This window comes from Bacillus sp. JAS24-2 (assembly GCF_008274905.1).
Classification (GTDB): Bacteria; Bacillota; Bacilli; order Bacillales; family Bacillaceae_G; genus Bacillus_A; species Bacillus_A cereus.
The window spans coordinates 1,298,060-1,354,350 of record NZ_CP031068.1; the positions used below are offsets into that span (position 1 = coordinate 1,298,060).

The following is a 56,291-nucleotide window of genomic DNA, read 5'->3' on the forward strand; positions in this document are numbered from 1 at the left end:
GTTTAAGGGGTCATATTTAGATTATGCAAACTCAGAGATTGGCTTAATTGTTTTATTTACAACGATTTTTGGGATTACACTTGCTGCCCGTACTCTTACTGATGAGTTCCAAAAAGGTACAATTAAACAATTGTTAATCCGTCCAAGAAAAAGACTTGCAGTTTTATTTTCTAAATATATTACAGTGTTATTAGCAATGTTATTTATCGTATTAGCTGGTATGCTAATTGCAATGATTATTGGTGGTATTGTAATGGATGGTAGTAAAACAGAATTAACGTTAGGAATCGTAATGAAGTCAACTTTATATCAACTACTTTCACCGTTCTTTTTTGCAACACTTGCATTTTTCCTAGCAAATGTCTTTAGAAAATCTGTATTACCATTAATTATTACGATGTTCCTATTCTTCTTACAAGGTGCAATTAATATGGTATTAATAATGTTTGCAAAAGGTGTAGCGAAGTTTGTAGTATTCAACCATTTGGATTTAAGAGCTTACGATAGTAATAAATTAATCAATGGTGGAATGGAACCAACATTTACAGAATTTACGTTTACAACTTCATTATTACTTGTAGTTGCATACTTTGTTGTGTTACTTGTAGCATCAAGTGCATTATTCCAAAAACGTGACGTATTATAATAAAAGAAATCCCCGCTTGTAAAAACGGGGATTTTTATTACATAAAATTCACTTAGATTGCAACTTGAAGAACAGCGATATGGTATTTTAAGAGATATGCTGTTTGAAATGATTTGAGAAAAATAGGAAGAATTTCAACTATATTCATATTATAATTTAATTATCCTGCTATTTATAGGGAAAGGATTGCCTATAAAGTACTGATTAAAGTTTTATTGTATTTTTACTATCTTTGGGGGTGTTCTATATGCACTATGCATTTTCACGTATAAGGCTACGTAGCTTTTTTGGATGGATGATTATAGGGGTGCTCCTTATAATGATCCCATTAGGTCTAGCAAATGTTTCTGAGAATACGATGGAGGTTATTTCACAAATAACTGTATTTTTTGTATTTCCGTTACTTTGGCTATACGTAAAAACAAATAAAAATAATATTGTATTTAACAGTTTTTTTAATAAGCCAGGACGTTTACCTTGGGGATTAATTATATTAGCAACGATAATGGGGATGATTTTTTCAGTTGGCATATCTCAGATTCAATTTTACATATTAGCACATACGTTACCGAATTTCTTAGTTACTATGCTAGAAGACGGAAATGTTATTAATACGAGTAACGTATATATGACGATATTTACTTTCATTTCAGCATGTGTGTTAGCACCTATTATGGAAGAGGTTATTTTTAGGGGATTTTTCTTACAGCGAATGGCTTATAAATGGGGAATTAAAAAAGCTGTAATTATATCTTCAATTATTTTTGGCTTAGGACATTTTGATGTTATTGGTGCGTTCATGTTTGGTGTCGTTATGTGTCTTTTATACATAAAGACAAAAAATATATGGACGAATATAGCTGTGCACGCTCTAAATAATTTGATTGCAACAAGTATGCAATTTTTCGGTGGAGAAGAAAGTGGTACAATCTCAATTACTGAATTACAAGCGCAAAGTAATTTATGGATTGGTATCGGTCTTACAGTTGTTGGATTACTTTGGTTAATTCCTTATGTTTGGAAACAATGGCGTACAGTAAAAGAAGTTGGCGTGCCACCAGTACGTTTTATAAATGAGCAAAAAGTAGTGAGTTCATCACAAGAAAATGAAGTGTATAGTCAAGTGATCGTAACCGATAGATTGATGGCCATAGAGTTACCAGATGAGGCTGTAAATAAGCTTCGGTTAGAAGAAAATGATTATGTAACAGTATCTGTAGAAGAAGATAAAATCGTTATAAAGAAAGCACATAATAGATAATTAAAAAGTAGCTCCTTAAGAGCTACTTTTTAATTTGTAATAATTTCCACACGAAAATTATTACCGTTCTTTACATATTTAATATCTGTAACAGTGCGGACCGTCTTTAAAATCTCCACTTTTTCACCAATTCGCGGGATGGTCGGAACATTGTCCCAAATACCAAGCAAGTCATCTAATTGTGCCGTTTTTTCATAAAACCAGATTTTCAATGTAAAGCCCCTTTCTCGAACTTTATGTATTTTAATACATAATATATTATTTTTATTCTTATTGTAAGGGGTTTTTTTATATTTTATGAATAAAAATAAATTAATCTTCTGGGAAGATATGTTCAATATCAGGAGTAAGAGATACTTCTGATAATACGATATGAGAAACGGTCGTTGCATATGAAGAAACATCATTGATAAATTCTTCCAGTTCAACGAGTGAAGGAACAGAAATTTTTACAATGTAGCATAAGCTTCCTGTTACTCGGTAACAAAAACTTGCAGATGGATAAGATTGAATAAACTGTTGCATACGTGTTGTATCACCATTTTTTAAAGTGATTTCTAAAATACAATCTAAAACGAGTCCTGCTTTTTTATAATCAATATCGATTGTGTATTTTTGAATAACACCTTCGCTTTCGAGCTTACGAACACGTTCTGAAGTAGATGGAGCAGATAAGTTTACTCGTTTCGCCAATTCACGCATCGAAAGGCGACTATCATTATATAATTCATTTAAAATTTTTCGATCAACACGGTCTAATTGCATTTGTAAATATACCTCCAGTAAAATAATGATTTTTGTAAAGGGAAAATATAAATTAAGATTCATATGAAATGTAAAGTGAACGTTATTTATTTTACAATAAAACAGAAGGAAATAGGAGGGGAAATGATGGAGAGAATTTCATTATCAGATGTAGGAGATACAAAGTTTCAAAAGTTATTAGGGCATAATTCGGATATATTACATTCGTGGAGTACGTTAGAAGATACACTGTACAATAAAGGAACTCTTTCAGCAGAGTTGAAGGAGCAAGTGAGAAGAACATTAGCGTATGGGAATGAATGTCCGTACTGTATGGCAAAAGGAAGACCTGATGATGTGCAAAAGGCAGAGGAGATTGGTGTAGCCGTTACTTTTGCGCATACATTTGTTCATGACCGAAAAGCAATAGATGATACTATGTTTCACGTATTAAAACAATATTGGACAGAAAAAGAAATTGTAGAGCTTTGCGCCTATGTTTGCTTTATTACTGCGTCACAACAACTTGGTTTTCTATTTCAATTACAGCCAAATTAAGGGGGGAAATGATGAAAAATCAAATAGCACTTATCATAATCGATGTACAAAAGGCATTTCAATTACCAGATTGGGGCGAGAGAAATAATATTTTTGCTGAAGAAAACATGAGAATTTTATTAGAAGAATGGAGAAAAAGGAAACGACCAGTTTTTCATATTCAACATGTAAATAAAGAAAATGCTCAGTCAATGTTTTATGAGAGAGCGGAAACGGTAAACTTTAAAGAAGAAGTGCAACCACTACTTGGTGAAGTGGTTATTCAGAAATTCGTTAACAGCGCGTTCATTGGGACAAATTTAGAAGAACAATTAAGAAAGAACAAATGTAATGCAGTAGTGATTGTAGGATTAACGACAAATCACTGTGTGGAAACTACGACACGAATGGCAGGGAATTTAGGATTTACAACATATTTAGTGAGTGATGCAACGGCTACTTTTAACCGTAAAGGTTTAGATGGTAAGGAGTATAGTGCAGAAGATATTCACAATATGACACTTGTAAATTTACATGAAGAGTTTGCTACGATTGTGACGACAAAAGAAGTATTAAAATTATTTTAAGAAAATAATTGCAAATTATGTAGAAAAAAATAAGAATATTTCGTATAATCTAAGTACAATCATTTTGAAAATAGGGGTGGCATCATATGGAGCAAATTTCAGTAAAGAAATTAGAAGAGGTACTTGTTGTAGCAGGGGATGATAAACAGAAGCAAAAGGAATTTTATGAATTGCTCTTATCTACTGAGTTTTATGTTGCTGGTTCACTAGAAGCAGAGGACGGGGCAACAGAGGGAATACTTCGTTTGCGTCATTTCCAAGGAGAAGGTAGATGGATCGTTCCGTTCTTTACACAAATGGAATTTGTAAAAGATGTGTTGCCAGAAGGAACGCCCCTTATTACGATACGTGGGAAAGAGTTATTTGGTAGCATTGAGAAAGATGCTACAGCTGTATTAAATGTTGGTACTGATATAAGTAAAACATTTATTCCAGAAGAAATTGCAGATATCGCATCTGGACGAATTTTTAATTATTATAAGTAAAAGGAAAAGCGATTACGCTTTTCCTTTTTAATTTGAATATGGAGTGGCTATACCGGAAGAAATAGAGACTGTTTTATTATTCGTGTTTATTGTCGCTGTAGCTCCAAGTGGAATACCGATGTTTGGACTTATATGTCCAATTGGTAAACCGAATAGGACCGGTATATGATATGGTGCGAAATATTCATATAATATTGCTTGCAATGATTGAGATGGCTTTGAAGGAGTACAGTCGTGACAACTTGTGAAAATAACGCCCCTGCATTCATTAAACTTTCCAGATAAAAGTAGCTGATTTAACATACGGTCAATGCGGTACGGTTCTTCACCAATGTCTTCAAGTAATAAAAGTGTATTGTCCGTATTTATCTCATAGGGCGAGCCAATTATGCTTGTCAACACAGCTAAATTTCCTCCAACTAACGTACTTGTAACTGTACTGTGAGAGCTAGATACGATACATTCTGATGCAGATAAAATGGTTGAATACGGATGGAATAGCTGATTGAAAGAGGATAAAGATAGGGAATCAATACCTTTTCCTAGTTCTTCAATCATCGGACCATGAAATGTTATAAGCTTTGCATAACGTGAAACAGCAGTATGTAAAGCTGTAATATCGCTATATCCCCAAAAGATTTTAGGGTTTTGCCGAATGATTTCATATTGAATGTGAGGGAGGAGACGAGCACTTCCGTAACCACCTCGTGCACAGAAAACGGCCTTCACTTCATTATTTGTAAATGCTTCATGTATATCGTCAAGCCGAACTTGATCACTTCCGGCTAAAAATCCATATTTCTCGTAAACGCTCTTCCCGATTATTACGGATAACCCCATCTCTTGTAATACATTCACACCTTGTAATACATTTTCGATTGTAGGTGGACCAGATGGTGCAATGATCATTACTGTATCACCTTGTTTTAATGCATTTGGATAAATCATTAAGCTCAGCCTCCTTCTCTTTCAATATATTCGCTTCATATGAAGTTCAACCCTTGCAAAAGCAGGGGAAAGCTTATCAAATAAAGAAGATATAAAGGAAATAGGAGGGGAAATGATGTTTACAAGTCGAGTAACAGACATATTAAAAATTGAGTATCCCGTTGTTCAAGCCGGTATGGCAGGCGCGATTACGACGCCAGAACTTGTTGCAGCAGTAAGTAATAGCGGAGGATTAGGGACGCTTGGAGCGGGCTATATGAGCCCAGAACAAATTCGTGAAGCGATTTATAGAATAAGAGAACTAACAGATAAGCCGTTCGGTGTTAATTTACTTGTAACGAAAGAGATAGAAATAGAAGAAGAGAAGGTAAATGAGGCGAAAGTATTACTAAGCGGAGTGAATAGAGAATTAGGTATAGAAGTAGAAGGAACGTTAAAGCTTCCAAAAAGCTATAAGGAACAATTACAAGTGCTATTAGATGAAAAAGTACCGGTCGTTAGCTTTGCATTTCAAACGTTAGAAAAAGAAGAAATAAATGATTTAAAAAGAAATGGAATAAAAGTTATCGGAACAGCTACCCATGTGAAGGAAGCGAAAGTACTTGCTGAGCTAGGAGTAGATATTATTATTGGGCAAGGTAGCGAAGCAGGAGGGCATAGAGGAACGTTTATTGGGAAAGAACGAGATGCTATGATTGGTACTTTTGCGTTAATACCTCAGTTAGTAGGGGGTGTTCCGCATATCCCAATTGTCGCAGCAGGTGGTGTAATGAACGGACAAGGGCTTGTTGCAGCATTGGCACTAGGAGCAGAAGGTGTTCAAATGGGATCAGCCTTTTTAACAAGTGAAGAGAGTATTACGCACGATGTGTATAAAGAAGCGGTTTTACATAGTACAGATACGAGCACAACTGTAACTCGTGCGTTTTCTGGGAAATATGCGCGGGGTATTCAGAATGAATTTATAGAGAGACATGAAGGAAAAGAAGAAGGGCTGCCGATGTATCCAGTGCAAAACGTATTAACTTCTAAAATACGCCAAGAGGCAGCGAAGCAAAATAAGGAAGAATATATGTCACTTTGGGCAGGACAGGCAGCATCATTAGCTCGAATCGAATCAGCTCAGCATGTAGTGGAGCGAGTTATGAAAGAAGCAGAGAATACAATCGAACAATTACAAAATATATACAAAAAGACCACTTGAGTAATTCAAGCGGTCTTTTCATTAGTTTGCTTTATAAAATTGTTGGATGGCTTCGTCGATGTAAACCCAGCCTTTCCAACCTAAGTGCATATGATCTTTTAAGAAGTATTTATCGTATTCATGATTTGAGAAGTCGGCAATTGGATAACCAGCTTTTTCAATTTGCTCATGAACTTTCTTATAGTATGCTTCGCGGCGTTCTTTCGGGAAGCCAGCGTAGTCGTACCAAGGACCTTTGACAGGAACAGAAATGAAGAGTGGTTTTGCACCAGATTGTTTTAATAAATCAAGTACAATTTGTAAATCTTCATATTCTGGCGATTGGTCATAAGCATCATTTTTTAAGTAACCTTCACGTTGCTTTAATTTTTTCTTAATTTTGCTATTGAAGTAACCATCTTCGATACCATATTCATTAGATACAGATTCTGCTGCACCTGTTTGATCCGCATGTTTACGAGCCTCTTCCCAGTTCATTTGTTTTAATGAAGGGTCAAGCTTTTCTTTGTGTGGTTTAATATTAAACATAGCTGTAAATAAATCTTTACGATCTAAAATGTTACGGTAAATATAAGCGAAAGGTTTAGCAGCAAGTGCTTTTACTTTATACTTCGTATCATCATAAGCGATACCTTCAAGCGAGATTTTTAATAAAGTTTCTTTTTTTACAATCTCAAAGTTTAATAAACGCTTTGCAATTTGTTTTTTCATTTCAGGTTTTAAATCATTGTTGAAAATGAAGTGGTAACCTTGTTGTTTTGAAAAGTTAGGTGCAAAGTGCGTCTCGTCAATACCTTGTGGTACAAACCATTGCGGAGAAAGAACGAATACCATTTTCTTATCTTTCAATTGATCCATTGTAGATGCGAAGTTTAACACATGTACAAGGTCTTGTGTTCCGCCGCGTCCAAGAAGGAATGGCGTAAATCCTTCAGGCTTTACTTTAAAATAATTAGATGGATGGAAAGCATCCATACGTGCGAATTCCGATGAACCGTACATCGGAAGATATTTTGGATCTGCTAACATCTTTTGCTGTAAAATCATACTTTGAATTTTTTCTTCTTTTAAAGAAGTAGCAGCTTGTTCTACTTTTTCATCACTTAAAAGTGGAAGTAGGAAGCGCGTTGGAATAAGTAAGAATACAGCAAAAAGGGCCAATGCTAAAAGCATCGGACCAAATTTTGCTTTGTTCATCGGATTTCTTCCAACTTTTTAATAACCATGTTTGGTGTAGCCCACTCGTCACGGTCAAAATCAGAAATAGAAACTTCAATATCTAAACGCTCTTGGAATTCAACTAATAAAGATACTACAGCGAAAGAATCAAGGATACCTTCTTCAAATAATTGAACATCTAAGTTTTCTTTCACAATATCGTTTTCACATACTTCTTCTAAAATATCTAATACTTGCTCTTTGAATTCTGCCATTTTTAAAATCTCCTTTATATCCGAAATTATTATATGTGCAACTTCTTAATGGAATAAGAAGGGTGCATTAAAAGTATCTGTTAAGGTGTCCAGAGAAGATTAGGAAACCGAAACATACAATGTGGAACGTAATTACAATCGCAAGGATGCGTGTGAATTTATTGTTTGGCCAAAATTTATGCTTCTTGTTTTTTCGTTCGAAAATATCGAATAAAATAAACAGTGCGGCATGATATAGACCATAAATAATATACTGCGCAACAGCGCTTCCTTGGATATGCCAAATTCCCATAATGAAGAAGTTTAAAAATGCACCGATATACGAAATTGTGTAACGGTTCTTAATTAACTTTTTCTTCGTTGCAAAAAATACGAAACGCATGTAGATGAAGTCACGGAACCAGAATGATAAACTCATGTGCCAGCGGTTCCAGAAGTCTTTAATATTACGACTAAGGAATGGCTTATTAAAGTTTTCTGGCGTTTTAATTCCCATCATATAACTTACACCAATTACAAAAGAGCTATAACCAGCAAAATCAAAGAATAGATATAAGCTATAGCTATACATGTAAATCATATTTGAAAAGATTGTATCGTGTTGAGCGAATGCTGGATCCATACAATATTGCTTTATTAAGTAAGCAATAATAAATTTATACAAGAAACCTTGGAAAATACGATTTAGTCCTGTATATAGTAAATTTTGATATTCTTCAGCGCTAGGTGGCTTTTGAATATCTTTTTGGAATCTACGGTAACGATCGATAGGTCCTGTTGAAATCGCAGGGAAAAATAAAACGAATTCCCAGAAGTTAAAGAAAGAAAGCTCTTTAATTAAACCATCACGAACTTCAAATACCATTTGAACTGCTCTGAATGTTACGTAAGATATACCTAGAAAAACAACAAGTTTTAACTCAGGTAGTAACGATGCAAATGGTGCGATTTTTGCCAAAATAAGAGGCAAAATCGATAAAATAACAGCTATGCAAAATGTGAATGTACTATTATTTTGTTTTCTTAAAATTAAATAGCCTTTAATTAGGGCATATTGCCAAATAATAAATGCGGCTAACATCATTGCTTGCTTTGGTTTATCTGAGAAGATAATAGCAAGCATGACTAATGTTAAAACGGCATTATATTTACGCAACATTTTACCTTTTAATCCAGCTATGATAGTAGGTATTAATAAAATGCCCACTATAGCGAAAAAATAAAATGATCCATATGCGGTCATGCTGTAACCTCACTCAATAATTTTTTGCGATCTACCTTTCCATTTGGTGTCATTGGAATAGAAGATTGATACATGAATTTACGTGGAATCATGTAGTTTGGTAATCGCTCATTGAGTTCTTTTTTGATTGCAGATGTTAATTTGAATTCTTTTTCAAACGAATGCTCCCCAGGAACAACAACCGCTAATAAATAATCGTATTTCTCACCTTTTTTAATTGGAACGATAACTGCTCCTTCTACGTAAGAACACGCACGAAGGTGATGCTCAATTTCTTCTAATTCCATTCGATAACCATGCAACTTAATTTGGAAATCAAGACGACCATTATAGAATAGAAGACCATTTTCAACATAGCCAGCATCGCCTGTTTTATAGGCGCGCTCACCGTCAATCATAGTAAATGCTTTTTCTGTTAATTCAGGGCTTCCTAAATATCCAACGCTTACGCTTGGACCGACAATTACGATTTCACCTTTTTCACCATCAGGTGCAATCGTGCCATCTTCTTTCATAATAAGAAGGCGACAGTCTGATTTACAATAGCCAACTGGAAGTGATTTGTATTGATTAAGCACTTCTTCTGTAACGTGAATACCTGTTACAGCGACAGTAGCTTCTGTTGGACCGTAAGTATTCATAATTGTTGCTTTTGAGAAACGCTCAATTAATTTTCTAGCCACTTCATTTGGTAACACTTCACCGCAGAATAAGAATGTTTTCATGTTCGGTAGCATACTTTCAGAGAAGGATGCTTCCATTAAACACATTTCAGCGAAAGAAGGTGTCGAAGTCCATACTTGAATATCCGATTGCTCTAAAGAAGCAAACAAGTCTTTTGGACGCGCAATCATATCTTTATCGATTGCCCAAAGTGTACCACCTGTTACTAATGATGGGTAAATATCCATTACAGATAAATCGAATGAGAAAGGTGCTTGATTTAAGAATACTTGCCCTGTTTGTAAGTTGAAATCTTCTACAGCCCATTTTGTAAAGCTAACAAGGCAGTTATAAGTAATCTGAACCCCTTTCGGATTACCTGTGCTTCCTGATGTGTAAATAATGTAGAAGTTCTCATCACCTTTTACCGCATGTTCAGGATTTGGAGTGTTCCCTTTATGAGTAAAGAAAATATCTTTTAAGTTGTCTTCACTTACGATGCGAACTGGTAAATCAGTTACAGTTACTGCTGTTGCCGATAAAAGTAATTTCGCACCAGAATTTTCAGCAATACGTTGTACACGATCAGCTGGGATAGATAAATCTACAGGAATGTAAGCATGTCCAGCTTTTACACATCCTAAAAAGTTAACAATCATTTCAGGTTGCATATGGCCATACACCATAATTGGTGAACGATCGTCTGGATACTCAGAAGAAATCCAATGTGCCAACGCATCAGAATCTTCCTTTAATTGTTTGTACGTAATTTTCGCATCTCGCCAAACAAAAGCGGTTTGATCAGGCGTTTCTGCAGCCCACTTTTCAATTTGTTCTAATAACTTCATAACGTTCCCACCCTAGAATTCATTGTAAATAAATGTACTTGTGTTTGTATCATGGAATCCATACAACCAAAGTAATGCAAATAAAATTGCAAGATAATAAACCGTCTTTGCAACCCATTGTGTGAGTGGTCGAGACCATATCTCTTTTAATCTTTCCATGTCTTTCCCTCTCTTAATGAAATAATAGCTCTTTGTAGGTATCATGTCCTACATTATTGTGAAAAAAACAAAATCCCACATTTTAGGTAAAAATAAGTCAAAAGGCTCTTTTTTGATATTAGCACTAAATACTAAAAAAGAAAATCCCTAACTTAGCAATTATATTACATTCAGCATGAATTTGTAATGGGTTTGACATGTAAATAGAAAGTGGATTGTGTGAATACATAAAAGTGGACTATAAGAATACGTAAAAATACAGTATTTGTTTTTATTAATCATTCAAGACGGAGTAAACTTTTAAATTTCTAGTTCTTTTGAAAAGGAGGAAATTATCATGAATAGAGTGTGGAAGAATCTAATTTCGGAAGAAAATATCGTGAAATGGAGAAGGCACTTCCATAAGTATCCGGAATTATCATTTCATGAAAAAGAAACTTCGCAATTTATATATGATACATTATGCTCATTTTCTTCTTTTGAAGTAACGAGACCGACGAAGTATAGTGTACTAGCAATTAAAAGAGGTGTGAAGCAAGGGAAAGTAATTGCGATTCGAGCTGATATAGATGCTTTGCCAATTCAAGAGGAGACAAGTAAATCTTATACATCTGTGAATAAAGGAATGATGCATGCATGTGGGCACGATGCTCACACAGCTATTTTATTAAGCACAGCAGAGGTGCTATCAAATATAAAGGAAGATTTTGCAGGTGAGATTCGTCTATTCTTTCAGCACGCAGAAGAGGTGTATCCCGGTGGGGGACAAGAAATGGTTGAGGCAGGTGTAATGGACGGTGTTGATTATGTAATAGGTTTACATGTTATGTCTGGATTAGAAAGCGGAAAGATAGGAATTGTGTATGGGCCGATGATGGCGGCACCAGACGTATTTACAGTTGAAATTCAAGGCAAAGGAGGACATGCGGCGCGGCCAGAAGAAACGATAGACCCTATTGCTATCGGAGCACAGATTATTACAAATTTACAACATATCGTATCAAGAAATACGAGTGCTTTTATGCAAAGGGTTATTTCAGTTACACAATTTCATGGGGGAACGGCTGACAATATTATTCCTAGTACAGCAACTTTAATGGGAACCGTTCGTTCATTTAATCAAGCATTGAGGGTGGAAGCAGAAGGGAAAATCGAGAAAATTGTGAAAGGAATTACAGAAGCACATGGAGGATCGTATACATATACGTATCGATATGGATATGATCCGGTTATTAATGATGAATATATTACGAAAATAGTAGAAGAAAGTGCACTACATTTGTTTGGGAATGAGCGTGTTGTGAAGCTTGAACCTTCTATGGGTGGGGAAGATTTTTCAGCATATTTAAGAAAAGCACCCGGTTGTTTCATTAAATTAGGAACAGGTAATGAAAATATATATACTTGTTATCCACATCATCATCCGAAATTTGACGTGGATGAATCAGCATTAATTTGTGGAGTGGAGCTATTTTTAGAGACGACTATAAGATTACTAAAATCATAGAAAAACAAAAAAAGGCAACTGCACTCTATTGCAGTTGCTTTTATTTCTTTCCGTCAGAGAGGGCTGAGAAAGAACTATGCTCATTCATAGTATATGAATAGCTAACGGACAAGCTTGTACATTTTAATCATTTTTTTAAAAATAGTTGTTGACATTGATAATCAATGTCAATTAATCTAAAAGTAGTTGAAATTGATAATTATTATCAATAGGATGGATGCGACATGTTAATGAGAAAAAATTTTCAACTTCTGCGGAGGGGATTAAAAGATAAAAATAAAGATAAAGATGTTGATCAGCATATGGAATGGCAAAGAAATGTAATTCGGTCTGAATATGTAGATGAGAAGAAGAGCATTCAAACAGAAAAAGAGATACAAAGTAAAGGGAGAGGTTCAGTTGAGTAAGTTAGTAATGATTTTTGCAAGTATGAGTGGAAATACCGAGGAAATGGCTGACCACATTGCCGGCGTAATTCGTGAAACAGAAAATGAAATTGAAGTTATTGATATTATGGATTCACCAGAAGCTTCTATATTAGAACAGTATGATGGAATTATTTTAGGTGCATATACTTGGGGAGATGGTGATCTTCCTGATGATTTCTTAGATTTTTATGATGCAATGGATTCTATTGATTTAACTGGGAAAAAAGCGGCAGTATTCGGATCGTGTGATTCGGCTTATCCGAAATACGGAGTGGCAGTTGACCTTTTAATAGAAAAGCTACAAGAGCGCGGGGCAGCAGTTGTGTTAGAAGGACTAAAAGTAGAATTAACGCCAGAAGATGAAGATGTAGAAAAATGTTTACAGTTTGGAGCTGAATTTGTAAAACACCTTTCTTAATGGCAGAAGGGAGATGAAGAGCAAGTGCATGAGAAAATCTCAATCAAAACGATGACAGATTATCATTTGTATGATTTTATGCGTTGTCCGCATAAATTTTATTTTCGTCATATAAAAAGAAGAGAACCTTCTTCATTTGAATGGCAACAAATAGCACAAATGATTGTCAATCAAATTATTAACGAGTATTACACGCTACCTGCGGGTCAACAAACGAAAATTGTACTTTTAATATTAATAGAAAAGTATTGGAAAAAAGTAAGGATTAATATGTTTGCTTCGAAGACGGAGTACTATATTGTATTAGCTAAGCTAACGGATCACTTATTACAGTTTGTTGAAAAGGATGATAGTCAGACACCACCATTGTTTTTATACGAGAAGTTTCAAACATATATGGAAGAGTTAGGTGTCCACATGTCATTGACATTTGAAGTTGGTGAGTGGAGTGCTGGGTCGTTTGTAATTAAAAAGTATGTCGTCGATGCGGATGAGGAAATGCTTGGTCTTTGTCAGAAGCTAATGACAGTATTCAGTTATAAAGCTTTCGGCGTTCTTCCAGGAAAGATTGAAGTTATTAATTTAATAGAAGGAACTAAGTATGAGTACATTCCAAAACAGGAAGATATTATAACTGGAATGGCTGATTTATCTAGAATGAAAGAAATGTTGCAACAACCTGAGCATTATACAGAGCGTCATTTTCGTTCTGAGTGTATAAGTTGTGCATTTCGTAGTGAATGCCAAGGGGAAGAAGTAAAGAAAGAAGCGGAGCAGAAGAAAAATATCGTACATTAAAGGATGCAACTTTGCATCCTTTTTTGTTGTTGACATGAAAAGCTTTTCATCATTTACCGTATATTTATAGCAGATTTTAATAAAGTGAATCTTTAATCAGTGGGGGTTTTGTCAATCCCCCACTGATTATCAGCCCTCATTAATCGGGCTACCCGCAAATAGCAGGATAAAGGGAGGAATAATCAATGAAAGATGAAACAAAAGTATTTCAATGGTTAAAAGAACAAAATGCTCCTTTTGGAATTCAACTGCAAATTTTACAAGCATTTCAACTGTATAAAGTCATTGTTGAAATGGATAAAAAGTTAATGTTGTATGAGGAGAGAGAGCAGAGGGAGAGAATGTAATCTCATCCCTGCAGTATTATTTTCAGTTGTTCTATACCCGATATGAATTCAAGTTCCTCGTTTCTAAGTTAAGTTATTCCACTTTATGATATCGGAATTTTCTTTCTATATGTTAAAATATAGCTATCATTATGAAGAAGGGCGGGAGTATTACGAAGAAAAGACTATTAATCACTTCTCTATGTATCGCTTTTGGATTGTTTTGGTCATATAAAGAGGCGGTTTTCGCTAGCTATAAACCGATTGATCAGTACGGATTAAATAAGGGATTACAGAACAAAAGTATAGGAACTTTAACTCATAATGAAATGAAAAAGGTAGGAGAGCATTTTGTGACCGAGCAACTATCAGTGTTTGGGTCTACTAATAAAGAAGATGTGAAACGAAAAGGTGAAGAACTATTTTTAAATAGAGGGTATGAACAATTAATGGGAAATTATTATCCAAATCGTTTTCGAGATTTAGAGTATAAATTTACAAACGAGGAGATACGTGAAGAGACCGATGAGAGTTTTCTTTATCAAGCTGTAGCGTACGTTGCGGGTACTGAAAATGGTAAGAGAAGCGAAATGAAATTGAATTATGAAGTGAAAATTGTAAAGGTTAATAATATATTTATGGTGCTAGAACAAAAGCAGCGCGTACAATAAAGGAAATTCATTGCTCAATAGAACATTTTGGGGTGTGTACTACTTAATGCGGAATAAAAAGGCCCTCAAGGAATAAAGGGCCCTTAAAGATTTTCATTTTGTTGACCAAGTTCTTTTTGAGCAATATATAAATTTCCTTGCTCGACTTGTTTAAGGGTATGAACAGAATCTCCTGCATATCCTTTTTGTGTTTTAACAGTTCTTTTTGAACGATTGGAATCTTGTTTCTTCATATAATAGGCCACCTTTCATCAAAAATAAACGAAAATGATAAGTATGAGTAATACAGCAGCGAAAATGGTAATGCCCATTAAAAACGAAGTGTTTTTATATTTAGGTGGCTTATGTACATCTTGCCGATATCCAGGTGAAATTTCAGGGGCAAATTCTTCATCGAATGATTGCTTTTTTTCTTTGTCGTCCATATGTACCCACCTTTCTTTTTCATTATATTATACGTTACAAGAAAAAATATGCATAAAGAAAACAGCCGCTTTATTATTAGCGGCTGTTTTGTGTTGTATATTTTCGTTGTACTTGAAAGAGACGGATAAGTAGGAAGGCAGCGCCAAATGCTAGACCGATAATAAGACCGATCCAATAGCCTTTTGCGGCCCATTCTGTATACGTTGCTAATATATAACCTAGTGGTAGACCTATTATCCAATAAGCAATTAAAGTCATAATTAGAGCGACATTTACATCTTTATAACCACGCAGAGCTCCTTGTACAGGGGTTGCAATTGCATCTGAAATTTGAAATAAAATCGCAAAGATAAGAAATTCTTTTGCTAAATGATGAACTTTTGCATCTGTCGTATAAATAGAAGCAATTTGATCATCAAAGAAGTAGAGAAGAATCGAATATAATAAAGCAAAGGCAAGGGCTAATCCAATTCCAATCAGTCCGTATTGTTTTGCATTATCGAAACGTTTTGCACCAACTTCGAATCCGACCGCAATAGTCATTGCCATTGCTAAACTTAGCGGAGTCATATATAACAAGGAAGCAAAGTTCATAGCTGCTTGGTGAGCTGCAATAGTTGTCGTACTAAAATTACTCATCATAAGCGTTACCGCAGCGAAAATACTCGTTTCAAAAAAGATAGCAAATCCGATAGGGACGCCAAGCTTTAAGAATGCTGTCCAACTCGAAAGAGAAGGGCGGTATAATTGTTTGAAAATGTTGAAAGAGGCAAAAGGCTCTTTCGTCTGAATAATAATGACTGTAATAATTAAAATGCACCAATATGTTGCAGTGGAAGCAATTGCCGCTCCAACACCACCAAGTTTTGGGAAACCGAAGTTACCAAAGATTAATAAGTAATTTAATATTACGTTAATTGGTAATGATAGTAATGTAATAATCATCGTTGTTCGAGTTTTTCCTAATGCATCAATAAATCCACGTAAAACCGTGTAAGTGAATAAAGGTATAATTCCTATTGCGATAATACTTAAAAATTGAGCTGCAATACGTTCCACAGGTTCTTCTAAGCGCATGCCGTTTAAAATAGGTGAAACGACGAAGAAACCGATGAGGATAACAACGAAACTAGCACAAATTGCTAAATAAACTGCTTGTATGACAACGTGGGGAACGTCCTCTTTTTTCTTGGATCCAACGAGCTGTGCAACAATGGGAGTCGTGGCCATTAAAATTCCTGTTAACCCAGTACTAACTGGAATCCATATACTTGTTCCAATTGCGACACCTGCTAAATCAGTTGGGCTTGCATGTCCTGACATTGTTGTATCGAAAAAGCTCATCGCAAATAATGACATTTGCGTTACGAAAATCGGAAAAAATAGTAATACAAATTGCTTTAACTTTTGTGAGAATGAAGTAGTTTCTTTCATAAAATCCCCTTTCCGTATAAAAAAACAAACTCTTACTATCATACAATTTAATCAAAGATTAGAAAAGAAATACGCGCCTACAACATATGAAGCCAATAAAAAAAGGATGCACTTTGAAAAGGGATAAGGTATTATGATAAGGTGTGAAAAAATTACATATTATTTGTTATTAAGGAGGCACTACTTGTGGCTGATTGGTTAATTGGTTTAATCATGGGTGCTGTTGAAGGGTTAACAGAGTTTCTACCAGTATCATCAACAGGACATATGATTTTAACAGGACATTTAATTGGATTTGACGATGAGAGAGCGAAAGTTTTTGAAGTTGTAATCCAATTGGGATCGATTTTAGCGGTTGTAGTTGTATTTTGGAAACGATTATGGTCATTAGTTGGAATTGGGAAAGTAAAAGAAGGGCCATCGTTAAATTTATTACATATTATTATTGGGATGATTCCTGCCGGGGTACTCGGTGTATTATTCCATAGTGCAATTAAAAAGGTTTTATTTGGTCCAGGACCAGTTGTCATTAGTTTAGTAGCTGGTGGTATTTTAATGATTGTTGCTGAGAAGTTTTCAAAACCAAGTACAGCAAGAACGTTAGATGAAATCACATATAAGCAAGCATTTACAATTGGAATGTTCCAATGTTTAGCACTTTGGCCAGGATTTTCTCGTTCTGGTTCTACAATAAGTGGTGGTTTATTAGCTCGCGTGTCGCATACAGCGGCAGCTGAATATACGTTCATTTTAGCAGTACCGATGATGGTAGCTGCAACTGGATTAGATTTAATTAAAAGCTGGGATGTATTAAGCTCGGCAGATGTAACGCTATTTGCAACAGGATTTGTAACTGCATTCGTTGTTGCGATGCTTGCAATTGTCTCATTCTTAAAATTATTAGCTCGTGTAAAACTAACACCGTTCGCTTATTATCGTTTCATTTTAGCTGCGGTATTCTATTTCTTCATTATGTAAAATAAAAACCTGCCGAGCTCGGCAGGTTTTTTATTTTACTAATTTTTCTATCATGTTTTCCATTACATGTTCCCAAAGAGAAGTATCATCAGCTAATGTAGCACGGAAATTAGCATACATTTCTTTTTGTTTTTCTTCGAATGTTGGATCTTCTTTTTCAGGTAATGTAGCGCGCATTGAAGTTACTAATTCTTGTACTTTTGGAGCGCGTGGTCCAAAGACGGCTTGTTCATTTCCATCTTTATCAATGAAAATAAAGATTGGAATGGCACGTGCTGTTCCATTTGTTAAATATTGATCCATTAATTCTAAGTTTTCATCGCGAATTAATAAACGCATATCAATATTTGCAACTTCAGAAATTCGTTTCATAACAGGTACGCATAAAAGAGCATCGCCACACCAATCAGCAGTTAATACGATAACACGCCAGCCATCATTTTGACGTTCTTCTAATACAGGAAGTAATTCATTTGGAATTAAAAAATTATTGTAAATGTGTAGTAGCTCGTATTGGTTTACTTGCATTTCATTCACATATGTATCAAAGGACATACCTTTATCAGCCCATTGTTGTAAGTTCATAATTAACACCTCTTTAGTAAGATTTGCTTTCATTGTACCAATTTTTATATAGAAAAGCTTGTATTCTGACTCTTTCTTGTCACTTAATAATTTATTTAATAGAAAAAAGAATAGTACGACACATAATTCAGTTAAGTTGGACATTTGTACGCTTTCTATCCAATCATCAGCAGTATGAATGACGAACCAATCTAGTGTAATTTCAATGAATGAGAAAAGAGTGAGAGAAATCCAATTTGGCATGTTTTGAGTCAATGGATATAGCAGCGCTTTGAAGAAACTGAAAATAAATAATGTAATACCATCTAAGAAAGTGATTAATAAAAAAAGAGAAGTAAAGCAGTACGTGAACTATACGCTATACCTGTAATTTGAAAGATTCCTACATATACAAAAAATATAAATGTAAAAACTATAATGAGAAAAAGAGCAATAATACTAATGATAATTGTTTTATCTTTTTGGCTGAGATTTGAGAACCTCTCCTCCTAACGCATTAAAATACTCCCTTTTTCTGGAAGTTGACTTCGTTTTATCATGAAATACATATTAAAAAACTACGAATTATGGGAAAATAAGATGACAAAAAGTAAGATTTCATGTAAAATTATTAATAAGGTTTTTATTTAACTAAATGAAATAAAAGGAGCTGTCAATGTTGTCTCAAAATCGAGAGCAATTAATGGAAGAACTATCGACAAATGTGTTTGCTATGTTTCGCACGTTGCGTAATGATATCGGAAAAATATTCGGTGGTTACATACCGTGGAATGAATTCATCGTTCTGAGAATATTAAATCGTACGAATAAAGAAATGGTATCGCGTGTAGCAAATGAATTAAATGTGTCGAATAGTCATATTACAGCTGTTACAGAAAAATTAATTAATAAAGGTTTTGTAACTCGTTCACGTTCTACATCAGATCGCCGAGTTGTGTATTTAGAGATTACAGAACAAGGGAAAGATTTAGTTGCGAAAATGGAAGATGCGAAAAAACAATATTTACAAGAAAGATTCTCTGCACTTTCAGAAGATGAAATGAATGTAATGATTTCAATTTCCAAAAAACTTATTTAAGTGATTATAAACAAGAAAACGCTTACGTGATGAAATAGAAGATCTTCCTTATATATGGGAGGTCTTCTTTCGTGTGTAATAGATGTTAAAAAATAAAATGTGTATGAAAAAACATAGAGCGCCATACTACTAATACAAGGAAGGGAGGGAGAGATATGACGAATCGTAACGGTAGTAAAGGGAGCGGTAATCAAGGATCACCAAAGTCCGGCCAGTTTAATCAGGAATTTAGCACTGAATTTGAAACTGGTAATGATAATAAAGGGAAAGAATATCGTTCTAAAAAAGGGAGTAAATCAAAAAAGGAGTGAATTAATTCACTCCTTTTTTGATTTACGATGCTGCCGATTGATCCGTATTATATTTTTCTTCTGATTTTGCGACAATCATTGCGCAAATTGCATCCCCAGAAATGTTTACAGCTGTTCTAGACATATCTAGAATACGGTCAATACCGATAATTAAAGCGATACCTTCTACTGGTAGATTTACTTGATTTAAAACCATTGTAAGCATTACAAGTCCAACACCAGGTACACCAGCAGTACCGATACTAGCTAGTACAGCAGTTAATACGACCATAGCTAATTGCGGTAATGTAAGTTCAACTCCGTATACTTGAGCGATAAATACAGTGGCTACTCCTTGCATAATGGCAGTACCATCCATATTAATAGTTGCCCCTAGTGGTTGTACAAATGAGCTTATCGCTTTTGGAACGCCAAGCTTATCTTGTGCTGTTTTCATTGCAAATGGAAGCGATGCATTAGAGCTAGATGTACTAAATCCAATTGCCATTACTGGTCCGAAATGTTTAAAGAAACGAACAATATTTTCTTTTGCTAATACCTTTAATAAGCCACCATATACAAAGACCCCGTGAATAATGAGTACTAACATAACGACAATCATATACTTGAACATCGCAGCGACGCCTGCAAGCCCCATTTTACCAACGGATGAAGCGAGCAAACCGAATGTTCCAATTGGGGCTAATTTCATAACGAGATTAACAAGATACATCATTAATTCGTTGCCCTGTTCAAGTAATGAATGGATACCTTGAACTCGTTTTCCTAAAATAGCTATACCGAGTCCAATCAATACGGCAAAGGCAATGATTTGTAACATGTTTCCGTCAGCCATCGCTTTTGCTGGGTTATCTGGTACGATATTTAGCAATGTGTCAACGAAAGATGTTTCAGTTTTTGCACCTTCATACTTAAGACCTTCTGTTTTAAAATTACCGCCAGCTCCTGGTTTTATAATAAGTGCAAATGTAACCGCTATAGAGATGGCAACCGCAGTTGTTACGAGAAAGAATGAAATTGATTTTAAACCGATTCTTCCAAGTTGTTTCGGATCTCCAAGGCCGGCAGCACCAAGTACGATAGAAATGAACACAACAGGAACAACTAGCATTTTAATAAGTCGAATAAACAATTGACCAATTGGGTTGAACACATATTGATTTAGTGGCTCAAAGATAGATGGAGCAGCTAAATTTAGAGTGAGTCCAACAACTAGACCTAGAAATAATGCGATTAAGATTGCTTTTGTTTGTTTCAATAAAATCCCCCCTTTTGTTTTTGTGAAATTTCTTTCTAAAGTAATTATACCGAAAAAATCCCTAATTTAACAATATTTTCTGAATTTTTTGGTTTTTAGGTGTAGATAGACTGATTTTGTGTTTGGAAGATAAAATAGACCATCACATAGGATGGTCTAGGGAAGGGGACAATTTATGTCAATTTAATTAGGGATGGAAGTTGCTTTAAGACACTGGGGAATGTCTTATAAATTAGGGAGGAACAACTTCAATACATATACTATAAAAGGTAGGTGTGACTCTCATGTGAACATAGGGTGAAAGAGAGAGGGAGTTTTAAATAAAAGATAGAAAGACAAAAAAATAAGACCATCACATAAGATGGTCAAGGAAGGGGACAATTTATGTCAATTTAATTAGGGATGGAAGCTGTTCAAAGACACTGGGGAATGTCTTATAAATTAGGGAGGAACAACTTCGATACATATACTATAAAAGGTAGATGTGACCTCTGTGTGAACATAGAGTGAAAGAGAGAGGGAGTTTTAAATAAAAGATAGAAAGACAAAAAAATAAGACCATCATTTATAAGATGGTCAAGGAAGGGGACAATTTATGTCAATTTAATTAGGGATGGAAGCTGTTCAAAGACACTGGGGAATGTCTTATAAATTAGGGAGGAACAACTTCGATACATATACTATAAAAGATAGATGTGACCTCTGTGTGAATATAGAGTGAAAGAGAGAGGGAGTTTTAAATAAAATGAAAATTTAATGAGTGTTTTTTGTTCATCCCCTGTTGATTATTAGCCTTAACCAATCGGGCGTTTATTGCCCACAAATAGCGGAATAAAAGATAAAGCAAACAAAAAATAAGACCATCATTTATAAGATGGTCAATGGAAGGGGACAATTTATGTCAATTTAATTAGGGGATGGAAGCTATTCAAAGACACTGGGGAATGTCTTATAAATTAGGGAGGAACAGCTTCGATACATATACTATAAAAGGTGGATGTGACCTCTATGTGAACATAGAGTGAAAGATATGGGGATTTGAAAGATAGTACATATGAAATTGTTATTGCTAGCAATATAGAATTAGGATATAGAGTTTTCCAGCATAAAACGAAAAGGAATCTGAATATAAATAAAAGTTGTAATCTATGAAAAAAAGGATTATGCTCAACTATATTATGAGAATATAAGGTTTGTCCCAATTATTTAAGGGCTTTTAAAAAGCTTTTTATTTATGAGGGGAAGCTTCACTTTAATAAGGGAGTTAGTGATATGGACGTAACAAAAAAACAAGGGCTGTATAATCGTCTTATACGATTAAACCCACCACAAATATTAGCATTAGGCTTTTTCTGCTTAATTGTGGTTGGTGGTTTGTTATTAAAATTACCATTCGCAACGAAAGCACATATTAGTTGGGTAGATGCTTTCTTTACAGCAACGTCAGCAGCGACCGTAACTGGTTTGGGAGTAGTGGATACAGCAAGTACATTTACGATGTTTGGCGAAATTGTTATTATGTTTTTAATTCAAACAGGTGGTCTAGGTCTTATGACAATTGCCATTTTAATTGTTTGGGTACTAGGTAAAAAAATCGGATTACGCCATCGTTTATTAATTGGAGAAGCATTTAATCAAACAAATATAGGTGGTCTTGTAAAATTAGTAAAGCGTGTCTTTATATTTTCGATTTGTATTGAACTTATTGGGGTCATCTTTTTATCGTTTCGCTTTATTCCAGAGTTTGGTTTTGGAAAAGGTTTATACTATAGTATTTTTCATGTAATTGCATCTTATAATAATGCAGGGTTTGCTTTATGGCCAGATAATTTAACAAGATATGTAGGGGATCCCATTATTAATATTGGGATTTGCTCTTTAATTGTAATCGGAGGACTCGGTTTTACCGTATTAATTGATATATGGTATAGTCGCAGTTTTCGAAAATTATCACTTCACTCAAAAATAATGATTATTGGAACAGTAGTGCTAAATGTTATAGCAATGATTGTAATTTTTGTATTGGAATATAATAATGTGAAGACGTTAGGGAATTTATCTTTAAATGAAAAACTATGGGCTTCCTTCTTTCAAGGTATTACTCCGCGGACAGCTGGATTTAATACGGTTGACTATGGAGGTATGGAAGAATCATCTATATTATTTACGATGATTTTAATGTTTATTGGTGCAGGAAGTGTATCAACAGGTGGAGGAATTAAATTAACGACGTTTGTTATCTTAATTACATCTGTCCTTTCTTTCTTTAGAAAAAAGGAGGAAATTGTTTTATTTCAGCGTACAATTAAAATGTCGACAGTAACGAGGGCCTTAGCAATTGCTGTTGCCAGTCAAATACTTATTTTAGCAGCGGTATTCATATTAATGCTTACAGAAAACTTCAGCTTTATTCAATTATTATTTGAGACAATATCAGCGTTTGGCACAGTCGGATTAACGATGGGAATTACTGCAAAGCTATCGGCATTCGGAAAATGTATTATTATGTTTGTTATGTTCTGCGGATTAATTGGACCATTAACACTTGTGTTCTCTTTAGCGCGACCAGCAAAACAAAAAATAAAATATCCATCGGAAGATGTGTTTACAGGATAAGGTATCCCGCGTTAAGCGAGATACCTTTTTCTTTTTTAGAACAGGGAGAACAATAGACCAATAAGTGCTACTCGGAATAAAATTGCGATAAGTGCAGCAATTCCACCGACAACTGCAGCGATACCGCCAGTTACAGTAGCTCCGCGATTATAAGCGTAAATACCGAGTAAAACAGAAACAAGACCAAATAGTGTTGGAAATGTAAATAGCGATAAGATAGATAGCGCAAGAGCGATAAAACCAGCAGTTGATCCAGCAGCGGACGATTTTACAACATCTTTATCGTCTTTATCATCGTAATCATAATCAATGCGTTGTGGTGCAACCTCAGCGGCGTACTCTTCTTTATAGTCACTATAATCACTATCTATTCTATCTCTTTTTTTATAATCATCAAATTTCTCAGTCAAAGTCATGACTCCTTTCATAACAAGGTTCAATAGTAGTATGTATCTCTTTATCTTTTTTATCCCGCTATTTGTGGGAGTCGAGCTACATACACATCCCACTGATTAAAGTTTCACTATACCGGAGCATGTACAGGGAGTAGTATCTTTTAAAAGAAGGAAAATGTTTTTTTGAAATAGGAAAAGTTAGTATGACTTCCTCTATTTTGGAAAATATAAAAAGGAATAATGAGGAAAGGGTGCAATACATAATGGAACATCCAATTGAAAATTTAATGAAAACGGCAATGACAAATTTAAAAGAGATGGTAGATGTAAATACAATTGTTGGGAGCCCGGTTTCAACAGCTGACGGAAATGTAGTATTAACAGTATCTCAAGTGGCTTTTGGTTTTGGAGCTGGTGGAAGTGATTTTAAAGGGGATTTCATCACTGAAAAACATAACGGTGGGCAAAATCAGCATAAAGAGAACAAACAAGGGCATCCATTTGGAGGAGGAAGCGGGGCTGGGGTTTCCATTAGTCCAGTAGCTTTTTTAGTAGTTGGTTCTAATGGGGTGCAAGTATTACATCTCAACAGCAGTACACATTTAATTGAAAAGGCTTTAAATACTGTACCAAGCACTGTAGATAAATTTGTGAATGGTCGTCAAAAGTGAACTTGCATTTTTTAGGAATTATGATATATTAGAAAAAGTGCGCTTTAGGATGATCGGAATAATTGAAATGTAAATATATATGATGTGTGGAATAAGGGAGAGGAATTTATGATTAATATCAAAAACTTAGTAGTTGGCTTATTTATGTTAGTAAGCGGCTTTGTTGTATATGTAATAAAAGAAAAAGCTCCATTCTAAAACAGACAAACCGTTAATGTCTGTTTTTAATTTGCGGAAAAAAGTTGACAAGTTATTGTATTGGTGTTAAAATTTTAATTCGTGTCTCGGTTACAGCTAGTGTAAAGTAAATATCTCTTATGAATGCAATACGAAAAGTTTGCGAAAGATCGGGTAATTTTATCAACAACTTTTGTGAACAAACCCTATAAATTGTATTTGTAAGCTATATATGTATACTAGTGAATCAAGGAGCGGTCAGTGGAACCGTAATGATGAGAGAGAGGTAGGGCTTTCATCCAGTATATGTTACTTTCCCGTTAGGTGAATATAAAAAAGAGGACTCCTTTTAAAAGGAGTCCTCTTTCATTTTTTAAGTGCGACTTTCAACTTGTTGACAAATTTCATCCGTTGTTAAACCGTGAGCTGTAATGACTGATCCTTTAATTGATGTATCTGCAATGCCCATCACATTAGAATCTTGCCCAGTTACAACGCAACAATCACACCCTTGTGCATCCTGTTCTGAGTTAAGTGTAACAACTTCATGACCTTGTTGTTGAAGAGCTTGTTGAACGTCTGTTAATGAGTTTTCAACGCCAATTCTAGCCATAATTATCACCTCCTACCATCTAATTGCTAGTATGCTCAAGTTCACTGCATATATTTATGAAAAGACGGTAGGAAGTAAATCTTTGTTTAGTCGTTATATACGCCAGTAAGCATTTGACTAACGAATTGATCGTTTAATGTATCTTGTGCTGAAGAAGTATTTGAATGGATGTCGATTGAAGCAATAAAATAATTATGTTCTTTCGTATTTGGTTCTACCTCTACGTAATTATCGAATTTACAAAAACCTTTCGTATCCATTAGATCAAATAATTGCAGCATTTCTACTACCTCTTGTCTCGTTCCTTTAATTTGTACACACGCCATATTTATTTCCTCCTTTATTTTGACAAATTGTTTTTTAAAAATAGGATTATGATTACGAAATGAAAAATATGAATGTTATTTTTAGACAGCGCTATTTTTGTTATTTTCCCCCTTTTTCAGCAAAAGTCGTTATATATCCCCGGATTTATAAAATCGGACGTCCGTTTATTGAATACAATAGATTCGTATCAATTGATGAAAATCCTTCTTTTAAACAAATATTTTTTTAGTGGAAATTGGCGAAAAAAATTTTTTGACTTTTTGTAAACGTTAACAATGTTGTTAAATCAGTATAAGCAAAGAAGTACGTATGATTAAAAATTATAAATTTTCTAAAAATTCACTTGATTTATTTAGAAAGGAGAGTAAACTAGGAAACAATAAAAAATTCATAGAACATAGGAGGCGCTTCTAGTGAATGAGCAATGGGTTTTCTTAAATGGAGAATTTGTTCCAAAAGATGAGGCAAAAGTTTCAGTATATGATCATGGCTATTTATATGGCGATGGAGTGTTTGAAGGAATTAGAGTTTATAGCGGTAATGTTTTCCGTTTGAGAGAGCATCTTGTCCGGCTGTATGAATCAGCAAAATCAATCCTTTTAGAAATTCCATATTCATTAGATGAAGTAACAAATATTGTTGTTGAGACGATTCGACAAAATAAATTATCTAATGGATACATTCGCCTTGTTGTATCAAGAGGAGCAGGAAATCTTGGATTGGATCCCGATTCATGTAAGAAGCCGAATGTAGTAGTAATTGCAGAACAATTATCTTTATTCCCACAAGAATATTATGAGAAAGGGATTCCAGTTGTAACAGTTGCAACGCGCCGAAATCGTCCCGATGTTTTATCCCCTCAAGTAAAATCTTTAAATTACTTAAACAATATTTTAGTTCGTATTGAAGCGAAATTAGCTGGAGTACAAGAAGCACTTATGTTAAATGATCAAGGATATGTAGCTGAAGGATCAGGAGATAACGTGTTTATTGTTAAAGGAAATAAATTAATTACACCACCAAGTTCTGCTGGAGCGTTAGAAGGTATTACACGAAACGCCATTTTAGAAATCGGCGAAAAACTTGGGTATGACGTAAGAGAAGAGTTATTTACAAGACATGATGTATATGTAGCTGATGAAGTGTTTTTAACAGGAACAGCTGCTGAAGTGATTGCTGTTACGACAGTAGATGGTAGAACGATTGGCTTAGGGCAAACAGGTCCACATACGAACCGTTTATTAAAAGAGTTTCGTAAGTTAGTTGTAGAAGATGGAGAGAAAATTTACGAAGAAAATAAAGTTGGATAACAACTTTTTTAACATAAGAAAGCGTTGATAGGGAGGAGTAGTTGATTGTGAAGCCTCACAGAGAGTCGGTGGTTGCTGAAAACCGATGGTTCACGTCGACGAACATCGCCCTTGAGTGCTAAGCTAAAGCATTTGTCTAGGCTTAGACGGTAGCTCCGTTATTAGCTAGATCCATTTATGGATCACTGAGGCAAGAGTATTCTTGCGAAGAAGGGTGGTACCGCGAAATCTTTCGTCCCTTCAGCACATAGCTGGAGTGTGGACGTAGGATTTTTTTATTGTATAAAAGTTTGAAAAAGGGGGCTTATAAGAACAATGTCTTCAAAAACGGAAGAGAAACTGGCAACTGGTGCACAGCTATTGTTAGAAGCGCTAGAAAAGGAAGGCGTAGAAGTGATTTTCGGTTATCCGGGTGGTGCCGTTTTACCTCTCTATGATGCATTGTATGATTGTGAAATTCCGCATATTTTAACAAGGCATGAGCAAGGGGCAATTCACGCTGCTGAAGGGTATGCCAGAATTACAGGGCATCCAGGGGTTGTAATTGCAACGAGTGGGCCAGGTGCTACAAATGTAATTACGGGTCTAGCTGATGCGATGATTGATTCATTGCCACTTGTAGTATTTACAGGCCAAGTAGCAACAACGTTAATTGGGAGCGATGCTTTTCAAGAGGCAGATATTATGGGACTTACGATGCCAGTGACAAAACATAACTATCAAGTGCGAAAGGCCTCAGATTTACCTCGAATTATTAAAGAAGCATTTCATATTGCTAAAACTGGAAGACCAGGACCAGTCGTTATTGACCTTCCGAAAGATATGGTAGTCGAGAAAGGTGAGCAATGTAGCAATGTACAAATGGATTTACCGGGATATAACCCTAATTATGAACCGAATCTACTTCAAATAAACAAATTACTCAAAGTAATTGAAACCGCAAAAAAACCGTTAATTTTAGCTGGAGCGGGTATATTGCATGCGAAAGCTTCGAAAGAATTGACAAATTTTGCTCGTAAATATGAAATCCCTGTTGTGCATACATTACTTGGTCTTGGTGGTTTTCCACCAGATGATGAACTATTTCTAGGGATGGGAGGAATGCATGGTTCTTATACAGCCAATATGGCGTTATATGAATGTGACTTACTCATTAATATAGGCGCGAGATTTGATGATCGGCTTACAGGGAATTTAGCTTATTTTGCTAAAGGGGCTACTGTTGCGCATATCGATATCGATCCAGCAGAAATCGGGAAAAATGTACCAACTGAAATTCCTATTGTTGCAAGTGCTAAGCGGGCATTGGAAGTATTACTTGAACCAGAAGGGGGAAAAGAAAATCATCATGAATGGATCACTTTATTAAAGGGGAGAAAAGAACAATATCCATTCTCTTATAAAAGAAATTCTGAAAGTATTAAGCCCCAATACGCAATTGATATGTTATATGAAATTACGAAGGGAGAAGCGATTGTAACAACAGACGTTGGGCAACACCAAATGTGGGCAGCCCAATATTATCCGCTGAAAAATCCAGATAAATGGGTAACTTCTGGTGGATTAGGAACGATGGGGTTTGGATTTCCAGCAGCAATCGGTGCGCAAATTGCAAAGCCTGAAGAATTAGTTATTGCAATTGTTGGTGATGCTGGGTTTCAAATGACTCTACAAGAATTAAGTGTATTAAAAGAACACGCTTTACCCGTTAAAGTATTTATTTTAAATAATGAAGCTTTAGGAATGGTAAGACAATGGCAAGATGAATTTTACAATCAAAGATATTCACATTCTTTATTACCATGCCAACCAGATTTCGTCGCTCTTGCGAATGCATATGGCATAAAAGGTGTTCGTATTGACGATCCACTTCTTGCAAAGAAGCAAATCCAGCATGCTATTGAATTACAAGAGCCAGTCGTAATTGATTGTCGTGTACTTCAATCAGAGAAGGTTATGCCGATGGTTGCGCCAGGAAAAGGTGTTCACCAAATGGAGGGAGTGGAAAAAGGGTGAAGAGAATTGTTACAGCGACAGTTCGAAATCAAAGTGGTGTTTTAAACCGAATTACAGGGGTTATGACACGAAGACATTTTAATATTGAAAGTATTTCAGTAGGTCATACAGAATCATCAGATATATCGCGAATGACGATTGTTGTACACGTTGAAAGTGAACAGCAAGTGGAGCAGTTAATTAAACAACTGCATAAGCAAATTGACGTACTGAAAGTATCAGATATTACAGAAGAAGCGATGATTGCTAGAGAGCTTGCTCTTATTAAAGTAGCAACTTCTGTAGCGAGGGCAGAGTTATATAGTTTAATTGAACCGTTTCGAGCCGCTGTAATAGATGTTGGGAAGGATTCCATAGTTGTGCAAGTAACAGGTACGCAAGACAAAGTAGAAGCGTTAATTGAATTACTTCGTCCATACGGTTTGAAAGAAATTGCTAGAACAGGTGTAACAGCATTTACACGTAGTATGAAAAAACAAGATAAGCAAGTTATGTTAATTCAATAATCATTTAAATATAGGGGGAAATGAAAATGGCAAAAGTTTATTATGAGAAAGATGTAACAGTAAATGTATTAAAGGAAAAGAAAGTAGCAATCATCGGATATGGCTCGCAAGGTCATGCACATGCGCAAAATTTACGTGATAACGGATTTGATGTAGTAGTAGGTTTAAGAAAAGGTAAGTCTTGGAATAAAGCGAATGAAGATGGATTTTCTGTATATACAGTAGCAGAAGCAGCGGAAAAAGCTGATGTAGTAATGATTCTACTGCCTGATGAATTACAACCAGAAGTATATGAAGCTGAAATTGCACCAAATTTACAGGCTGGAAACTCCCTCGTGTTCGCACATGGATTTAATGTTCACTTTGATCAAGTAAAACCACCAGCTAATGTAGATGTATTTCTAGTAGCGCCAAAAGGACCGGGGCATCTCGTACGCCGTACGTTCGCCGAGGGCGGGGCTGTTCCTGCATTATTTGCAGTATATCAAGATGCAACAGGAGTTGCGACTGAAAAAGCACTTTCTTATGCTGACGGAATTGGAGCAACGAGAGCTGGTGTACTAGAAACGACGTTTAAAGAAGAAACAGAAACAGATTTATTTGGAGAGCAAGCTGTACTCTGCGGCGGAGTGACTGCACTTGTAAAAGCAGGGTTTGAAACGTTAGTTGATGCAGGATATCAGCCTGAACTTGCATATTTTGAATGTTTACATGAACTGAAGCTAATCGTTGACCTTATGTACGAAGGTGGACTTGAAAATATGAGATATTCAGTTTCAGATACAGCGCAGTGGGGAGACTTCGTATCAGGACCACGCGTTGTTACTGAAGATACGAAGAAAGCGATGGGGGCAGTATTAGCAGAAATTCAAGATGGTACATTTGCAAGAGGCTGGATTGCAGAGCATAAAGCAGGAAGACCAAATTTCCATGCGACAAATGAGAAAGAGAATAAACATGAAATCGAAGTAGTTGGACGTAAATTACGTGAAATGATGCCTTTCGTACAGCCGCGAGTAAAGGTAGGGGTTAAATAATATGAAGCAGGTTTTGTTCATGGATACAACGCTTCGTGATGGCGAACAATCACCAGGAGTAAATTTAAATGAACAAGAGAAATTACAAATTGCTAGGCAATTAGAGAGGCTTGGTATTCATGTAATGGAAGCTGGATTCGCGGCAGCTTCCGAAGGTGACTTTCAATCGGTAAAACGTATTGCGAATACAATTCAAAATGCTACGGTTATGAGTTTAGCTAGAGCGAAAGAAAGTGACATTCGAAGAGCATATGAAGCTGTGAAAGGTGCTGTATCTCCTCGTCTACACGTATTTTTAGCTACGAGTGATATTCATATGAAATATAAACTTTGTATGTCAAAAGAAGATGTGTTAAATAGTATTCATCGCTCGGTTACGCTTGGAAAATCATTATTTCCGACAGTACAATTTTCTGCAGAAGATGCGACAAGAACATCGAGAGCATTTTTAGCTGAAGCAGTAGAAATTGCAATTCGAGCAGGAGCGAATGTAATTAATATTCCGGATACAGTTGGATATACGAATCCAGAAGAGTATTATTCTCTTTTTAAATACTTACAAGAATCCGTTCCATCATATGAAAAAGCGATTTTTTCTTGTCATTGTCACGATGATCTTGGTATGGCAGTAGCAAATTCGTTAGCTGCGGTTGAAGGAGGAGCATTGCAAGTAGAAGGAACGATTAATGGCATTGGAGAAAGAGCAGGGAATGCAGCGTTAGAAGAAGTTGCGGTAGCTCTTCATATTAGAAAAGATTTTTATAAAGCAGAGCCTTCAATGACTTTAAAAGAAATTAAGGCGACGAGTATATTAGTAAGCAGGTTAACGGGTATGGTTGTACCGAAAAATAAAGCAATCGTTGGAGCGAATGCATTTGCTCATGAATCGGGCATTCACCAAGACGGGGTTTTAAAAGAAGTAACAACTTATGAAATTATCGAACCAGCGCTTATAGGAGAATCTCAAAATCTCTTTGTACTTGGGAAACATTCTGGCCGTCATGCGTTTACGGAAAAAATGAAAGAGCTTGGTTATGAATTTACAAATGAAGAGCGAGATGCGGCATTCGAAGCATTTAAAAAGTTGGCTGATCGTAAAAAGGAAATTACTGAAGAAGATTTACGCGCACTTATGCTTGGTGAAGCAGCATTTGCAGCTCAGCAATATAACATTACGCAATTACAAGTGCATTTCGTATCAAATAGTACACAATGCGCAACAGTTGTGCTGAAGGATGAGGAAGGAAATGTATATGAAGATGCAGCCACTGGTTCTGGTAGTATTGAAGCGATATACAATGCGATTCAAAGAATTTTAGGATTAGAATGTGAATTGGCAGATTATCGCATACAATCTATTACACAAGGTCAAGATGCACTTGCTCACGTTCATGTTGAATTAAAAGAAGGTAGTCACCAAATATCAGGTTTCGGAGTTGCGCAAGACGTATTGGAAGCGTCGGCGAGAGCTTATGTCCATGCAGCAGGGAAATTAAAATCTCTTATAGCGCTTGTGAAATAAATATTTGATAGGTGAGAGAAGCTTTCCTCACCTATCAAATTAAAGTTCTGAAAATTCAGTTAAAAGGAGTGTTAAAAATGGAAAAACGTATCGTTTGTTTAGCTGGTGATGGTGTTGGTCCAGAAGTAATGGAAAGTGCGAAGGAAGTATTGCATATGGTAGAAAGGCTATATGGACATCATTTTCATTTGCAAGATGAGTACTTTGGTGGTGTTGCTATCGATTTAACTGGGCAACCATTACCACAGCGAACACTTGCCGCCTGTTTAGCGAGTGATGCGGTTTTACTTGGAGCAGTAGGTGGACCAAGGTGGGATAGTGCGAAAGAAAGGCCTGAGAAAGGATTATTAGCATTAAGAAAAGGACTCGGTGTATTTGCGAATGTTCGCCCTGTAACGGTAGAAAGTGCAACTGCACATTTATCACCATTAAAAAACGCTGATGAAATTGATTTCGTTGTCGTTCGTGAATTAACAGGCGGAATTTATTTTTCTTATCCGAAAGAGCGAACGGAAGAAGTGGCGACAGATACACTTACGTATCATCGCCATGAAATTGAACGTATCGTTTCGTATGCTTTTCAATTAGCGAATAAGCGGAAGAAAAAAGTAACATCTATTGATAAAGCGAATGTTTTAGAGTCTAGTAAATTATGGAGAACTGTGACAGAAGAAGTAGCACTTCGCTACCCAAATGTGGAAGTAGAACACATTTTAGTAGATGCAGCAGCTATGGAATTAATTCGGAATCCAGGAAGATTTGACGTTATTGTAACGGAAAATTTATTTGGTGATATTTTAAGTGATGAGGCTTCAGTATTAGCTGGATCATTAGGAATGCTTCCGTCAGCAAGTCACGCTGAAAAGGGGCCTTCATTATACGAGCCTATTCACGGATCAGCACCGGATATTGCGGGGAAAAATAAGGCGAATCCAATTGCGATGATGCGTTCTGTTGCAATGATGCTTGGGCAATCGTTCGGATTAACGAGAGAAGGATATTCAATTGAAGAAGCAGTTTCTGCAGTCCTTAAATCAGGAAAATGTACAGCAGATATCGGGGGGACTGAAACGACAACTTCATTTACAAAGGCAGTTATTCAAGAAATGGAAGAGCAAGCGTTAGTAGGGAGAGGAAGATAATGGGGAAAAGGTTACTAGATAAGCTTTGGGAAAGACATGTAGTTGTGACTAATGAAAATGGATTGGATTTATTATATATCGATCTACATCTTGTTCATGAAGTAACGTCACCGCAAGCCTTTGAAGGCTTGCGGCTTACAAATCGAACAGTCCGCAGACCAGATTTAACATTTGCAACGATGGATCATAATATTCCAACGAAAGATGTTTGGAATATTACCGACCGCATTGCGAAGCAGCAACTAGATACACTTCGGGAAAACTGTAAACAATTTCAGGTGCCATTAGCGGATATCGGAGATGAAGAGCAAGGGATCGTTCATGTAATAGGACCAGAACTTGGACTCACACAGCCAGGAAAAACGATTGTTTGTGGTGATAGTCATACAGCAACACACGGTGCTTTTGGCGCACTAGCGTTTGGTATTGGTACGAGTGAAGTGGAACATGTATTGGCGACGCAAACGTTATGGCAACGAAAGCCGAAAGCAATGGGCATTGAGTTAAAAGGAAAGTTACCGCAAGGTGTTTATGCGAAAGATATTATTTTACACCTTCTTTCAAAGTACGGAGTAGCAGTTGGAACAGGTTACGTAATGGAATTTTACGGAGAGGCCATTCATGCTATGGATATGGAAGAGAGGATGACGCTTTGCAATATGGCAATTGAAGGGGGAGCAAAGGCTGGCATTATTGCACCAGATGAAAAAACGGTTGCTTACGTAAAAGGGCGTAAATATGCACCGAAAGACTATGAATCTATTAAGAAAAAATGGTCAGAACTTTATACAGATTTAGATGCAGTTTATGATTTACATATTCTAGTAGATGTTACGGATTTAGCACCGTACGTTACGTGGGGAACAAATCCTAGTATGGGTGTTCGGATCGATGAGAAATTGCCAGAAAAGCATGATGCAAATGACGAAAGAGCGTTTTCTTATATGGGGTTGAGTCCCGGACAAAGTACGTATGACATTCCAGTTCAACATGTTTTCATTGGATCTTGTACAAATTCTAGGCTTTCTGATTTAGAAATTGCTGCATCTGTCGTGAAAGGTAAAAAAGTAAAAGAAGGTGTGCGAGCACTTGTTGTACCTGGATCTCAAAGGGTAAGAGAAGCAGCGATGCATAAAGGATTACATCGCATATTTGAAGAAGCTGGATTTGAATGGAGAGAGCCCGGATGCTCAATGTGTCTAGGTATGAATCCAGATCAAGTGCCTGAAGGGGAACATTGTGCCTCTACGTCAAATCGCAATTTTGAAGGAAGACAAGGAAAGGGAGCACGAACGCATTTAGTTAGCCCGGCAATGGCGGCAGCGGCTGCGTTATATGGTCATTTTGTTGATATTAGAAAGGAGAGTTATGATGGAGCCATTTCGTATTCATAAAGGTACTGCCGCAGTACTGATGAATGATAACATTGATACAGATCAAATTATTCCGAAGCAATATTTAAAGAGAATTGAAAGAACTGGGTTTGGGAAGTTTTTATTTGATGAGTGGCGATATGATAATAATCGCCAAGAAAACCCTAATTTCCCGCTTAATGCACAAGAAAGAAAAGGAGCCAGTATATTAATCACAGGCGATAATTTTGGATGTGGCTCGTCAAGAGAACATGCTCCATGGGCACTTGCTGATTATGGTTTCCGCGTTATTATCGCTGGAGGATTTGCCGATATCTTTTATATGAATTGTATGAAAAATGGCATGTTACCGATTGTAATGGATAAAGATATGCGTGAACAACTTGCTAAAACAGATGCGAGAGAACAAATCACAGTTGATTTAGAAAATGAAATAATGACAACGAATACGCATAGATTCCATTTTACAATCGAGAAAATGTGGAAAGAGAAGTTATTAAATGGTTTAGATGAAATTAGTATTACAATGCAATATGAACAAGAAATAAAAGAGTATGAAAGAAAAGTGGCTTTACATTAAAAAAATGACGGAATATTAAAAATGTATTTACATTCAAAATTAACTGTTATATACTATGTGAAAATCAGAGGAGAAAGGGAGTAAGTATTATGAATATCGTGCAATCTATTACAATGCTTACACAACTACATCATCATACATGAAACCCTTGAACCTAGCGTGAAAACGTGTAGGTACAAGGGTTATTCCCGTTGTACCTACACTCTACTGAAGAGCCTTGTAGGTATTTTGTCTACAAGGCTCTTTTTATTTTCGGCTTAGGGGAATGAAATAGGCATACATTAGAAGGGGAAAGGTGTGAAAATTTAGATGACAAAATGGAAACGGGCAAATCCAAATGGAACGAGAGATTATTTATTCGAAGAATGTACGTTAATTGAAGAAGTAGAACAAAAATTAAGGCTTACTTTTTTAGAGAGAGGTTATGAAGAAATAAGAACACCTACAATTGAATTTTATGACGTTTTTGCATTTCAAAATAGACCGATAGATGAAGAGAAGATGTATAAATTTTTTGATGAAAAGGGAAGGATTATCGTTTTACGTCCAGATATGACAATTCCTTTAGCGAGAGTTATTGGAACACAGAGATGGGATACGCCACTTAAAGTGACGTATAGCGGGAATGTATTTCGAGCGAATGAATCCCATTCTGGAAAATATAATGAAATCGTACAAAGTGGTATTGAAGTTATCGGGATTGATAATGTAAGAGCTGAAATTGAATGTGTAATAAGTGTCATTCAAGCACTTCAAAAGTTGAAGGTGCAATCTTTTACAATTGAGATTGGGCAAGTACAGTTATATAAATGTATTGTAAAAAAACTCTCCATCCATGATGAAGAAGAAAGGGTACTTAGAACGTATATAGAAAGTAAAAATTATGCAGCCCTCTCAAATTTTATCGGAGAAAAGAAATTAAATCGATGCGATGAGACAGTAAGGTTACTTGAGAAATTGCCAAGGCTATTTGGAAATTTAGAAGTTATTGAGGAAGCAGAAAAGCTTGCTTCAAGTAATGAAATGAAAATGGCAATTGCAAGAATAAAAGAAATGTATGAAACAATTGAAACGTTAGGATATGGTTCTTATATATCAATTGATTTGGGCATGATTCAACACTTAGATTACTATACGGGTGTTATTTTCAAAGGATATATATATGAAATTGGAGAAGAAATCGTTAGTGGCGGAAGATACGATGAGCTAATTGGCAATTTTGGAGAAATGCTGCCAGCTGTTGGACTCGCGGTACAAGTAAATCAAATTGTGAAGGCGCTGCAAGAGCAGCAAGAACCATATGAACGAAATCAAATTGATATTGTGATTCATTATGAGTTAAATAGATTAGCGGAAGCAGAAAGGTTACGAAATTTACTTCGAAAGGATGGGAAGAATGCTTGGTTATCTCTATTCTCTAATTTAAGCGATACCTTTCAATTTGCAAGAAAAAATAAAATAGGAACGGTTGTTGAGGCAAAGAATGAATATTTAGTGGAATATGTATGGAATGAGAAATGGGTAGTCCAGAAAGAAGGAGAGGCTTCATGCGTAACATTCAAATTGCGTTAACGAAAGGAAGATTAGAAAAACATGTCATTCCACTTTTTGAGCAGATTGGAATTGATTGTTCCGAGCTCAAAAATAAAGGTCGGAAGCTTGTATTTCAAAGTAAAAATACAAATATTTCATTTATTTTAGTAAAAGCGGTTGATGTTGCTACTTATGTAGAACATGGGGTAGCTGATATTGGCATCGTTGGAAAAGATATTTTAATGGAAAACGAGAAAGATATTTATGAAATGCTGGATTTAGGAGTGGGGATTTGTAAGTTTTGTGTTGCTTCTATTCCTACGTATAATCCGAAGAGTTACCGAAAAAAAAGAATTGCTACGAAATACCCGCATATTACTTCTACTTATTTTCATGATAAGGGAGAGGATGTAGAAATTATTAAAATAGAAGGTTCTGTAGAAATCGCTCCTCTTCTTGGATTGGCGGATGCAATTGTAGATATTGTTGAAACAGGAAAAACATTACAAGAGAATGGACTCATTGTATTTGAGGAAATGCACTCTATATCAGCTCGGATGATTGTGAATAAGGCAGCTTTAAAAACTAAAAAAGACGAAATATTCAGTATTATAAATATGATGGAGCAAGAAATCTTATCAGGGAAATAGGAGGATTTAAAGTGGAAATCATTTATGAAGATTTTAAGGAGGCATTATCTAAAATAAAAGTGCTAAGAGAAAACGCTAATATAATAGAAGAAACTGTTCAAAGAAGTGTAAGAGAAATCATTAGAAATGTAAGGGAAGGGAATGATGAGGCTTTATCTTTCTATACAAAAAAGTTTGATGGTGTAGAGATGAAAGATTTTCGTGTAAGTGAAGAAGAAATACAGCAAGCGAGTATGTTTGTAGAGAATTCATTTTTAGAAGCTTTAAAAGAGGCGAAGAAAAACATTGTTTTGTATCACGAAAAGCAAAAGAAGCACTCAATATTCGATTGTGAAAGTAAAGGGATAATTAGAGGGCAACTCATTCGGCCGTTAGAAAATGTAGGTGTATATGTACCGGGTGGGACAGCCTCATATCCTTCTTCAGTATTAATGAATGTATTACCGGCGAAACTCGCAGGTGTGAAAAAGATTGTAATGGTAACACCGCCGAGGAAAGGAGGAATTGATCCGCATATATTAGTTGCTGCAGATCTTGCGGGAGTAGATGAAATTTATACGATAGGTGGAGCGCAAGCAATTGCTGCGTTAGCATACGGGACGGAATCGATTCCGAAAGTGGATAAAATAGTTGGACCGGGAAATTTGTACGTCGCTCTAGCGAAACGAGAAGTATACGGAATAGTAAATATTGATATGATTGCTGGTCCATCAGAAATTGTAGTTGTCGCGGATGAAACAGGTAATGCAAAATATATCGCAGCGGATTTATTATCGCAAGCAGAGCATGATGAGAGAGCAACGGCGATTTGTATTACAACGAATATGAAACTAGCTAAAGAAGTAGAAAAAGAGGTAGAAAGACAGTTAGAAACGTTACCAAGAAGTGAAATTGCACGTGAATCAATAAATAGAAATGGAGCCATCTTTATCGTTGCTTCTTTAGAGGAGGCACTAAAGTTATCAAATGAAATTGCTCCAGAACATTTAGAGTTACATATAAAAGAACCGATGAATGCTCTAGATTATGTGAAACATGCAGGCTCTATTTTCCTTGGGCCATATGCACCTGAACCGCTCGGGGATTATTTGGCGGGACCGAATCATGTATTACCAACGAGCGGAACGGCAAGATTTTTTTCTCCGTTATCAGTCGATGATTTCGTGAAAAAATCAAGTTTTATTTCTTATACAGAGGAAGCGTTAAAAAATGTACAGCATCATATTGTAGAGCTTGCAAATAAAGAAGGGTTACATGCACATGCGAGAGCAATCCAAATAAGGTTTGAGGAGGAAAAATAATGCGTCAGTCCAGTCAAGTACGTGAGACGGCAGAAACGAAAATTAAATTAAGTTTGCAGCTTGATGAAAGTACAAATGTATCTATTCAAACGGGGGTTGGTTTTTTCGATCATATGCTTACTTTATTTGCTAGACATGGAAGATTTGGATTGCAAGTTGAAGCAGAAGGTGATGTATTTGTCGATGCACATCACACCGTTGAAGATGTTGGAATTGTACTCGGAAATTGCTTGAAAGAAGCTTTGCAAAATAAAGAAGGAATTAATCGTTACGGTTCTGCGTATGTACCGATGGATGAATCTTTAGGATTTGTCGCAATTGATATAAGTGGACGCTCATATTGTGTATTTCAAGGGGAATTAACAAATCCGAAGCTTGGGGATTTTGATACAGAATTGACGGAAGAATTTTTTAGAGCAGTTGCACATGCTGCCAATATTACATTACATGCGCGCGTTCTATACGGAAGTAATACACATCACAAAATTGAAGCATTATTTAAAGCTTTTGGTAGAGCGCTTAGAGAAGCGGTCGAAAAAAATGCCAACATTACTGGTGTAAATTCAACGAAAGGGATGTTGTAATTGATTGCCATTATAGATTATGGAATGGGGAATATTCGCAGTGTAGAGCAAGCATTAAAATATATTGGCGCAGAGTACATTGTAACGAGTGATAAAGAAGAGATATTGAGAAGCGATGGTGTGATTTTACCGGGAGTAGGTGCATTTCCGAAAGCGATGGACGTATTAGAAGAAAGAGATTTAGTGTGTGTACTAAAAGAAGTTTGTGACATAGGAAAACCACTCCTTGGTATATGTTTGGGCATGCAACTTTTATTTGAACGAAGTGAGGAACTAAAAGATTGTAGCGGGTTAGGTTTACTACCAGGGGAAATTCGTAAGTTAAAAGTTTCGTATAAAATTCCTCATATGGGATGGAATGAATTAAGGAAGGAAAGAGAATTTCCGCTTTGGAATGGATTAGTGGATGGTTCTTTCGTGTATTATGTTCACTCATATTACGCGGATTGTCCAGATGAAATTGTATGCGGAGTAAGTGATTATGGAATGCAAATACCAGGGTTTGTCGCGAAAGGAAATGTATTTGGTGCACAGTTTCATCCAGAAAAAAGTGGCGAAATTGGCATGCAAATATTAAAAAATTTTCAAGGAGTGGTAGAAGCATGGAAATCTTCCCAGCTATCGATTTAAAAGAAGGGCGATGCGTTAGACTTTATCAAGGAGAGTTTAGTAAAGAAACGGTGATGAATGAAGATCCGGTAGCGCAGGCAATCATATTTGAAAAGCTTGGAGCGGAAATACTACACATTGTTGATTTAGACGGTGCAATTGCTGGCGAGTCGTTAAATTTGCCCGTCATTGAAAAAATTTGCAAGGCGGTACGTATTCCTGTGCAAGTGGGAGGAGGAATTCGTTCACTTGTAACGGTGGAGAAGTTATTATCAGCAGGTGTAGAAAAAGTGATTTTAGGAACAGCAGCTCTTTATGATAAGTCATTTTTAGAGGAAGCAGTTCGTCTATATAAAGAGAAAATCATTGTTGGAATTGATGCGAAAAATGGTTTCGTAGCAACGAGAGGTTGGCTTGATCTGTCTGAAATTTCTTACGTTAGTTTAGCGAAACAAATGGAAAGTTTAGGTGTTCAAACGATTGTGTTTACAGACATTTCGAAAGACGGGACGCTTGCAGGTCCAAATTTTGAACAATTAGCGATACTTCAAAAAAGTGTGGGCATTCGTCTCATCGCCTCTGGAGGAGTGGCATCTATTCAAGATGTGAAAAAGTTAAATGATATGAATATATATGGTGTCATAATTGGAAAGGCGCTTTACGAGAAAACGATTGATTTAGAAGAAGTGTTACAGGTAACGAAGTTATGTTAGCGAAACGAATCATTCCATGTCTAGATGTGAAAGAAGGGCGAGTCGTAAAGGGTGTAAATTTTATAGGATTACAAGATGTCGGTAATCCGGTTGAAATAGCTGAAGCATATAACGAGGCAGGGGCAGATGAAATCGTATTTTTAGATATTACAGCGACTCATGAAGGAAGAAAAACGATTATAGATGTTGTAGAAAAAACAGCAGCTAAAGTATTTATTCCTCTTACGGTTGGCGGGGGGATTTCAAGTGTGAAAGATATGTACAATTTACTAAGAGCTGGAGCAGACAAAGTTTCAATAAACTCAGCGGCAGTGCGAAACCCGAAGCTTATAGAAGAAGGGGCAGAACACTTTGGATCACAATGTATTGTCGTGGCAATTGATGCTAGAAAAGTAGCAGAAGGTAAATGGAACGTATACGTCAACGGCGGAAGAGTTGACACAGGAATGGATGCCATAGAATGGGCGAAGCGTGTTGTTAAACTTGGGGCAGGTGAAATTTTGATAACGAGTATGGATGCAGATGGAACGAAAAGCGGATATGACCTTCGTTTAACAGAAGAAATTTCAAAAAGTGTTTCCATTCCAGTCATCGCATCAGGGGGCTGTGGTCATACGGATCATATTATAGAAGTTTTTCAAAAGACAACAGTTGATGCAGCGTTAGCGGCATCCATCTTTCATTATGGTGAGGCGACAGTGCAGAGTGTAAAGCGAAAATTAAGAGATGCAAATGTTGAGGTGCGGTTATGAAACCTAATTTTTCAAAAGGATTAATACCAGCAATTGTCATCGAAGAAGGTACAAAAGAAGTTTTAATGCTAGCTTATATGAATGAAGAAGCATATGAAAAAACGTTAGAGACGAAAAGAACATGGTTTTATTCTCGTTCGAGGCAGTCGTTATGGAATAAGGGGGAAACATCAGGGAATGTTCAATATGTGCAATCTTTATATTTAGATTGTGATCAAGATTCAATTGTTGTGAATGTGAAACAAGTAGGACCTGCTTGTCATACGGGAGAGAAGACATGTTTTCACTATCAAATTATATAGGGGGATACATATGGAAAATGCCTTTAAGTTGCTGTATAAAACAATTGAAGAACGAAAGGAAAGCCCACTTCCTGAATCGTATACAAATTATTTATTTTCAAAAGGAGAAGATAAAATTTTAAAGAAAATTGGTGAAGAGTGTGCTGAAGTAATTATCGCATGTAAAAATAATGATAAAGAAGAAGTAGTGAAAGAAATGGTTGATGTATTTTATCACTGTTTCGTTTTATTAGCTGAAAAAAATATTACATTGGAAGATGTCATGCGAGAGGTGAAAGAACGAAATGGAAAGCTTTCGAGAGTTGGGGATAGAAGGGAAATAGATACATTATAAGGGGGAATGTATATGAAAGTAGATTATCATCTTCACTTAGAAGAAGGACCGTATTCAATAGGATGGCTTGCTAAAATAAATGAAGCGCTGGAACGTTATGAACCGCTTCAAGAAAGGCATTCTATTGATTGGCTTATGAAAATACAAGAGCGTTTGCAAAAGCGTGTGAAGGAAGGGCCATTTACAACAGAATGGATGGACCTCTATTTAGAAGAAGCTGTGCGAAAAGGTATAACAGAAGTTGGGATTGTTGATCATTTATATCGTTTTCATGAAGCGAAAGGATATTATGAAAAATATGTAGATATTAGTGATTCTAAGCTCGGTCGTATACAGAAGGAATGGTTAGATCAAGTAAGGGTAGTTTCACTGTATGATTTTACAAAGGTCATTGAAGAGGCGAAAGAACGATGGAGTAAAAGAGGTGTCACACTTAAACTTGGAATTGAAGCGGATTATTTTATTGGTTGTGAAGGAGAGTTAAAAGAATTATTAGCGCTAGGAGACTTTGATTATATAATTGGTTCCGTTCATTTTCTAAATGGCTGGGGATTTGATAATCCAGATACGAAAGAATATTTTGAGAAGCATGACCTACGCGCATTATATGATATGTTTTTTAAAACAGTTGAGAGTGCGATTCGTACCGAGTTATTTGATATTATCGCTCATCTTGATAATATAAAGGTATTTAATTATCGATTGGATGAGAATGAACAGCTTTCTTATTATGAGGAAATTGCCTGTGCGTTAGTAGAAACGAATACGGCAACAGAAATAAATGCAGGATTATACTATCGTTATCCTGTTCGTGAAATGTGCCCAAGTCCACTATATTTACAAGTATTAGCTAAGTATGGTGTTCCAATTACGATTTCTTCGGATGCCCATTATCCAAATGATTTAGGGAATTATGTACAAGAAAATGTACAAACATTACTAGCTCACGGTGTTACTCAGGTTGCAACATTTACGAAGCGAGCAAGAGTAATGAGGTCGCTTGAAGAAGAAGTAACAAATTCAAAATGAAACGCAATTTTTTGATGAAAACCGTCCTTTTTGTTCAAAATAAGAAAGAATGAAAAGGAGGGTAAGAAATGGCGAAACAACAAAATAAACAAAATGTACAAGGTGCACAGCAACAAGCTTATACTTCTGAAACGAATGCTGCATCTCAATCGGTTATTGAGGAGCAAATTAGCGATACGGTTGCAGAAGGAACGATTGATGTGAAGCTTGGAAAAGAATCGCAGGAAAAAGCGTAAGAAAAGGGGAGAGTTGCATCTCCTCTTTTTTCATGGAAAAGTGTCGATTTTTAAAACTATAATCAAATTCCTTGGTTTTTATATGTGGATTTCTTACAATGAAATATAAGAGATATCTTATTTTCTATAGAAGAGGTGTTAGTAGTGGCAAAAATATTAGTAGCGGGAAAAATTCCGGAAATTGGATTAGAACTATTAAAAGATCATGATGTAGAAATGTACGATAAAGAGGAGTTAATTTCTATAGATGAATTAACAGAGCGTGTAAAAGATAAAGATGCATTGTTAAGTTTACTTTCGACAAAGGTGCCAAAAGAAGTTATTGATGCAGCGCCTCATTTAAAGATTGTTGCAAACTATGGTGCTGGTTATGACAATATTGATTACACGTATGCGGGCGAAAAAGGAATTGCAGTTACGAATACACCGAAAGTATCAACGGAAGCGACTGCAGAATTAACATTTGCACTTCTTTTAGCAGCGGCGCGTAGAATTCCTGAAGGGGATACGTTATGTCGTACGACTGGATTTAACGGATGGGCACCGTTATTTTTCTTAGGACGAGAAGTTCATGGTAAGACAATCGGAATTATAGGTCTTGGAGAAATCGGGAAGGCTGTTGCAAAACGTGCGAAAGCATTTGGAATGGATGTTTTATATACAGGGCCAAATCGTAAGCTTGAAGCTGAAAGTGAGCTGGGGGCAACGTATGTGATGTTGGAAGAATTATTACAAACAGCAGACTTTATTACAATTAACTGTGCTTATAATCCAAAATTACATCATATGATTGATGAAGAGCAGTTTAAAATGATGAAGAAAACAGCGTATATTGTAAATGCTTCACGTGGACCAATTATGAATGAAGCAGCACTTGCTCATGCATTAAAAACGAATGAAATTGAAGGAGCAGCTCTTGACGTGTTTGAATTTGAACCGAAAATTACAGAAGAGCTAAAAGAATTAAAGAATGTAGTACTTGCTCCACACGTAGGGAATGCAACATTTGAAACTCGTGATGCGATGGCTGAAATGGCTGTCAGAAATATTTTAGCTGTATTAAACGGCGAAGAGCCAGTAACACCTGTAAATCAAAAGGTATTAGTTACAAAATAAAAAGAAACCTTCCGGACTCGGAAGGTTTTCTTATTTTTCTTTATTCGCTTTTTTAGACGGTCTTTGTCTAATGAATTGAGATAACATGTACAAAATATATAGTGGAATGGCAATGAATAAGAAAACAGAAAAATTTCCAAATCCTGTTTGATACATTGTAATAATGATTCCAACTAAAAATAGTGTAATAATGATGCTATATCGTGGAATTGGTACATCTTTTAAACTTGGGATACGAATGCGGCTCACCATTAAAAATGCGAACGTTACAAATACGGTAATAAGAACGATTTTTGGAATGGTATGTGAAAATAATGTTAAGAAAGCAACAAGCCCTCCCGCTGCTGTAATCGGTACTCCAGTGAAATATTTCATTGAAGTAGAAGATGGTGTTACATTAAATCGTGCTAAACGATATGCTCCGAAAAGAGGGAATAATCCCGCTATGTATAATCCGATGATTCCGTAGTTTGAGAAAGATGTGTAATACATTAAAACAGCTGGTGCTGCACCAAATGTTACGACATCTGCAAGCGAGTCGAGCTCTTTTCCCATTTGTGAATCAACACGTAATAAACGAGCAACACGACCATCAAGACTATCTAACATCATCCCGATAAGTACTAAAATAGCAGCTGATTTATAATATCCTAAAGATGCATAGCCGATTGATAAAAATCCGCTATATAAATTTCCGAGCGTAAATAAGTTTGGAATAGCTGCTCTATACAAAATCTGATCCCTTGCTTTCTGTAATAAATTCTTAATTAGTGTATGAAAGTTTACTTATTTTATCATACCATAAATTTATTCCTCATACGAAAGAAATTACCAATTTGTGAAAGGTTTCATAGAAGGATGGTTTGAAAATTAAGTGAAAATAAAAAGAGGAAGCAACTTGTATAAAGTTGCTTCCTTTACTATTCAAATTTCGTTGTCATCGTTCCAGTTTTATATCGATTATTAGGATCGAAGCGTAATAAATCTCCATAAATTAATTTATCGGAGAGTTTTAATTCTGTTTTTGCTTTTTCAATATACGGCTGACATAGCGTCATGTCAGCTTCTTCACCCGTACTTCTTTTGTAGCACATATTTTTTGTATAAACATACTCTTCAGAAACAAAGCTACCATCACGCATTACCATAAGCGGGTCTTTCTCTTTAATAAATAAGTCAGTTCCAAATTCAACGGATTTATTTGTTTTAATACCAAGTAAATGAAGGAGCGTTGGCTTAATATCAATTTGACCGGATACTTTAGAAACAACTTTTCCTTCTTGGCCAGGCACATGAATAATAAGAGGGACTCGTTGTAATTGCATAGAATCGAATGGTGTAATAGTATCTTTTCCTAGGAACTGTGCCATAGCTGCGTTATGGTTTTCGGAAATACCGTAATGATCACCATAGATGACAATAACGGAATTATCATACAATCCTTCTTCTTTTAATTGTTTAATAAATAATTTAAGAGCTTCATCTGTGTAACGAACAGTTGGGAAGTAGCGGTTTACAACACCACTTTCCGAGTTGAATTCATCAACATATTGATCTTCCGGATTTAGAAGAAATGGAAAATGATTTGTTAATGTAATAAATTTTGTATAGAACGGTTGCGGTAAAGATTTTAACTTTGGAATAGATTGTTCAAAGAACTCTTTATCTTTTAATCCCCAACCGACAGACATTTGCTCCGTTCCTGCGTAATCATTTAAATTAAAGTAACGATCATATCCAAGCGCAGGATACATTACATCCCGATTCCAAAACGTTTTATCATTTGAATGGAAGACGGCAGAAGAATATCCGTATTTCTTTAATTGTTCTGGTGTCGCTGTGTATTCATTTGTTGCATGAGTAAAGAATACAGAACCACGATCTAGCGGATAAAGTGAGTTTTCAACGATAAATTCAGCATCAGAAGTTTTACCTTGTCCAGTTTGATGATAGAAGTTATCGAAATAGAAACTATCCTTAATAAATTCATTTAAAAATGGTGTAATTTCTTTTCCATTTATTTTTTTATTAATAACAAAGCTTTGTGTAGATTCCATTGAAATTAAAATTACATTTTTACCTTTTGCAGCTCCAAATAAGTTTTTATCAACTTGTTTGTCTTTTGAGTCTGTATAGTTTTTAATTTCAGAAAACCCATCCCCACTTGCAAATACACGCTCAGCTGAGGACTTGGATTGAAGCGTAATATCAAATAGATGATATGTGTATAAACCTAAATTCTTCACGACAGTTTGACGGTCAAATGAGCGTGAGAACATTTGTGGTTTATAAATAACTGATACAACAATTTGTAGTGCTAATAAAGCTGTTACACCGCTAAAGAAAGTTCGCTTCTCTGAGCGGGAAAGTGGTGTTTTGTCGCCAAATGATGGGAATTTACGCGAAATAAACATTAAAATAATTGCATCTGCAAATAAAAGTAATGTTTTGTACGTAAAGAGTTCTTTTATACTTGTCCCTAAATCAGCCATATTGTTTGTTTGGAATAAAACTGGGAAAGTAACGAAATCGTTATAGAACCCATAAAACATTGCGTTTCCAAATAAAATAAATGACAGTATAAAACTGATTCCAATTATAATTCGGTTTCGGTGCTTAGATGCAAGTAAAGCTAAGCCGAAAAATAAAAGTAACGCAGCTAGTGGATTGATAAAAAGCATGAATTCTTCAAAGAAATTATCAATTTTAATATCAAATGCTAGCTTGTACACAATATATGTTTTAATCCATAGTAAAACGACTGCAACGAGTGCAAATCGCAGTTTTGGAAACAGATGTTGTAGCATAATATACTCCTCTCCTAAAAAGCATGACAGTTCTTGAGAGTCAGTTTGCTTAACGACTCATTTTATATATACGAACAGTCCTTTGTTATTATGATTATTATACTATGAGTATCATTATACGAAAATAAAAGAAGGTTGTGGGCTTTTTTATAATAATCGAGTAGAAAAAGAGTGGTGGGAGACAATAAAACAGAATTTCTATGTATGATAATTATTGTACGCAGAAAGAATCGCGTGATAATACGGAGGTTATAATGCGAAAATTATTATATTTTATAGCATGCAGTAGTGTTATACTTTTTACTTCACCGAGTGTGTCGGTAGCCCAATATGATGCACCTCTTATGGAAGATGCACTTTATTCTGTTTTATTTCCAAAAATAAATAAAGCAATTGAAAAACAATATGGAAGTTTGAAACCTTATCAATGTCCTAAAATTATTAGTTTAAAAAAAGTGTATAGCGGTACATATTTATTTCAAGCAAGTATTGAAGTGACAAAGTATGAACGTGTTGCTGGGAAAATTGCTCCACCATTTGAGAAGGTAACGATTACATTTAATAACGAAGAAGGCGAATGGGAAGTAACAAAGGTATTAGTAAAGCGCTTACCAGACGATACGAAATTAAACTGCAAAAAAACAATATAAAAAATTGTTTGACAAATAAAATGGTCCTTTGGTATTGTTAATAGCAACAATTAGATGTTTGAAAATTAAATAGACTTACCTCATCTACTCTCAAAGGTAGAGGCCGCGATAGGAAAGAGTAAGCTATGGGAGATTTAATGGAATCTGTGATCATAGGTTGAAAGGGACTATTGCCGAAATATAAGAATAACCATCTTATTCATATATTGGGACTGCATTGAATAAATGTAGTACTGTCATAAGATTTATTTTATGGAGAGCTATTTGGAGATGTTGATGCGGTTTCTTATTTTGAGGAGATAACAACTCGTTTATTTTTTCAATATATATTTTTCCTAATAAGAAACGCGTGTGAACATTGTTCCGCGCGTTTTTTGTCTATCTAAAAGCGTGCTGCAATGAATAGAAGATTGGGGTTATGAGTTTTAGAGGAAATAAGGGAGGAATTTAAATGTATTTACACGGCACAAGCCGAATTAATGGGCAAGGACACTTAGAAATTGGAGGGTGCGATACGACGCAGCTAGCAAAGCAATACGGAACACCACTTTATGTATACGATGAAGAGTCTATTCGAGGAAAATGCCGAGCATTTCATCGTGCTTTTAAAGAAAGTGGTTTCTCTTATCAAGTAGCATATGCAAGCAAGGCGTTCTTGTGCATGGAGATGTGCCGAGTAGCTCGTGAAGAGAATATGTCATTAGACGTTGTCTCTGGGGGAGAATTATATACTGCGCTCCAAGCAGGATTTCCGGCATCACGTATTCATTTTCATGGAAATAATAAAACAGAAGAAGAAATAGTGATGGCTCTTCAGGCGAATATCGGTTGTTTTGTCGTAGATAATTTCTTTGAATTAGAAGTTTTACACGATTTAGCGATGCAACATGGAAAGTTTGTGAACATATTAATTCGTGTAACGCCTGGAGTAGAGGCGCACACACATGAATATATTACGACAGGCCAAGATGATTCGAAATTTGGATTTGGCGTTTCAAACGGTCAAGCGATGCAGGCAATTAGATTTGCTTTACAAAAATCCAATTATAATGTGCTAGGGATCCATTCACATATTGGATCGCAAATATTTGAAACAGCTGGTTTTGTTCGAGCGATTGAAGTTCTTCGCCAATTTTTAGTAGAAGTGAGAGAGCAAACAAACTATGTAGTAAAAGTGTTAAATGTAGGCGGGGGATTTGGAATACGCTACACAGAGTCAGATACACCATTAACTCTTGAGACATATGTGCGAGCTGTAACAAGTGCAGTGAGAGAACAATTTACTGTATGTGAATATCCATTGCCAGAAATATGGATTGAACCAGGACGTAGCATTGTAGGTGATGCTGGGACAACAATTTATACAGTTGGATCTGTGAAAGATATTCCTGGTATTCGGAAATATGTATCAGTCGATGGTGGAATGACAGATAATTTAAGACCTGCTTTATATAGCGCGCGTTATGAAGCGATGTTAGCGAATCGAGGGAATGATGAGAATGAGGAACTCGTTTCGATTGCCGGGAAATGCTGTGAGAGTGGAGACATGTTGATTTGGGATATTCATTTACCAAAAGTCGCTTCTTCTGATTTACTAGCAGTTTCCTGTACAGGAGCATACGGGTACTCGATGGCGAATAATTACAATCGGATTCGAAGACCAGCCGTTGTCTTTGCAAAAGGCGGAACATCGCAAGTAGTTGTGGAACGCGAAACATATGAAAATATTATTGGGAACGATCGCATACGTATTAAAGAGCTTGTCTAAATAGAAAAAGGGGTTGTTCGGATGGGCAATTCCTTTTTTGTAAAAATAAAATAATTAAAATATATCGGAAAACTAGGATTGAAAAAAATCAGAATTATGATAAAATACAAATACAAAGCTTATCAAGAGAAGCGGAGGGAACTGGCCCGAAGAAGCTCGGCAACCTGCTTATAGAAAGCAAGGTGCTAAATCCAGCAAAATGGAATCCATTTTGAAAGATAAGGTAAAATATATTACCGAACAGTCTTTTCGAAATGGGAAAGATTTTTTTTATGAATAAAAAGGGGGGCTGTTCGCGTGAGTGTACGGGAACATTTTGATGAAGTATCCGAGAAGATTGAAGCGATGCTTGCTGATATGAAATATGGTTCAATTACAATTGTTGTGCAAGATGGAAAAGTAATTCAGTTAGAGAAAAGTGAAAAAGTACGTTTAAAGTGAAAAGCGCTGACTAGAAAAACTAGAGGCGGTTTTAACCTATTTTCATTAGGTTAAAACCGTCTTTTTGCTTTTACAGGGGGAAAAAACATGTTGACGTATGAAACGTGGGAAGAAAATGTTGTTTCGTTTTCGGAAGAAGATGAAACAAAAGGCGCGCTATCAGTATTAAAGTGGGCTTATAAAGAATATAAAGATGAAATCGTCTACGCATGTAGCTTTGGGGTGGAAGGTATGGTATTGCTGCACCTTATAAACCAAGTAAATCCATATGCTAAAGTCGTATTTTTGGATACAAATGTTCATTTTCAAGAAACGTATGAATTAATTCGGAAAGTGCGGGAAAGATTTCCTTCATTGAATATTATAGAAAAACAGCCAGAACTTACACTTGATGAACAGGCGAAGTTGCATGGTGAAAAACTGTGGGAGAGCAATCCGAATCTTTGTTGTAAGATTAGAAAAATTTTACCTTTAGAAAAATCATTAGTAGTGGAAAAAGCATGGATATCAGGCTTAAGAAGGGAACAATCAGAAACACGTAAGCATACAAAGTTTATAAATCAAGATCATCGTTTTCAATCTATTAAAGTTTGTCCACTCATTCATTGGACGTGGAAAGAAGTTTGGCGATATGTATACAAACATAGCTTGCCGTATAACCCGTTGCATGATATTGGTTATCCAAGTATTGGGTGTGAGAAATGTACGTTACCTGTTGGGGATGGTGGCGATTCAAGAGATGGTAGATGGGCTGGAAAAGTGAAAACTGAATGTGGTCTTCATTACCAATAAGATGAATCTTGAAATAAAGCTAAGAGAGGATATAGAAAAATGAGCATAGTAAACGAATTAGTAAACCGTATAGATGAGGCATATGACGTATCACAAATTGAAAAAGAAATTAAGTTAGACAATATTGCGTTAAGTGATTTAGAACTATTGGCGACAGGTGGATATAGCCCCCTTACTGGTTTTTTAGGGAAGGAAGATTATGATTCAGTCGTAGAAACGCTTCGTTTAGCAAATGGTAGTGTGTGGAGTATACCAATTACATTACCTGTAACAGAAAAAGTCGCAGAAAGCCTGAAAGTTGGAGAGGAAGTAAAGCTTGTCAACAATGGAAATATATACGGTGTCATTCAAATAGAAGATATTTTTGTACCAGATAAAGAAAAAGAAGCGTTACTTGTATATAAAACAACGGATGGGGCTCATCCAGGAGTGGAAAAATTATATGAACGATCAAACGTTTACGTTGGAGGAACTATTATTCTAACAAAACGCTTTGAAAATAATCAATTTCTTTCTTATCATTTAGACCCAATTGAAACGAGGGAAGAATTTAAAAAACGTGGGTGGAAAACAGTGGTCGGATTTCAAACGAGAAACCCGGTACATCGTGCCCATGAGTATATCCAAAAGTCTGCTCTTGAAATTGTAGATGGTCTCTTTTTAAATCCGCTCGTTGGAGAAACGAAATCGGATGATATTCCTGCTGATGTAAGAATGGAAAGCTATGAAGTACTCCTTCAAAACTATTATCCGAAAAATCGTGTCTTTTTAAGTGTATTTCCTGCTGCAATGCGTTACGCAGGACCAAGGGAAGCGATATTTCATGCGTTAGTAAGAAAGAATTTTGGATGTACCCACTTTATTGTAGGGCGTGATCATGCTGGAGTAGGAGATTATTACGGAACATACGAAGCGCAAGAAATTTTCACGAATTTTACGATAGAAGAGTTAGGAATTACACCACTATTCTTTGAACATAGTTTTTACTGCACGAAATGTGAAGCGATGGCTTCAACGAAAACATGTCCGCACGGAAAAGAAGATCATGTTATTTTATCGGGTACAAAAGTAAGAGAATTATTAAGAAACGGTGAGATTCCGCCAAGTACATTTAGTCGTAAAGAAGTAGTGGAAGTGCTAATTAAAGGCTTGAAAAAAGAAGTAGTAACAGAATAGGGAGAGAACGAGATGGATACGAATATTACTTGGCATACAGCTTCGGTTTCAAAAGATGAGAGAAGAGTGAAGAATGGACATCATAGTTTTGTAATTTGGTTTACTGGTTTATCAGCTTCGGGTAAATCTACAGTAGCGAATGCGGTCGCTCGTAAACTGTTTGAAAAGAATATTGGAAATTATGTGCTGGATGGGGATAACATTCGCCACGGTTTAAATAAAGACTTAGGATTTTCTGAAAGTGATCGCATGGAAAATATAAGACGTATTGGCGAAGTGGCAAAGTTATTTGTAGATCAAGGAGCAGTTGTCCTTACAGCATTTATTTCACCATTTCGAGTAGACCGCAAACAAGTAAGAGATTTATTAGCGGCAGATGAATTTATTGAAATTTTTGTGAAGTGTCCGATTGAAGAGTGTGAGAAACGTGATCCGAAAGGACTTTATAAAAAGGCAAGAAAAGGTGATATTAAGGATTTCACAGGTATTGATTCGCCTTATGAAGAGCCAGAGCAAGCGGAATTAATTGTAGAAACGCACAAATATTCTATTGAAGAATGTGCAGAACAAATCGTGAAGTACTTACAAGAGCGTAGTTTTATATAGGGGGATAAACAATGAGTTATGAAAAAGTATGGGCTAACAATGAAAAATTAAATCAGACCGAGAAAAATAAATTAGAAAAAGATGGCTTAGAAATTTTTAATGATATTCCTTACTATGCGGAAAATGGTTTCGAATCTATTCCGAAAGAAGAGTGGGATGCCTTTAAATGGGCAGGCTTGTATTTACAAAGACCGAAAGAAGCTGGTTATTTTATGATGCGGGTAAATATTCCGTCAGGGATTATTACAAATGCACAGGCAGAAGTACTTGCTTCTATCGCTGAAGATTATGGACGTGATGTAATAGATATTACGACGAGACAGGCGATTCAGTTTCACTGGTTAGAAATTCAGCAAATTCCAGATATTTTTAAAAGGTTAGCAAGAGTTGGGTTATCTTCAGCGGGGGCTTGTGGTGATATAACGCGGAATATTACAGGTAATCCGCTTGCTGGCATTGATGCAAATGAACTATTTGATACAACGCATATTGTAAAAGAAGTATATGATTACTTCCAACATAATGAAGAGTTTTCTAACTTGCCACGTAAATTTAAAATGTCTATTAGTTCTAATATTTATAATTCAGCAAACGCAGAAATTAACTGTGTTGCATTTACGCCTGCAACGAAAGAAATAGATGGTGAGAAAAAAGTTGGTTTTCATATAAAAGTAGGTGGAGGATTATCAGCTCGACCGTATTTAGCTGATGAATTAGATGTATTCGTTTTACCAGAAGAAGTGAAGGCGGTGGCGATTGCGATTGCTACTATATTCCGTGATTTTGGATATCGTGAAAAACGTCATTTAGCTCGGTTGAAATTTCTTGTTGCGGACTGGGGAGCAGAGAAATTTAAAGAGAAACTAATAGAGTATACAGGGCCTTTACAAAGTAAAGGGGAAAGTGCATTCAAAGGATGGAATGCAGGCTATTTTTATGGTGTTCAAGACCAAAAACAAAAGGGATTAAAATATGTAGGTTTTAATGTACCGGTAGGTCGTTTACATGCAGAAGAAATGTTTGAGATTGCCAGAATCGCAAAGCAATATGGAAATGGACAAATTCGTACATGTAACTCGCAAAATTTCATTATTCCGAACGTTCCTCCGGAAAATGTAAAAGGATTACTTAGTGAACCGCTGTTTGAAGCGATATCTGCTAGCCCGAAATCATTTATTGGTCATGCGGTTTCATGTACCGGTATTGAATATTGTAATCTTGCACTAGTAGAAACGAAAGAAAGATTACGAAAAATTGCAGAATACTTAGATACACAAATTGCACTCGATGTTCCAGTTCGAATTCATATGGTAGGCTGCCCGAATTCATGTGGTCAACGTCAAATTGCTGACATTGGGTTACAAGGGGTGAAAATGAAGACGAAGGAAAAAGGCATTGTTGAAGCGTTTGAAATATACGTAGGTGGAACATTGTTAGATGGCGGTGCCTACAATCAAAAGTTAAAAGGAAAAATAGATGGCGAGGATCTACCTGATGTACTCGCATCATTTATAAGTTATTTCAAAGAGAATAAATTACCAGCCGAAACATTTTATGATTTTGTAGGTCGTATTGGTGTAGATACATTACAAATAGCGTTAAATAACGTGCTAGAAGAAGTAATAGCGTCTTAGGAGGGACGATATGGATTTATATCGATTTGAAGCTGTGTTAGTAAATAGTATTGTTCCGATTGTTGTTGTTGCTCAAAGTGAAGAACAGGCATTTAAGCTTGCGGAGATTGAGCTTGAAAAGCATTTTTTACCGTTGCCAGAGGTAAAAGAGATTTCTTTGTTTGAAAAAAAGAAGATTCGAAAAGGTGGGGCATTTGTTATCCATGAGTAGAGATCAGTAATACGAAAAAATAAAAACTTCCATTCTTATATACGAATGGAAGTTTCATTTTAATAGAAGAAATGAGGAGAGATGATGGGAAAGGTTTATATTGTTGGAGCGGGTCCTGGCGATCCAGATTTAATTACTGTTAAAGGGTTGAAATGTATTGAGAAGGCAGATGTTATTTTATACGACCGACTTGTGAATAAAGAGCTGCTTTCACACGCAAAGCCTGACGCGGATTTAATTTATTGCGGAAAACTCCCGAATTATCACACGATGAAGCAAGAGACAATTAACACGTTTCTTATTAAGTATGCGAAAAAAGGAAAAGTTGTAACGAGGCTTAAGGGCGGCGATCCATTTGTGTTTGGTAGAGGGGGAGAAGAAGCTGAAGCATTAGCAAAGCAAGGTGTACCGTTTGAAATCATTCCTGGTATTTCAGCTGGAATAGCTGCTCCTGCTTATGCGGGCATTCCAGTGACGCACCGTGATGCAAGTGCAAGTTTTGCTATTGTGACTGGGCATAGGAAAGAAGGTGCTGAAGAAGAAGTGAAATGGGAAAGTTTAGCGAAAGGTGTAGAGACTTTAGCGGTATATATGGGGGTTAGTAATTTGCCCTACATATGTGAGCAACTTATGAAGCATGGAAAAGATAAAAGTACGCCAGCCGCTATTATTGAGCAAGGGACGACGTCTATGCAACGCACAGTTGTTGGAACGTTAGGGACAATTGTAGATGTTGCGAAAAAAGAGCAAATTCAAAATCCGAGTATGATTGTAATTGGAGAGGTTGTCCGTTTTAGAGAAAAAATTCATTGGTTTGAGAAGCAGACAGAAAATGCTTATCAAGTAAGTGGAGTGTTGTAAAATGAAAGCCGTCTTATATATATGTCATGGAAGTCGTTTGAAGACAGCGAAAGAAGAGGCGATTCAATTTATTACATCGTGTATGAGCCGTATAGAAGCGACTATTCAAGAAGTTTGTTTTTTAGAGTTAGCGAATCCTTCTATTGAAGATGGTTTTCGTACATGTGTGAAGCGTGGGGCCACTGAGATTATTGCTATCCCTGTTTTTTTATTAGCGGCAGGGCATGTAAAAAAAGATATCCCTTTTGAATTGGAAAAGTTAACTAATCAATTTTCGGATGTTAAAGTGACCTATGGTAATCCGTTTGGTGTATCAGAAACACTTGTTAAATCGGTGTATAGCGGAAGTGGCATCGAACAGGAAGATAAAAATGAAGTGACGTTACTTCTTGTTGCAAGAGGGAGTAGTGATCCTGAAGTATTAAGAGATATAAACTGGATTGCTTCTTTATTTCAAACAAAAGAGAAGGTTAAAAAAGTAGAAGTTTGTTATTTAGCGGCTGCAGAGCCAAAATTTGAGGAGAAGTTAAAGGAAGTTGTAGAACGAAAAGAAAAGAACATCGTTGTACTGCCTTACTTGTTATTTACAGGTTTACTTATGAAACATATTGAGAAAGAAGTGCGCCAATATGAATTGGGAGAGATAAAAATCAGTCCATATTTAGGGAAGAATGAAGCGTTTCAAGATATGTTAATTCAGAAAACGACGGAGTTATTGAAAGGAGATCAGTATGTATCCACTTACAGTGCGAGTTAATGAGAAACGCGTTGTTGTTATTGGCGGGGGAAAAGTTGCAGGATTTAAAATTATTCCTTTACTCAAACAGGGTGCGGATATAGTTGTGATCAGTCCAGAATTAGATGCGAATTTAGTAAAACTTGTGGAAGAAAAGAAAATTCGTTGGTATCAAAGAGAATATGAAAA

67 protein-coding genes, 1 pseudogene, 2 riboswitches and 1 other annotated feature (2 of these 71 running past the window's edge) are annotated in these 56,291 nt (G+C 36.0%); of the genes and pseudogenes, 49 read left to right on the plus strand and 19 right to left on the minus strand.

Annotated elements, in window-relative coordinates; genetic code table 11:
• Positions 1-646: the 3' portion of an ABC transporter permease gene (locus DN407_RS06725; RefSeq protein WP_000475428.1), read on the plus strand. 131 nt of this gene lie to the left of the window's left edge; only the last 646 of its 777 coding nucleotides appear in the window; its start codon lies off the left edge, out of view; the stop codon is at positions 644-646.
• A gap of 247 nt (positions 647-893) precedes the next feature.
• Positions 894-1,907, plus strand: coding sequence for a CPBP family intramembrane glutamic endopeptidase (locus DN407_RS06730; protein ID WP_000558817.1), 1,014 nt, complete (start codon positions 894-896; stop codon positions 1,905-1,907).
• Positions 1,908-1,936: 29 nt separating this feature from the next.
• On the opposite strand, the gene DN407_RS06735 is transcribed toward DN407_RS06730, so the two are convergent.
• On the minus strand, positions 1,937-2,119 hold the full coding sequence (locus DN407_RS06735; RefSeq protein WP_000707107.1) for a DUF3913 family protein: 183 nt from the start codon (positions 2,117-2,119) through the stop codon (positions 1,937-1,939).
• Positions 2,120-2,219: 100 nt separating this feature from the next.
• Entirely contained in the window at positions 2,220-2,672 is a 453-nt protein-coding gene (locus tag DN407_RS06740) for an Lrp/AsnC family transcriptional regulator (RefSeq protein ID WP_001175505.1), read from the minus strand.
• 126 nt (positions 2,673-2,798) lie between these two features.
• Here DN407_RS06740 and DN407_RS06745 point away from each other — a divergent pair, with 126 nt between their 5' ends.
• From DN407_RS06745 to DN407_RS06755, 3 genes are all read left to right on the plus strand, one after another.
• Positions 2,799-3,209, plus strand: a complete 411-nt coding sequence (locus DN407_RS06745) for a carboxymuconolactone decarboxylase family protein (RefSeq protein ID WP_481748645.1) — start codon at positions 2,799-2,801, stop codon at positions 3,207-3,209.
• A gap of 11 nt (positions 3,210-3,220) precedes the next feature.
• Positions 3,221-3,775, plus strand: coding sequence for a cysteine hydrolase family protein (locus DN407_RS06750; protein ID WP_141532369.1), 555 nt, complete (start codon positions 3,221-3,223; stop codon positions 3,773-3,775).
• Between the two features lie 86 nt (positions 3,776-3,861).
• Positions 3,862-4,260 carry an SseB family protein gene (locus DN407_RS06755; RefSeq protein WP_000435265.1) on the plus strand — a complete coding sequence of 133 codons (399 nt, stop codon included), beginning with the start codon at positions 3,862-3,864 and terminating at the stop codon, positions 4,258-4,260.
• Between the two features lie 27 nt (positions 4,261-4,287).
• Here DN407_RS06755 and DN407_RS06760 read toward each other — a convergent pair whose 3' ends face one another.
• Entirely contained in the window at positions 4,288-5,208 is a 921-nt protein-coding gene (locus DN407_RS06760; RefSeq protein WP_058839117.1) for a S66 peptidase family protein, read from the minus strand.
• A gap of 115 nt (positions 5,209-5,323) precedes the next feature.
• On the opposite strand from DN407_RS06760, the gene DN407_RS06765 reads away from it, so the two are divergent.
• The gene (locus DN407_RS06765) at positions 5,324-6,412 is read left to right on the plus strand and encodes an NAD(P)H-dependent flavin oxidoreductase (protein ID WP_098023025.1); all 1,089 of its coding nucleotides are present in this window, start codon (positions 5,324-5,326) and stop codon (positions 6,410-6,412) included.
• A 21-nt stretch (positions 6,413-6,433) separates the two neighbouring features.
• Here the strand turns inward: DN407_RS06765 and dltD are convergent, their stop codons facing one another.
• The 5 genes from dltD to DN407_RS06790 form a co-directional block, all read right to left on the minus strand.
• Complete coding sequence (gene dltD / locus DN407_RS06770) at positions 6,434-7,609, minus strand: D-alanyl-lipoteichoic acid biosynthesis protein DltD (RefSeq protein WP_086408899.1); 1,176 nt, start codon at positions 7,607-7,609, stop codon at positions 6,434-6,436.
• A complete protein-coding gene (gene dltC, locus DN407_RS06775; RefSeq protein ID WP_000807310.1) occupies positions 7,606-7,845 on the minus strand; it encodes a D-alanine--poly(phosphoribitol) ligase subunit DltC in 240 nt (79 codons plus the stop codon). The genes dltD and dltC overlap by 4 nt, the downstream gene beginning before the upstream one ends.
• A gap of 67 nt (positions 7,846-7,912) precedes the next feature.
• Positions 7,913-9,088, minus strand: coding sequence for a D-alanyl-lipoteichoic acid biosynthesis protein DltB (gene dltB / locus DN407_RS06780; RefSeq protein ID WP_000127953.1), 1,176 nt, complete (start codon positions 9,086-9,088; stop codon positions 7,913-7,915).
• On the minus strand, positions 9,085-10,599 hold the full coding sequence (dltA, locus tag DN407_RS06785) for a D-alanine--poly(phosphoribitol) ligase subunit DltA (protein WP_149216130.1): 1,515 nt from the start codon (positions 10,597-10,599) through the stop codon (positions 9,085-9,087). The genes dltB and dltA overlap by 4 nt, the downstream gene beginning before the upstream one ends.
• A 12-nt stretch (positions 10,600-10,611) precedes the next feature.
• Positions 10,612-10,758, minus strand: coding sequence for a teichoic acid D-Ala incorporation-associated protein DltX (locus DN407_RS06790; protein ID WP_000440293.1), 147 nt, complete (start codon positions 10,756-10,758; stop codon positions 10,612-10,614).
• Between the two features lie 337 nt (positions 10,759-11,095).
• Between DN407_RS06790 and amaA the strand changes: the two genes are divergently transcribed.
• The 6 genes from amaA (at position 11,096) to DN407_RS06815 (ending at position 14,906) form a co-directional block, all read left to right on the plus strand.
• Positions 11,096-12,265 (plus strand): N-acyl-aliphatic-L-amino acid amidohydrolase, encoded by a 1,170-nt coding sequence (amaA, locus tag DN407_RS06795; RefSeq protein ID WP_001082787.1) that lies wholly within the window; start codon positions 11,096-11,098, stop codon positions 12,263-12,265.
• 224 nt (positions 12,266-12,489) lie between these two features.
• The gene (locus DN407_RS06800; RefSeq protein ID WP_149216131.1) at positions 12,490-12,672 is read left to right on the plus strand and encodes a hypothetical protein; all 183 of its coding nucleotides are present in this window, start codon (positions 12,490-12,492) and stop codon (positions 12,670-12,672) included.
• Positions 12,665-13,111, plus strand: coding sequence for a flavodoxin (locus DN407_RS06805; RefSeq protein ID WP_149216132.1), 447 nt, complete (start codon positions 12,665-12,667; stop codon positions 13,109-13,111). The genes DN407_RS06800 and DN407_RS06805 overlap by 8 nt, the downstream gene beginning before the upstream one ends.
• 24 nt (positions 13,112-13,135) lie before the next feature.
• Complete coding sequence (locus DN407_RS06810) at positions 13,136-13,909, plus strand: hypothetical protein (RefSeq protein ID WP_000544578.1); 774 nt, start codon at positions 13,136-13,138, stop codon at positions 13,907-13,909.
• 185 nt (positions 13,910-14,094) lie between these two features.
• A complete protein-coding gene (locus DN407_RS31545; RefSeq protein WP_000651088.1) occupies positions 14,095-14,256 on the plus strand; it encodes a hypothetical protein in 162 nt (53 codons plus the stop codon).
• Between the two features lie 131 nt (positions 14,257-14,387).
• Positions 14,388-14,906 (plus strand): biotin transporter BioY, encoded by a 519-nt coding sequence (locus DN407_RS06815; RefSeq protein WP_149216133.1) that lies wholly within the window; start codon positions 14,388-14,390, stop codon positions 14,904-14,906.
• Positions 14,907-14,989: 83 nt separating this feature from the next.
• Here DN407_RS06815 and DN407_RS31550 read toward each other — a convergent pair whose 3' ends face one another.
• The 3 genes from DN407_RS31550 to DN407_RS06825 form a co-directional block, all read right to left on the minus strand.
• Entirely contained in the window at positions 14,990-15,139 is a 150-nt protein-coding gene (locus tag DN407_RS31550) for a hypothetical protein (protein WP_000743742.1), read from the minus strand.
• Between the two features lie 18 nt (positions 15,140-15,157).
• The gene (locus DN407_RS06820; RefSeq protein WP_000341062.1) at positions 15,158-15,331 is read right to left on the minus strand and encodes a hypothetical protein; all 174 of its coding nucleotides are present in this window, start codon (positions 15,329-15,331) and stop codon (positions 15,158-15,160) included.
• 76 nt (positions 15,332-15,407) lie between these two features.
• Positions 15,408-16,766: an MATE family efflux transporter gene (locus tag DN407_RS06825; protein ID WP_000665550.1), complete on the minus strand. Its 1,359-nt coding sequence runs from the start codon at positions 16,764-16,766 to the stop codon at positions 15,408-15,410.
• Positions 16,767-16,952: 186 nt separating this feature from the next.
• On the opposite strand from DN407_RS06825, the gene uppP reads away from it, so the two are divergent.
• Positions 16,953-17,744, plus strand: a complete 792-nt coding sequence (gene uppP, locus DN407_RS06830) for a bacitracin resistance undecaprenyl-diphosphatase (protein ID WP_016109649.1) — start codon at positions 16,953-16,955, stop codon at positions 17,742-17,744.
• A gap of 30 nt (positions 17,745-17,774) precedes the next feature.
• Here uppP and DN407_RS06835 read toward each other — a convergent pair whose 3' ends face one another.
• Together DN407_RS06835 and DN407_RS06840 are read right to left on the minus strand one after the other, a co-directional pair.
• Positions 17,775-18,362, minus strand: a complete 588-nt coding sequence (locus tag DN407_RS06835) for a thioredoxin family protein (RefSeq protein ID WP_001999429.1) — start codon at positions 18,360-18,362, stop codon at positions 17,775-17,777.
• A 36-nt stretch (positions 18,363-18,398) separates the two neighbouring features.
• Positions 18,399-18,778, minus strand: a pseudogene (locus tag DN407_RS06840) (YrvL family regulatory protein); the annotation flags it as partial.
• A 209-nt stretch (positions 18,779-18,987) separates the two neighbouring features.
• On the opposite strand from DN407_RS06840, the gene DN407_RS06845 reads away from it, so the two are divergent.
• Together DN407_RS06845 and DN407_RS06850 are read left to right on the plus strand one after the other, a co-directional pair.
• Positions 18,988-19,407, plus strand: a complete 420-nt coding sequence (locus tag DN407_RS06845; protein WP_000081432.1) for a MarR family winged helix-turn-helix transcriptional regulator — start codon at positions 18,988-18,990, stop codon at positions 19,405-19,407.
• A gap of 155 nt (positions 19,408-19,562) precedes the next feature.
• Complete coding sequence (locus DN407_RS06850; RefSeq protein WP_000184928.1) at positions 19,563-19,718, plus strand: hypothetical protein; 156 nt, start codon at positions 19,563-19,565, stop codon at positions 19,716-19,718.
• A 22-nt stretch (positions 19,719-19,740) separates the two neighbouring features.
• On the opposite strand, the gene DN407_RS06855 is transcribed toward DN407_RS06850, so the two are convergent.
• Complete coding sequence (locus tag DN407_RS06855) at positions 19,741-20,976, minus strand: dicarboxylate/amino acid:cation symporter (protein ID WP_000814808.1); 1,236 nt, start codon at positions 20,974-20,976, stop codon at positions 19,741-19,743.
• Between the two features lie 1,272 nt (positions 20,977-22,248).
• Between DN407_RS06855 and DN407_RS06860 the strand changes: the two genes are divergently transcribed.
• On the plus strand, positions 22,249-23,592 hold the full coding sequence (locus DN407_RS06860; protein ID WP_000383521.1) for a TrkH family potassium uptake protein: 1,344 nt from the start codon (positions 22,249-22,251) through the stop codon (positions 23,590-23,592).
• Positions 23,593-23,627: 35 nt separating this feature from the next.
• On the opposite strand, the gene DN407_RS06865 is transcribed toward DN407_RS06860, so the two are convergent.
• Positions 23,628-24,002 carry a hypothetical protein gene (locus tag DN407_RS06865; RefSeq protein ID WP_000136535.1) on the minus strand — a complete coding sequence of 125 codons (375 nt, stop codon included), beginning with the start codon at positions 24,000-24,002 and terminating at the stop codon, positions 23,628-23,630.
• Positions 24,003-24,190: 188 nt separating this feature from the next.
• Here DN407_RS06865 and ytfJ point away from each other — a divergent pair, with 188 nt between their 5' ends.
• Entirely contained in the window at positions 24,191-24,658 is a 468-nt protein-coding gene (gene ytfJ, locus DN407_RS06870) for a GerW family sporulation protein (RefSeq protein WP_000204234.1), read from the plus strand.
• A 108-nt stretch (positions 24,659-24,766) separates the two neighbouring features.
• Positions 24,767-24,856, plus strand: coding sequence for a hypothetical protein (locus DN407_RS06875; protein ID WP_000608227.1), 90 nt, complete (start codon positions 24,767-24,769; stop codon positions 24,854-24,856).
• Positions 24,857-25,208: 352 nt separating this feature from the next.
• Here DN407_RS06875 and DN407_RS06880 read toward each other — a convergent pair whose 3' ends face one another.
• Together DN407_RS06880 and DN407_RS06885 are read right to left on the minus strand one after the other, a co-directional pair.
• A complete protein-coding gene (locus DN407_RS06880; protein WP_000101022.1) occupies positions 25,209-25,448 on the minus strand; it encodes a YkuS family protein in 240 nt (79 codons plus the stop codon).
• A gap of 86 nt (positions 25,449-25,534) precedes the next feature.
• Positions 25,535-25,774, minus strand: a complete 240-nt coding sequence (locus DN407_RS06885) for a DUF3911 family protein (protein WP_149216134.1) — start codon at positions 25,772-25,774, stop codon at positions 25,535-25,537.
• Between the two features lie 414 nt (positions 25,775-26,188).
• On the opposite strand from DN407_RS06885, the gene ilvE reads away from it, so the two are divergent.
• From ilvE to DN407_RS06985, 20 genes are all read left to right on the plus strand, one after another.
• Positions 26,189-27,085: a branched-chain-amino-acid transaminase gene (ilvE, locus tag DN407_RS06890; protein WP_149216135.1), complete on the plus strand. Its 897-nt coding sequence runs from the start codon at positions 26,189-26,191 to the stop codon at positions 27,083-27,085.
• A gap of 15 nt (positions 27,086-27,100) precedes the next feature.
• Positions 27,101-27,328, plus strand: a binding site (T-box leader).
• 72 nt (positions 27,329-27,400) lie between these two features.
• Complete coding sequence (gene ilvB / locus DN407_RS06895) at positions 27,401-29,101, plus strand: acetolactate synthase large subunit (RefSeq protein WP_000095832.1); 1,701 nt, start codon at positions 27,401-27,403, stop codon at positions 29,099-29,101.
• Positions 29,098-29,607 carry an acetolactate synthase small subunit gene (gene ilvN / locus DN407_RS06900; protein WP_000822952.1) on the plus strand — a complete coding sequence of 170 codons (510 nt, stop codon included), beginning with the start codon at positions 29,098-29,100 and terminating at the stop codon, positions 29,605-29,607. The genes ilvB and ilvN overlap by 4 nt, the downstream gene beginning before the upstream one ends.
• A 26-nt stretch (positions 29,608-29,633) precedes the next feature.
• On the plus strand, positions 29,634-30,644 hold the full coding sequence (gene ilvC, locus DN407_RS06905; protein ID WP_001151747.1) for a ketol-acid reductoisomerase: 1,011 nt from the start codon (positions 29,634-29,636) through the stop codon (positions 30,642-30,644).
• 1 nt (position 30,645) lies between these two features.
• On the plus strand, positions 30,646-32,166 hold the full coding sequence (gene leuA, locus DN407_RS06910) for a 2-isopropylmalate synthase (protein WP_000815753.1): 1,521 nt from the start codon (positions 30,646-30,648) through the stop codon (positions 32,164-32,166).
• A 77-nt stretch (positions 32,167-32,243) separates the two neighbouring features.
• A complete protein-coding gene (gene leuB, locus DN407_RS06915; protein ID WP_000415386.1) occupies positions 32,244-33,308 on the plus strand; it encodes a 3-isopropylmalate dehydrogenase in 1,065 nt (354 codons plus the stop codon).
• Complete coding sequence (leuC, locus tag DN407_RS06920; protein ID WP_149216136.1) at positions 33,308-34,702, plus strand: 3-isopropylmalate dehydratase large subunit; 1,395 nt, start codon at positions 33,308-33,310, stop codon at positions 34,700-34,702. Before leuB ends, leuC begins: the two co-directional genes overlap by 1 nt.
• Positions 34,680-35,261: a 3-isopropylmalate dehydratase small subunit gene (gene leuD / locus DN407_RS06925; protein ID WP_000433189.1), complete on the plus strand. Its 582-nt coding sequence runs from the start codon at positions 34,680-34,682 to the stop codon at positions 35,259-35,261. The genes leuC and leuD overlap by 23 nt, the downstream gene beginning before the upstream one ends.
• 309 nt (positions 35,262-35,570) lie before the next feature.
• Positions 35,571-36,833, plus strand: a complete 1,263-nt coding sequence (locus tag DN407_RS06930; RefSeq protein WP_000170293.1) for an ATP phosphoribosyltransferase regulatory subunit — start codon at positions 35,571-35,573, stop codon at positions 36,831-36,833.
• Entirely contained in the window at positions 36,809-37,444 is a 636-nt protein-coding gene (gene hisG / locus DN407_RS06935) for an ATP phosphoribosyltransferase (RefSeq protein WP_001244485.1), read from the plus strand. Before DN407_RS06930 ends, hisG begins: the two co-directional genes overlap by 25 nt.
• Positions 37,445-37,455: 11 nt before the next feature.
• Positions 37,456-38,745 (plus strand): histidinol dehydrogenase, encoded by a 1,290-nt coding sequence (hisD, locus tag DN407_RS06940; protein WP_149216137.1) that lies wholly within the window; start codon positions 37,456-37,458, stop codon positions 38,743-38,745.
• Positions 38,745-39,329 (plus strand): imidazoleglycerol-phosphate dehydratase HisB, encoded by a 585-nt coding sequence (gene hisB / locus DN407_RS06945; RefSeq protein ID WP_088068244.1) that lies wholly within the window; start codon positions 38,745-38,747, stop codon positions 39,327-39,329. Before hisD ends, hisB begins: the two co-directional genes overlap by 1 nt.
• Positions 39,330-39,959, plus strand: a complete 630-nt coding sequence (gene hisH / locus DN407_RS06950) for an imidazole glycerol phosphate synthase subunit HisH (RefSeq protein ID WP_000560353.1) — start codon at positions 39,330-39,332, stop codon at positions 39,957-39,959. It abuts the gene before it with no gap.
• On the plus strand, positions 39,932-40,651 hold the full coding sequence (hisA, locus tag DN407_RS06955; RefSeq protein WP_000402298.1) for a 1-(5-phosphoribosyl)-5-[(5-phosphoribosylamino)methylideneamino]imidazole-4-carboxamide isomerase: 720 nt from the start codon (positions 39,932-39,934) through the stop codon (positions 40,649-40,651). The genes hisH and hisA overlap by 28 nt, the downstream gene beginning before the upstream one ends.
• Positions 40,645-41,403, plus strand: coding sequence for an imidazoleglycerol phosphate synthase cyclase subunit (hisF, locus tag DN407_RS06960; RefSeq protein ID WP_088068246.1), 759 nt, complete (start codon positions 40,645-40,647; stop codon positions 41,401-41,403). Before hisA ends, hisF begins: the two co-directional genes overlap by 7 nt.
• Positions 41,400-41,705: a phosphoribosyl-AMP cyclohydrolase gene (hisI, locus tag DN407_RS06965; protein WP_000803964.1), complete on the plus strand. Its 306-nt coding sequence runs from the start codon at positions 41,400-41,402 to the stop codon at positions 41,703-41,705. The genes hisF and hisI overlap by 4 nt, the downstream gene beginning before the upstream one ends.
• Before the next feature lie 10 nt (positions 41,706-41,715).
• Positions 41,716-42,039, plus strand: coding sequence for a phosphoribosyl-ATP diphosphatase (gene hisE, locus DN407_RS06970; protein ID WP_000426357.1), 324 nt, complete (start codon positions 41,716-41,718; stop codon positions 42,037-42,039).
• A 12-nt stretch (positions 42,040-42,051) separates the two neighbouring features.
• A complete protein-coding gene (locus tag DN407_RS06975) occupies positions 42,052-43,068 on the plus strand; it encodes a histidinol phosphate phosphatase domain-containing protein (protein ID WP_149216138.1) in 1,017 nt (338 codons plus the stop codon).
• Between the two features lie 68 nt (positions 43,069-43,136).
• Positions 43,137-43,304 carry a YozQ family protein gene (locus DN407_RS06980; protein WP_001118878.1) on the plus strand — a complete coding sequence of 56 codons (168 nt, stop codon included), beginning with the start codon at positions 43,137-43,139 and terminating at the stop codon, positions 43,302-43,304.
• A gap of 144 nt (positions 43,305-43,448) precedes the next feature.
• Positions 43,449-44,420: an NAD(P)-dependent oxidoreductase gene (locus tag DN407_RS06985; protein WP_001062835.1), complete on the plus strand. Its 972-nt coding sequence runs from the start codon at positions 43,449-43,451 to the stop codon at positions 44,418-44,420.
• Between the two features lie 30 nt (positions 44,421-44,450).
• On the opposite strand, the gene pssA is transcribed toward DN407_RS06985, so the two are convergent.
• Positions 44,451-45,152: a CDP-diacylglycerol--serine O-phosphatidyltransferase gene (pssA, locus tag DN407_RS06990; protein ID WP_000285417.1), complete on the minus strand. Its 702-nt coding sequence runs from the start codon at positions 45,150-45,152 to the stop codon at positions 44,451-44,453.
• A 188-nt stretch (positions 45,153-45,340) separates the two neighbouring features.
• The gene (locus tag DN407_RS06995; RefSeq protein ID WP_000939082.1) at positions 45,341-47,227 is read right to left on the minus strand and encodes an LTA synthase family protein; all 1,887 of its coding nucleotides are present in this window, start codon (positions 47,225-47,227) and stop codon (positions 45,341-45,343) included.
• Positions 47,228-47,481: 254 nt separating this feature from the next.
• Between DN407_RS06995 and DN407_RS07000 the strand changes: the two genes are divergently transcribed.
• The 11 genes from DN407_RS07000 to DN407_RS07050 all read left to right on the plus strand — a co-directional run.
• Positions 47,482-47,877, plus strand: coding sequence for a DUF3888 domain-containing protein (locus tag DN407_RS07000; RefSeq protein ID WP_001228824.1), 396 nt, complete (start codon positions 47,482-47,484; stop codon positions 47,875-47,877).
• An 89-nt stretch (positions 47,878-47,966) separates the two neighbouring features.
• Positions 47,967-48,148, plus strand: a riboswitch (Lysine riboswitch).
• Between the two features lie 180 nt (positions 48,149-48,328).
• Entirely contained in the window at positions 48,329-49,645 is a 1,317-nt protein-coding gene (gene lysA, locus DN407_RS07005; RefSeq protein WP_000280649.1) for a diaminopimelate decarboxylase, read from the plus strand.
• Between the two features lie 116 nt (positions 49,646-49,761).
• A riboswitch (SAM riboswitch) is annotated at positions 49,762-49,870 on the plus strand.
• Between the two features lie 72 nt (positions 49,871-49,942).
• Complete coding sequence (locus tag DN407_RS07010) at positions 49,943-50,086, plus strand: YezD family protein (RefSeq protein ID WP_000116158.1); 144 nt, start codon at positions 49,943-49,945, stop codon at positions 50,084-50,086.
• A gap of 87 nt (positions 50,087-50,173) precedes the next feature.
• Positions 50,174-50,878 carry a phosphoadenylyl-sulfate reductase gene (locus DN407_RS07015; protein WP_097862902.1) on the plus strand — a complete coding sequence of 235 codons (705 nt, stop codon included), beginning with the start codon at positions 50,174-50,176 and terminating at the stop codon, positions 50,876-50,878.
• Positions 50,879-50,917: 39 nt separating this feature from the next.
• Complete coding sequence (sat, locus tag DN407_RS07020; protein ID WP_149216139.1) at positions 50,918-52,054, plus strand: sulfate adenylyltransferase; 1,137 nt, start codon at positions 50,918-50,920, stop codon at positions 52,052-52,054.
• A gap of 12 nt (positions 52,055-52,066) precedes the next feature.
• Positions 52,067-52,660 carry an adenylyl-sulfate kinase gene (cysC, locus tag DN407_RS07025; RefSeq protein WP_000380499.1) on the plus strand — a complete coding sequence of 198 codons (594 nt, stop codon included), beginning with the start codon at positions 52,067-52,069 and terminating at the stop codon, positions 52,658-52,660.
• 11 nt (positions 52,661-52,671) lie between these two features.
• The gene (locus tag DN407_RS07030) at positions 52,672-54,294 is read left to right on the plus strand and encodes a nitrite/sulfite reductase (RefSeq protein WP_000119610.1); all 1,623 of its coding nucleotides are present in this window, start codon (positions 52,672-52,674) and stop codon (positions 54,292-54,294) included.
• Between the two features lie 10 nt (positions 54,295-54,304).
• The gene (locus DN407_RS07035) at positions 54,305-54,505 is read left to right on the plus strand and encodes a DUF3906 family protein (protein WP_000366914.1); all 201 of its coding nucleotides are present in this window, start codon (positions 54,305-54,307) and stop codon (positions 54,503-54,505) included.
• Positions 54,506-54,589: 84 nt separating this feature from the next.
• Positions 54,590-55,366 (plus strand): uroporphyrinogen-III C-methyltransferase, encoded by a 777-nt coding sequence (cobA, locus tag DN407_RS07040; protein ID WP_000521255.1) that lies wholly within the window; start codon positions 54,590-54,592, stop codon positions 55,364-55,366.
• A 1-nt stretch (position 55,367) separates the two neighbouring features.
• A complete protein-coding gene (locus DN407_RS07045) occupies positions 55,368-56,123 on the plus strand; it encodes a sirohydrochlorin chelatase (RefSeq protein ID WP_000648886.1) in 756 nt (251 codons plus the stop codon).
• Positions 56,098-56,291, plus strand: the start of a protein-coding gene (locus DN407_RS07050; RefSeq protein WP_000283354.1) for an NAD(P)-binding protein. The gene runs 421 nt beyond the window's last position; 194 of the gene's 615 nt are visible here — the first part of the coding sequence; its start codon is at positions 56,098-56,100; its stop codon lies off the right edge, out of view. Before DN407_RS07045 ends, DN407_RS07050 begins: the two co-directional genes overlap by 26 nt.

Excerpts from the sequence above, each read along its gene's own strand:
- DN407_RS06730 (WP_000558817.1), top strand. The coding sequence starts at position 894 with ATGCACTATGCATTTTCACGTATAAGGCTACGTAGCTTTTTTGGATGG.
- DN407_RS06740 (WP_001175505.1), bottom strand. The coding sequence starts at position 2,672 with ATGCAATTAGACCGTGTTGATCGAAAAATTTTAAATGAATTATATAAT.
- DN407_RS06745 (WP_481748645.1), top strand. The coding sequence starts at position 2,799 with ATGGAGAGAATTTCATTATCAGATGTAGGAGATACAAAGTTTCAAAAG.
- DN407_RS06750 (WP_141532369.1), top strand. The coding sequence starts at position 3,221 with ATGAAAAATCAAATAGCACTTATCATAATCGATGTACAAAAGGCATTT.
- DN407_RS06755 (WP_000435265.1), top strand. The coding sequence starts at position 3,862 with ATGGAGCAAATTTCAGTAAAGAAATTAGAAGAGGTACTTGTTGTAGCA.
- DN407_RS06760 (WP_058839117.1), bottom strand. The coding sequence starts at position 5,208 with ATGATTTATCCAAATGCATTAAAACAAGGTGATACAGTAATGATCATT.
- DN407_RS06765 (WP_098023025.1), top strand. The coding sequence starts at position 5,324 with ATGTTTACAAGTCGAGTAACAGACATATTAAAAATTGAGTATCCCGTT.
- dltD (WP_086408899.1), bottom strand. The coding sequence starts at position 7,609 with ATGAACAAAGCAAAATTTGGTCCGATGCTTTTAGCATTGGCCCTTTTT.
- dltC (WP_000807310.1), bottom strand. The coding sequence starts at position 7,845 with ATGGCAGAATTCAAAGAGCAAGTATTAGATATTTTAGAAGAAGTATGT.
- dltB (WP_000127953.1), bottom strand. The coding sequence starts at position 9,088 with ATGACCGCATATGGATCATTTTATTTTTTCGCTATAGTGGGCATTTTA.
- dltA (WP_149216130.1), bottom strand. The coding sequence starts at position 10,599 with ATGAAGTTATTAGAACAAATTGAAAAGTGGGCTGCAGAAACGCCTGAT.
- DN407_RS06790 (WP_000440293.1), bottom strand. The coding sequence starts at position 10,758 with ATGGAAAGATTAAAAGAGATATGGTCTCGACCACTCACACAATGGGTT.
- amaA (WP_001082787.1), top strand. The coding sequence starts at position 11,096 with ATGAATAGAGTGTGGAAGAATCTAATTTCGGAAGAAAATATCGTGAAA.
- DN407_RS06800 (WP_149216131.1), top strand. The coding sequence starts at position 12,490 with ATGTTAATGAGAAAAAATTTTCAACTTCTGCGGAGGGGATTAAAAGAT.
- DN407_RS31545 (WP_000651088.1), top strand. The coding sequence starts at position 14,095 with ATGAAAGATGAAACAAAAGTATTTCAATGGTTAAAAGAACAAAATGCT.
- DN407_RS06815 (WP_149216133.1), top strand. The coding sequence starts at position 14,388 with ATGAAGAAGGGCGGGAGTATTACGAAGAAAAGACTATTAATCACTTCT.
- DN407_RS31550 (WP_000743742.1), bottom strand. The coding sequence starts at position 15,139 with ATGAAGAAACAAGATTCCAATCGTTCAAAAAGAACTGTTAAAACACAA.
- DN407_RS06820 (WP_000341062.1), bottom strand. The coding sequence starts at position 15,331 with ATGGACGACAAAGAAAAAAAGCAATCATTCGATGAAGAATTTGCCCCT.
- DN407_RS06825 (WP_000665550.1), bottom strand. The coding sequence starts at position 16,766 with ATGAAAGAAACTACTTCATTCTCACAAAAGTTAAAGCAATTTGTATTA.
- DN407_RS06835 (WP_001999429.1), bottom strand. The coding sequence starts at position 18,362 with ATGAAAGCAAATCTTACTAAAGAGGTGTTAATTATGAACTTACAACAA.
- DN407_RS06850 (WP_000184928.1), top strand. The coding sequence starts at position 19,563 with ATGACGAATCGTAACGGTAGTAAAGGGAGCGGTAATCAAGGATCACCA.
- DN407_RS06860 (WP_000383521.1), top strand. The coding sequence starts at position 22,249 with ATGGACGTAACAAAAAAACAAGGGCTGTATAATCGTCTTATACGATTA.
- ytfJ (WP_000204234.1), top strand. The coding sequence starts at position 24,191 with ATGACTTCCTCTATTTTGGAAAATATAAAAAGGAATAATGAGGAAAGG.
- DN407_RS06875 (WP_000608227.1), top strand. The coding sequence starts at position 24,767 with ATGATTAATATCAAAAACTTAGTAGTTGGCTTATTTATGTTAGTAAGC.
- DN407_RS06880 (WP_000101022.1), bottom strand. The coding sequence starts at position 25,448 with ATGGCTAGAATTGGCGTTGAAAACTCATTAACAGACGTTCAACAAGCT.
- DN407_RS06885 (WP_149216134.1), bottom strand. The coding sequence starts at position 25,774 with ATGGCGTGTGTACAAATTAAAGGAACGAGACAAGAGGTAGTAGAAATG.
- ilvB (WP_000095832.1), top strand. The coding sequence starts at position 27,401 with ATGTCTTCAAAAACGGAAGAGAAACTGGCAACTGGTGCACAGCTATTG.
- ilvC (WP_001151747.1), top strand. The coding sequence starts at position 29,634 with ATGGCAAAAGTTTATTATGAGAAAGATGTAACAGTAAATGTATTAAAG.
- leuA (WP_000815753.1), top strand. The coding sequence starts at position 30,646 with ATGAAGCAGGTTTTGTTCATGGATACAACGCTTCGTGATGGCGAACAA.
- leuB (WP_000415386.1), top strand. The coding sequence starts at position 32,244 with ATGGAAAAACGTATCGTTTGTTTAGCTGGTGATGGTGTTGGTCCAGAA.
- leuC (WP_149216136.1), top strand. The coding sequence starts at position 33,308 with ATGGGGAAAAGGTTACTAGATAAGCTTTGGGAAAGACATGTAGTTGTG.
- leuD (WP_000433189.1), top strand. The coding sequence starts at position 34,680 with ATGGAGCCATTTCGTATTCATAAAGGTACTGCCGCAGTACTGATGAAT.
- DN407_RS06930 (WP_000170293.1), top strand. The coding sequence starts at position 35,571 with ATGACAAAATGGAAACGGGCAAATCCAAATGGAACGAGAGATTATTTA.
- hisG (WP_001244485.1), top strand. The coding sequence starts at position 36,809 with ATGCGTAACATTCAAATTGCGTTAACGAAAGGAAGATTAGAAAAACAT.
- hisB (WP_088068244.1), top strand. The coding sequence starts at position 38,745 with ATGCGTCAGTCCAGTCAAGTACGTGAGACGGCAGAAACGAAAATTAAA.
- hisA (WP_000402298.1), top strand. The coding sequence starts at position 39,932 with ATGGAAATCTTCCCAGCTATCGATTTAAAAGAAGGGCGATGCGTTAGA.
- hisF (WP_088068246.1), top strand. The coding sequence starts at position 40,645 with ATGTTAGCGAAACGAATCATTCCATGTCTAGATGTGAAAGAAGGGCGA.
- hisI (WP_000803964.1), top strand. The coding sequence starts at position 41,400 with ATGAAACCTAATTTTTCAAAAGGATTAATACCAGCAATTGTCATCGAA.
- hisE (WP_000426357.1), top strand. The coding sequence starts at position 41,716 with ATGGAAAATGCCTTTAAGTTGCTGTATAAAACAATTGAAGAACGAAAG.
- DN407_RS06975 (WP_149216138.1), top strand. The coding sequence starts at position 42,052 with ATGAAAGTAGATTATCATCTTCACTTAGAAGAAGGACCGTATTCAATA.
- DN407_RS06980 (WP_001118878.1), top strand. The coding sequence starts at position 43,137 with ATGGCGAAACAACAAAATAAACAAAATGTACAAGGTGCACAGCAACAA.
- DN407_RS06995 (WP_000939082.1), bottom strand. The coding sequence starts at position 47,227 with ATGCTACAACATCTGTTTCCAAAACTGCGATTTGCACTCGTTGCAGTC.
- DN407_RS07000 (WP_001228824.1), top strand. The coding sequence starts at position 47,482 with ATGCGAAAATTATTATATTTTATAGCATGCAGTAGTGTTATACTTTTT.
- lysA (WP_000280649.1), top strand. The coding sequence starts at position 48,329 with ATGTATTTACACGGCACAAGCCGAATTAATGGGCAAGGACACTTAGAA.
- DN407_RS07015 (WP_097862902.1), top strand. The coding sequence starts at position 50,174 with ATGTTGACGTATGAAACGTGGGAAGAAAATGTTGTTTCGTTTTCGGAA.
- sat (WP_149216139.1), top strand. The coding sequence starts at position 50,918 with ATGAGCATAGTAAACGAATTAGTAAACCGTATAGATGAGGCATATGAC.
- cysC (WP_000380499.1), top strand. The coding sequence starts at position 52,067 with ATGGATACGAATATTACTTGGCATACAGCTTCGGTTTCAAAAGATGAG.
- DN407_RS07030 (WP_000119610.1), top strand. The coding sequence starts at position 52,672 with ATGAGTTATGAAAAAGTATGGGCTAACAATGAAAAATTAAATCAGACC.
- DN407_RS07035 (WP_000366914.1), top strand. The coding sequence starts at position 54,305 with ATGGATTTATATCGATTTGAAGCTGTGTTAGTAAATAGTATTGTTCCG.
- cobA (WP_000521255.1), top strand. The coding sequence starts at position 54,590 with ATGGGAAAGGTTTATATTGTTGGAGCGGGTCCTGGCGATCCAGATTTA.
- DN407_RS07045 (WP_000648886.1), top strand. The coding sequence starts at position 55,368 with ATGAAAGCCGTCTTATATATATGTCATGGAAGTCGTTTGAAGACAGCG.